Below are 57,671 nucleotides of genomic sequence, written 5' to 3'. Positions count from 1 at the left end.
GAGCACCTGCACGGTCTGATGGGACCCCACGGGGTCGCCCCGCTGGGCCGGAAGATGGGGCTGCACTTCGAGGAGATGACCCCGGAGAGGGTGGTCGCCACGCTGCCGGTGGCCGGCAACGAGCAGAACATGGGGCTCTTCCACGGTGGGGCTCACATGGTCCTCGCCGAGACGCTGGGGTCTCTGGCGGCGATCCTGCATGTGCGGCTCACCCTGGGCCTGCCGAACGCGGTGGTGGGCACCGAGCTGGGCGCCACCCACCACCGGGCGGTCACCGACGGCGTGGTGACCGGGACGTGCACTCCCATCACCCTGGGGCGCACGCTGACCTCGCATGAGATCGTCATGCGGGATGAGCAGGGTCGGCGGCTGTCCACGGCCCGGATGACGAACATCATCCTCACGCGGCGGGACTGATCGGCGCCGCGTCTCCGCCCGCGCGGCGCTGTTCGGTGAGACAGGTCACCGGGTGGGATACTCGCCCCTATGATCGAGACCGCGAACACCACAGTCCAGCTCGTGGCGGTGATCCTGTACTTCGCGTGCATGGTCGCCATCGGGTACTACGCGTACCGCCGCACCACGGACCTCACCGACTACATGCTCGCCGGGCGGAACCTCCGGCCCTCCACGGCCGCGCTGTCCGCCGGTGCCTCCGACATGTCCGGCTGGCTCATGATGGGGCTTCCCGGCGCCATCTATGCCCGCGGGCTCGTCGAGGCGTGGATCGCCATCGGGCTCACCATCGGTGCCTGGCTGAACTGGAAGTTCGTGGCACCGCGCCTGCGCGCCTACACGGAGGTCGCCAGCAACTCCATCACGATCCCCAGCTTCCTGGAGGCCCGCTTCCGCACCGGCAACCACGCGCTGCGGATCATCGCCGGGCTCATCATCCTGGCGTTCTTCATCTTCTATGTGTCCTCCGGTCTGGTCGCCGGCGGACAGTTCTTCACCGTGGCCTTCGGGCTGGACTACCTGCAGGGCATGCTCATCGTCGCCGGCGTCACGGTCGTCTACACGTTGGTGGGCGGCTTCCTCGGCGCCTCACTGACGGATGTGGTCCAGGGGACGATGATGTTCCTGGGCCTGCTGCTGGTGCCGCTGTTCGCCGTGGTGGTCCTCGGCGGCGTCGGCGATGTGGGCTCCGGCGTCTCGGCGGCGGACGCCGTGCAGGCCACCGCGGCCGGCGCCGAGGTGGACCGGATGAGCTTCCTGGCGGGCGCCTCCGCCCTGGGCATCATCTCCGCGGCCGCCTGGGGTCTGGGGTACTTCGGCCAGCCGCACATCATCGTCCGCTTCATGGCCATGCGCTCGGCCGCCGACGCTCCGGCGGCCCGCCGCATCGGCATCGGCTGGATGGCCCTGGCCGGCGCGGGGGCCATCTTCACCGGACTGGTGGGCATCGCCTACTTCCACGGTGAAGGCGTGGACCTGACCCAGGACGGCCGGGAGGAGCAGGTCTTCCTGCTGCTCTCGCAGGCGCTGTTCCATCCGTTCGTCGCCGCGCTGCTGCTCGCCGCGGTGCTGGCGGCCGTGATGTCCACGATCTCATCCCAGCTGGTGGTCTGCTCCTCCGCCCTGGTGGAGGACATCTACCTGTCGTTCGGCCGCACCACCAGCAGAGGCCAGCAACTGATGCTGGGCCGCGGCGCGGTCCTGTCGGTCGCGATCGTCGCCACGCTGCTGGCCCTGGACACCGACTCTACGATCCTGGATCTGGTCGGTTTCGCCTGGGCGGGCTTCGGCGCCGCCTTCGGGCCGGTCATCCTGCTGAGCCTGTACTGGCGCCGCCTGACCATGGCCGGTGCGCTGGCCGCGATGATCACCGGGGCGGTCACCGTGGGCATCTGGGGCAACGTCGACGCGCTGTCCGGGTTCCTCTACGAGATCGTCCCCGGCTTCGTGCTGGCCACGCTGGCCGCTTGGGTCGTCTCCCGGATCACCTGGCGTGAGGACGACGCCGCCGCTGAGGTCGCAGCCGAGTTCGACGCGATGCTGGAGGCCTCCGGGGCCCGCACGGCGGCACGCTGATCCCGCCCGCCGTGGCCGCTCAGCGGCTGCCGGCCTTCCTGGGCGCCCGGCGGGCGTCCAGGAAGGCCAGGATCGCCGCCTCCATCGCCTCCGCGTGGCGCTCCGCGGTGTACCGGTCCCGGATGATCTCGAGTCCTCGGGCACCCATGCGCCGCAGACCGGCGGGGTCATCGACGAGCTCCTGCAGGACCTGCCGCAACGACTCCGGATCTCCGCTGCGGTAGAGCCGTCCGGTCTCGCCGTCGATGACCGCTTCGATCTCCGGAGACGAGTCCGGGTTGCCGTCCTCCGCCACCACGGGCACGCCCAGGCTGAGCGCCTGGGTGACGTTGAGGCCCGCGCCGCCGATGGACACCGCGGCGTCGGCGCGTGCGTAGAGCTGACGCAGCGTGGGCAGGTCGTAGACCGCACCCAGGAACTCCGCGTCGACGCCGGCCTCGACGAATCGTCGCTCCAGGCGGGGACGCTCGACGCCGTCTCCGACCACTAAGACACGAGGACGCGCCGCGGCGGGCATGAGCTCCAAGGCCTCGGCCAGCGTGTCCAGGCGGTGCCGGGTGGTGAGTCGGGAGCTGTAGATCAGAGTGGGCCGGCGCGGCGCCTCCGGCGCGCCGGCGGCGTCCTGCGGGTCGGCGTCCTGCTGGTCGGCGGCGTGCGGGTCGGCGTCAGCAGGTGCAGCGGCGATCTGGTCCTCCGCGTAGATGCTGTTGTAGACCACGGCGATCTTCTCCGCGGGGACCCCGTAGGAGACGCCCAGCTCGCGGGCCCGGTCGCCGTAGACCAGCAGACCGTCGCACAGCGCGTAGAAGGCCAGACGCAGCCGACGTTTCAGCCCGGCTTCGGGACGCTTCCAGCCGTGCCCCCACAGCAGCACCGTCCGCCCGGTGAGCCTGCCGGCGAGCATCGCGGCCCAGGCCGAGAGCGTATAGATCCGTCCCGCCAGGACGTAGACGTCGTGCCGGCCGGAGAGCACGTCCCGCACCTGGCCGCGTTCCCACCACAGCTCGCCCCAGGAGAGGAAGCGCAGCGGGGTGACCTGAGCCAGCAGCTCCTCCGAGGCGGACTGGATACGGTCGGCCGCCGTGCCCTCGGAGTTGCGGTACCGTCCCACGAGGTCGACATCGAGGCGGGTGCTGGCGAGCAGACGGCGCAGCAGCGGTTCCCGGTAGTGCGAGACGGTCGGCTGGACGACGAGGAAGACCTTCGGCGGCGAATCCTGCTCCCGCGACGTTCGACGACCGGGGACTCGCATGCACGCTCCTCGTTGGAGACCGAGAGGGGAACTCGAGGGAACCTCAGAGCAGAGTTGGAGGGGATGACGGGAATCGAACCCGCGTCGTCGGTTTGGAAGACCGAAGCTTTACCATTAAGCTACATCCCCGTTCGCGACCGTCGTCGCAACGATCACCCAGCTTAGCAATGCGCTCCGCTGAGGCCAAAACCGACGCGCCGCCACCGATCCCGGCGCGTGTCGGGATACCCTCGACAGTGATGAGTTCAGAGCTTCCCCGCCCCGAGGAGCAGCATCCGACGGAGCAGCCTCCCGAGGATTCCACCTCGGCGAGCCTGATCACCGCCGCCTCCGCGCATGACGACGCCGCCGCCGCCTTGGCGCGCACCCGTCGCCCTGAGATCTGGGCCCCGCTGGCCCAGGCCCATGGCCGCCGGGCCTCGGCCATGCGTGCCCGTGCCGCCGAGCAGGACCCTGCCGACACGCCGATCACCGAGTCGGCCCAGTCCCGCGCCACGGCTCGCCGCGCCATCGAGGAGGCTCTCGAGGCGGCCGCCGCCCTGCCCTCGCCGGAGGAGGGCGCCACCCGGCCGCGGCTCCGACTGAGGATCGGCATCATCTGTGACCGGTTTCTGTTCGACACCTTCTCAGGGATCGCCGAGCTCATCCCGCTGACTCCCACCACGTGGCGGCGTCACCTGCATGACGTGGACGTGCTCCTGGTGGCGGCCACCTGGCGCGGCCATGACGGCAGCTCCTGGGACGTGACGGGTGCGCAGGCGCGCAGACGGCGCCGACTGCTCACCGAGACCCTCATCCCGGCCTACCGCCGAGCCGGTGTGCCCACCGTCTACTACGGCAAGGAGGATCCGCCGGACTACCGGCAGTTCCTCGACGTCGCCCGCGCCTGTGAGCACATCCTCACCACGGCCGCCGAGATGGTCGAGTCCTACCAGCACGACTGCCCCGGGGCGCGCAGCATCGAGGTGATGCCCTTCGCGGTCAACCCGCTGCTGCACTCCCCCCTCGGATCCCGGCCCGCCGCGGGGGAACCGAACTGGTCCTCGGCCCGCCGCCCGGTCCTGTTCGCCGGCTCCTGGATGGGCCGGAAGTACCCGGAGCGGGCCGCCTACGCGCGCTGGATCTTCGACGGCGTGCTCCAGGCCGGTCGTCCGCTGGCCGTGGTGGACCGCTATCACGACGTCGAGGTGCCGACCCCCAACCAGCTCCTCCCCTATGAGTACTGGCCCTACCGCGTGCCCGCGATCGACCATCGCCGACTCATGGATCTGCAGAGGGTCACCGACGTCGCGATCAATCTGAACTCCGTGCTGGCCAGCCAGACCATGTTCGCCAACCGGGCGCTCGAGCTCCAGGCGGCGAGCACCCTGGTCCTCTCGACCTACAATCAGGGTCTGAACTCCTACCATCCGCAGGTGCGCATCGCGAACTCCGCGACGGAGGTGGCGGCCTCGCTGCGGGACCTGGACCTGGAGACCCTCCGCCGGGCGCAGGGGGACGGCGTCCGCCAGGTGTTCCTCGAGAACCACGGCGCTGACCTGCTGGCGCGGCTGGCCCGCATCGTCGGCCTCACTGTGGAGCTGCCCGGTGAACGGGTGCTCGCGGTGGCCGAAGCCCCCACCGAGCAGCTGCGCACGGACTTCGCGACTCAGAGCCGCGGCGCGGTCGACGTGGTCAGCTGGGAGGAGCTCCCGCAGCGGGCCGCCGAGGCCGAGATCCTGCTGCCGGTCTCCCCCGCCCGACGCTACGACCCCGAGTACGTGGCCGACCACACCGCCGCGCTGAGATTCCAGTCTGCGGGCCTGACCGTCAAGCTCGACGGCGATGCCGCCTCCACCGATCCTCTCGCCCACCGCCACCACCGCTTCGACCTGCTGGGTGGGCAGGCCGGCGCGCTCGAACTCGCAGCCGTGCATCGCCCCGCGGACCGCATCGCGGAGGGATCGCTGTCCCGCCGAGCTCTGACCGGGCCCCAGCAGCTGGCCTCCGCCCTGCAGGACGAACGTGCCTACGCGCTCGACCACCTTCAGCATCGGGTCCATCCGCAGTCGACCGTCCAGCCCCGGACGGACAGGCGCCAGGCAGATCGACTCCACCCCCTGGAGGTCTCAGCCTCGGACGAGGAGCCGGCGCTCAAGGAGCGGACGCCCGAGGGCGACAGTCTGGCGGCGGCCCGGCGGATGTTCCGCAGCACGGCCGAGGAGCATGCCCTGCAGCTGGCGGTCATCGTGCCCATCTACAACAACGGACACCATCTGCGGCACAAGGCCTTCGCCTCGCTGCGGCGATCGGCCTCCTTCGAGCAGATGCATGTGCTGCTCATCGACGACGGGTCCACCGACGGCACCACCGCGGCGGTGGTCGACGAACTGGCCCGCACCTACCCGAACGTCTCCGCGTTCCATCACGCTCCCGGCGGATCCGGCTCCGCCTCCCGGCCCCGCAACACCGGGCTGGAGCTGACGTTCACGCCGTTCGTGACCTACCTGGATCCCGACGACGAGCAGCACGAAGACGGCTACATCCACCTCATGGAGCGCCTCCACGAGGCCGAGGAGGCCGACTTCGCCCTCGGCACCCAGATCACCTGGACCCACCGACGCACCGTGCTGGACGTGCACCGGTGGCTCAACGCCGGCATCCCCGAGGTCGACGGTCTTCGCCGCCCCGAGGCGGGGTCCCTGCGGGCGGTGAAGTTCCGGCCCGCCAGCATCGAAGGACTGGTGGCCCGGACGTACTGGCTCAAGAGTCTGGGCCTCACCCAGCCGGTGGGCGCCACCGGCCAAGACACCTTCTTCTTCCAGCAGATGCTGCACCACACCAAGGCCTACGTGGCGGTGCCGGACCCGGTCTACGTGTACTACGGCGCCGTGGACACTTCGATCGTCAATGTGGTGACTCCCAAGTATTTCCGGAAGTATCAGATCCTGGAGGCCGCGCGCGCGGCTTGGCTGCGCGAGACCGGCCTCATGCAGGACTACCTGGAGACCCGGTTCGAGCACTTCCTGGTCACCTGGTACCTGTGGAAGCTGACGCGTGTCGCCCCGGTGCATCGCCGCGAGGCCGAAGAGATCCTGCGCCAGATCATCATGGAGTACGTCCCCGATCCCTGGTCCCACCGGTGGCGCTCCCCCAAGGCGCTGCGCTTCTTCGGGCTGGCCAACCCGCAGCAGGTCCTCCGGGGGCGTCTCCCAGCCCCGGCGGCGCTGCGCCCGGCGCTCGGCGCGGCCCGGGACCGTCTGCGCGCAGAGGCCTCCGCGAAGGTCGGCTCCTTCAAAGGCTCCCCGCCCGGGCGTGCCCTCGGCGCAGTCTACCGGCGCACGATCAAGCCGGAGCCGACGGCGCAGCTCGCCATGATGGCCGACCTTCGGGAGGACCAGCGCAGGCTCGAGGCCGCCGACGGACCGTGGGAGTCGGTGATGGCCGCCGAAGATGCCGTGGACCGAGCCCTGCAGAGCCCGGCCGCGCGGAAGTCCGTGCCACAGGACCCCGCGGCCCGGAACTCCGCGACACAGGACACGGAGACACAGGACACCGCAGCGCAGGATCCGTCCCCCCAGCGCCCAGCGACACACGCCGTCGCTCCGCAGGACACGGCCGAGGAGCTCAGCGAGCGTACTCCTCGCGGGCGCGCCCGGTGACGGCCTGGACCATCCCGACTCCCTCGCGCAGCCACAGGCTGTCCTGATAGGTCACAGACTGACCCCGCAGACGCCTCAGCGCCACGCGGCCGGCGCCCAGCCCGATGCGGGCCACGGCCTCGCCGGTGATCCGGGCGGCCGACTTCCCGGCCTTGACGGCCTTCTTCGCCCGGACATGTCCGGCGCGCACTCCGCGCGCGCGCATCCACTCGCGGGTGGCGCGCTCCGCGGGAACGTCCTCCTCCACGACGGCCTCGGCGCACCACCAGCTGGTGGCGCCGGCGGCCTGAAGGCGACCGAAGAGCTCGGAGTCCTCCCCGCCGCTGAAGTTGAAGTCCTCGTCGAACCGGAACGCCGGTTCACCGGTGAACCAGTCCGCACGGACCAGCACATTGTTGGTGGCAGGTCGATACCTCCACGGTCCGGTGGGGAAATCGATGCGGCGGATGAAGCCCTCACCGGCAGCCTCTGCGGGAGCACCTGCCGGCAGCACGGAGCGCACCGGACCGGAGACCGTGTCCGCTCCTGACCGATCTGCGGTGCGCACCAGCGCCGCGAGCCAGTCCGGATGGGCCCGCTCGTCGTCGTCGAGGAACACGACGGCATCCGCATCGTCCGGCAGCGCGTCGAGAGCCGCATTGCGCGCCGCCGCGATCCCGGGACGTGGCTGGTGCACCCACCTGGCCCCGGGCCAGAGGCGCCGGACCGTCTCCTCGGAGCCGCCGTCCGGATCGTTGTCCACCACCAGCAGATGCGGCCTCTGCGGCGCCCGCTGGGCCTGCAGGGACGTCAGGAGCTCGGCCAGCAGATCGTTGCGCCGATAGGTGCACACACAGATCCACAGCCGGTCCCAGTCGATCGGGCCGCGCGCGCTGCGAGCTCGCGGGTCGACCGTCTCGGCGGTGTCTCCGACGAGGTCGGCGAGCAGTCCGGCGTAGCGGCGACCGAGGCCGGGCAGATCCGCGTGCTGGGCCACCCAGCGACGCCCGCTCCGGGAGATCGGGGTGGAGGCCGGGTCCCGGGCCAGGTCCGTGAAGGTCGCCGCCAGCCGGTCGGCGCGATCAGCGGTCCGAGGGCAGGAGCCGGCGTCGGCGTCGGCGCCGTCGAGCACCGCGTCATCGAGCACCGCGTCATCGAGCACCGTGACGTTGTCTGCCTGCCGCAGGATCTCGGCGGCCTCCCCGGTCACCGCGGCGGTGATGTGCTTGCCGAGACCGAGCAGCTCGAAGGTCTTCGAAGGCACCGTCCAGGCGAAGGAGGCCCAGTCGGTGCGCAGGCTCACCAGCAGCGTGTCCGCCCAGCGGCAGTGCTCCCACACGGCCTCGCCGTGGCAGGGATCATGGAATTCGATGGCCGGGCAGTCGCCGGCCCGCTCCTGCAGCCGCGGCTTCTGGGTCCCGGAGCCGATGAGGCGCAGCGTCACCGTGACCTCTCCAGCGGCGTGCACCGCGCGGACGGCGTCGATCACGGACTCCAGGGCCTGGCTCTCTCCATGATTGCCCAGGTAGGCGACCCGCAGGCTGCCGGGCTCCCGCTCACGGTGCTCCAGAGACGGGACGCCGTCGAGATCCACACCGTTGCTGACCGTGGCCACCCGCTCCACGCCCCGCTCTGCCAGGCGTCGGGCGAAGCCCTGCGTCACCGTGACCACCAGGTCCGCGTCGCGCTGCACCCCGGTGACCACAGCCTCCATCAGTCGTCCGGCAGGCCCGGCGCGGACACCGGCCTCGCGGGCCAGCTCCGGCCACGCATCCCGCATGTCCACCACCAGCGGCACGCCCCGCAGGCGTGCCGCCGCCCAGCCCGCACAGATCACCGGCAGGGCGGGCACCGTGGCCACGACGACGTCGGGGCGGCGCGCCATCAGCGCCCGCGGTGCCATCAGCAATGAGGCGACGGCGTCGGAGGCGAACCTCCCCATCCGCGAGTTCGGCAGCAGGACGCGTGGGAGCCGCAGGACCCGCTCCCCGGCCGGGCCCGACGCGGCCGACCGGGGCGGCTCCCCTGCCGGGCCGCGATCCGGGGTGAGCCGCGGGTCCGGAGAGGGGGTGACGACGTCGACGTCCCACCCCTCCTCCACCAAGGACGCGGTGAGCCGCTGCCAGCGTCGCTGCGGCGGCGTGGATTCGGGCCAATAGGAATGGGTGAGCAGCTGCAGGCGCCTCACGGCTGAGTGACCTCCGCCCCACCCTCGACGAGGCCCTCCGCCGACTCCTCCTCGGTGAGCTCACCCTGCCCCGGCTCCTGGTCCTCCATCGGGTCCACCGTGAGGTCCTCGGGCGCGTCCTGCTCCTCCTGGGAATCCAGGTACTCCAAGAAGCCGTCCATGTTCTCCTGGCGCAGCGAGCGGCTCAGCAGCTCGAGGGCCTCCTCATCCTTGAGCAGGACCTGCGCTCCGCCGGAGGTCACGGTCGGCTCGCCGGTGGGGATGGTGAACATGTGGATGTCCTGGGACCGCAGGTCCCGCAGCTGGATCGCGTAGTCCACCGCGGTGCCGGAGTCCAGCCCTTCGTCCATCCAGAGGTACGGGACGATGCTGTTGACGGCGTCGGAGATCCGCTGCGGGCTGGTCAGGGTGTCCGCACTCAGGAAGCGGTCGACGATCGCCTGGACCACACGCTGCTGGTTCTGCACGCGCATGAAGTCGCCCTCGAGGAACGACTTGCGCTCGCGCACATAGCGCAGCGCGTCCGACCCTTCGAGACGGATGGTGCCCTCCGGGTAGAAGGAGGGGTTGAGCTGGCCCGCGGAGAACGCGACCGGGTTGTCCACGTAGACACCCTCCAGTGCGGTGGTCAGCTCCTCGAAGCCGTCGAAGTCGATGATCCCGATGTGGTCGATATGGGTGTCGAGCAGCTCCTCGACGGTGTCGATCACCAGCTCGTACCCCCCGGCGTCGAGGGCCGAGTTGATGCGGCCCTCTCCATGCCCGGGGACGTCCACCCAGAGATCCCGAACGATCGACATGACGTAGACCCCGGAGCGGTCGGCCGGAATGTGGACGAACATCATGGTGTCCGAGCGTTCCCCGTCCTCACCCTTGACCTCCGCCAGGTCGAGGCCCTCGCCACGGCTGTCGGAACCCAGCAGCAGCATGTTGATCACGCCGTCGTTGGTGCGGTCGGCGGTCTCGTCCTCCAGGTCCATCTGCAGCACGTTGCGGTTCTCGTCGAAGTCAGTCTGCAGCTGACGCAGATAGAGCCCGGCGGCGACCACCGCCACGACGACCACTGCGGTCACAGCGACCAACGACCAGCCGGCGATCCGGCGGCGCCGGCGTCGTCGCGTCCGCTTCTCGTCCGAGGCGTCGGCCGACGGGCGGGTCGGCGCAGCCTCGGATGCGGAGGCGGCCGACGCAGCGGTCTCGCTGAGCCGCTTGGCCCGGCGGGGCCGGTGAGGCTGCCGCCCTGCGGCGGAGTCATGGTCGGCCACGGGGCCTCCCCTCGGAGCGGAACGATCGGACGATCGGCGAGCCGGTGCGCACGCCGCAGAGCCGCGGAACGACCTGCCGCCCCGCGACCATCCCAGCCATGCTAGCGGACCGCAGGAGAGTCACCAGCGTCCGCGCCGAGGTCTGGGCTGGCATGTGGGGCACCAGTAGGAGGATCGCCCCATGAAGGCTGTGCGCCGGATCACGCCCGCGCGGGGCGTTCCAGCGCATCGGGGACAGGGCCGGCCCTCCTGACCGTAGGCCGCCAGGGACCGGTCGAAGTAGCCCGAGGCACCGTTGACGTTGACGTAGAGCGCATCGAAGCTCGTCCCTCCGGCGGCCAGCGCCTCCTCCATGACCTCGCGGGCGGCGGCCAGGACACGGCCAGCCTCAGCCCGGGTGATGGTCTCGGTGCGCCGGGCGAAATGCAGCCGCGCTCTCCAGAGCGCCTCGTCCGCGTAGATGTTGCCGATCCCGGAGATCAGCGTCTGGTCCAGCAGCGAGCGCTTGAGCCCGGAACGCCGGCGTCGGAATGCCCGGAACAGCCTCTCTGCCGCGGTCCCCTCCGCCGCCGGCCCCTCCGAGGACACCAGGTCCTCGAACGGGTCCGGAGCGATGTGGACCATCGGAGCAGGGACGGCTCCGGACCAGTGGTCGGCCGGCACGAGAGGGCTGACCTGCATACCGCCGAAGATCCGCTGGTCCACGAAGCGCAGCTGCTCGGGAGCCCCGGCACGGGGGCTGAGGTCCAACGAGATCTTCAGGTGCTTCTCCACGGGAGCGTCGCGGTCCTCGACAAGGACCTGGCCGCTCATCCCCAGATGCACCAGCAGCGCGGAGGGCTGTTCCTCCGCCACAGGGACGGCAGGGCGGGCAGTGGCCGTGGAGGCGGCGTCCTGCGACGTCGAGGGACCCTCGTCGGCCGGCAACGGCCCGAGCGGGATCCACAGGTACTTGCCGCGCCGCTGCGGAGTCTCCAGCAACCGCCCCACGAGCCGGGTACGGAAATCCTCTCCGAGGGGAGGCGGTGTGCCGACTGCGGACTCCGGTCCTGCGGGGATCCGCGGCTCGTGCCGTCGGAGGCTGCGCTCGTCGTGGACGTCGACGGCGGTGATCACCCGGCCGGTCGCCCAGTCGGCGATCCCGCGTCGGACGACCTCGACCTCAGGAAGCTCCGGCATGGCGTTCGGGTCCGAAGGGTCAGCGGTCCAGGACGGCGCGCAGCACGTCGTCGCCGTCGGAGCCGGTGGACAGCGTCGAAGCGGTCAGGCGGGCGGCCTCCCGCTCGGCCTCCTTCTTGGACTTGCCGGTGCCGGAGGCATACGACTCGCCGCCGATGGTCAGCGTGGCTGTGAACGTCTTGTCATGGTCGGGGCCGGAATCCTCGATCACGTAGCGGACCTCGCCCAAGTCACGCTGCGCCGAGATCTCCTGGATGGTGGTCTTCCAGTCCTTGCCGGCGCTCATGGCCTGGGCGTCGGAGAGCAGCGGCACCACCAGTCGCAGCACGAGGCGCCGCGCGGTCTCGAAGGAGGTCGAGAGGTAGGCGGCTCCGATGAGCGCCTCCATGGTGTCCGCGAGGATGGAGTCCTTGTCCTGTCCCCCGGTCCGCAGCTCGCCGGTTCCGAGACTGATGTGCGGGCCGACGTCGTGGCCTCGGGCGATGCGCGCCAGCGCCCGGGTGCTCACCAGCGCAGAGCGCAGCTTGGCCAGGTCACCTTCGGAGAGGTCCGGATACGTCCGGAACAGATAGTCGGTGACGGCATAGCCCAGCACCGAGTCGCCCAGGAACTCGAGGCGCTCGTTCGTGGGGATCCCGTCGTTCTCGTAGGCGTAGGACCGGTGCGTCAGGGCACAGCGAAGAGTCTCGGGGGCGATGTGCACCCCGAGACTCTTCACCAGTGATTCATGGTCGTCCGCTCCGACGGGACCGTCGGAAGGAGCCGCCGAGGTCACGCGTCGGCGACCTTGCGACCCTTGTACTCGTAGAACAGCGGGGTGCCGGCCGAGTCGGTCACGAGCTTGGCCTGGTGCGGCTGGCTGTAGACGACACGACCGTTCTCGACCGTCTTGACCAGCGTCGGCGCCTGGGCCTTCCACTGCGAACGACGGTGACGGGTGTTGGCACGGGACTTCTTCCGCTTCGGAACAGCCACGGTGTCTCTCTTCTCTCTCGGTGTCGGTCAGGTCAGCAGGAGGGACGCTCGCCCCTCCCCGATGGAGTCTCGGTCAGTCTTCGGGCTCGTCCAGCCCGTTCCGCAGGTCGGCCAGGGCCGCCCAGCGGGGGTCGATCTGCTCGTGGAAATGCTCGGGGTCGTCCTCCATGCGGAAACCGCACTGGGAGCACAGCCCGGGGCATTCCTCGCGGCAGACCGGCTGGAACGGCAGCGCCGAGACCATCAGGTCCCGCAGCACCGGCTCCAGGTCGATCGTGAGGTCGTCGCCGATGAGGCGTTCGTCCTCGTCCTCAGCCTCTCCGGACGCCTGAGCGGCGCTTTCCGGAAAGGTGAACAGCTGCATGACGTCCACGGTGAGCGGGTAGCCCAGCTCATCGAGGCAGCGTCCGCATTGGCCGGCCACCTGTGCCGAGGCGGTGCCGGTCATCAGCACACCCTCGTGCACCGACTCCAGCCGCAGGTCCAGTTCGAGGTCTTCGCCCTGGCGGAATCCCACCAGCACTGTGGAGAACTCCGCGGGCACGCCGACGGTCCTGGTGAGATGCTGCTGGGTGCCGGGCCTGTCCCGGAGCTCCTTCACATCGATCACCAGGTGGCTTCCGCGCGGTGCAACCACGGTGGACACTCCCTGAGGACGACGAACACTTCGATCCTGTGGACCGACGTGCCAGTCTATCCCACACGATGCGCCGCTGACGAATCCTGGGACGGCGCCCTTCCAGGCGTGTCGCGACCCGTCAGCACCTGGGCCGCTCGGCGACCGCCCTGACGCTCACAGCTGGGTCACGAACTCCTTGAGCCAGCCCCGCAGGTCCTGGCCGAGGTCCTCCCGGTCCACGGCGAGGGTCACCACGGCCTTGATGTAGCTGAGCTTGTCCCCGGTGTCATAACGACGTCCGCGGAACACGACGGCGTGGACGCCGCCGCCCTCCTCGACGGGCCGCTGCGCCATCGCCTCCAGGGCGTCGGTCAGCTGGATCTCGTCGCCCCGCCCCGGAGGGGTCTGCTCGAGCTGGTCGAAGATCGCCGGATGAAGCACATAGCGGCCGATGATCGCCAGGTTCGACGGCGCCTCCTCGGCCGGCGGCTTCTCCACGAGCCGCGTCACCGGCACCACGGTGTCGCCGTTCTCGGCCTGCCCGGTCCCCCGCCCACCGGTGTCGACCACACCGTAGGCGCTGATGTCCTCGAGCGGGACCTCCATCACCGCGATCACGGACCCTCCCAGGTCACGCTGCGTCTGCAGCATCGTGGTCAGGAGCTCATCACGCGAGTCGATCAGGTCATCGCCCAGCAGGACGGCGAAAGGCTCCTCGCCGACGTGCTGGCGGGCACACAGGACCGCATGCCCGAGGCCCTTGGGGTCGCCCTGTCGCAGATAGTGGATGTCCCCCAGCTCGGTGGCCTCCCGGACGGCGGCGAGCTTCTCCTCGTCACCCTTGGCCTCCAATGTCGCCTCCAAAGCGGGGACCCGGTCGAAATGGTCCTCCAGCGAGCGCTTGTTCCGCCCGGTGATCATCAGGATGTCGTCCAGGCCCGCCGCAGAGGCTTCAGCCACCACGTACTGGATGGCCGGCTCATCGACCACCGGCAGCATCTCCTTGGGCATCGCCTTCGTCGCCGGAAGGAAACGGGTCCCCAGACCCGCCGCGGGGATGACGGCCTTGGTGATCGGCTTCATGGTGCTCCTCGACCTCTCTCTGGACTGGACGACACTGGTATCCGGGAATCTAACACGACGCCGACGTCGCCCCGCTCCCGGTCAGCTCTCATGACGCCGGTCGGCGAGCCGCCGCTGCACAGCGCGCGGCACATGCTCCGAGACGTCCCCTCCGAGGCGGTGCACCTCTTTGATCAGCGTCGAGGACAGATGCGTGTACCGGCCGTCCGCCGGGAGGTAGACCGTCTCCAGGCCGGACAGATGGCGATTCATCGTGGCCATGGGCGTCTCATAGGCCAGGTCCTTCGCGTCGCGGAGCCCCTTGACCACCGCATTGGCTCCATGGGCACGGCAGAACTCCGTCAGCAGCCCCTCCCCGAGCGGCTTGACCGTCACGCCGCGCACATACGAGAAGGTCTCCTGCGCCATCTCCATGCGCTCCTCCACCGAGAACATCGGGGCCTTGTGCATGTTCGGGGACACGGCGACGATGACCTCGTCGAAGAGGTTCGAGGCACGGGCGATGATCTCGACATGCCCGTTGTGCAGGGGGTCGAATGATCCGGGGCACACAGCAGACTGCATGTACAGGACCCTACTGCAGGTGATCACCGCCGAGTGGGAGCCGACGGCGATGTGTCTGCCGGATGTCGAACGGGAAGACTCGAGCAGGAAGTGTCGAGCAGGAACTGTCTACGATGGGAGGCATGCTCTCCCGCCCTGACCCCAGCTCCGCGACCGGTGGCGAGTCCGCCGCCGAGGCCGGAGGCGCGACGGCCTCCCGGGCGCCCCTGGACCACCGCCCCCTGTGGGTCAAGGCGTCCATCGGCGCGAACACCTATGACTTCGCCTCCGGGCGCGTCCTGCCCACCGTCTACGAACGCACCACTGCGGCGGCGCTGCACCACGGAGCCGTGAACCTCGGCCAGGGCTTCCCCGACCGGGACGGACCCCGGTGGCTCACCGACGCCGCGGCCGAAGCCATCACGGACCCCGACGTCGGACCGACCAACCAGTACGCCCCCGGCACGGGGCTGCCGGTGCTTCGGGCCGCCGTGGCCGATGCGCACCGGGCCCGCTACGGCGTGGAGCTGGACCCCGTCGACCAGGTCATGATCACCACGGGCGCCACGGAGGGCATCACCGCGGCGATCCTGGCGTTCGCCGAGCCCGGATCCGAAGTCCTCACGTTCGAGCCCCACTACGACTCCTACGGAGCCTGCGCGGCGCTCGCCGGGGCCGAGCTCATCGGGGTGCCGCTGCGGGGGCCGGACTTCAGGCCCGACGTCGAAGCGCTCGAAGCGGCCGTCACCGAGCGGACGTCGCTGATCCTGCTGAACACCCCGCACAATCCCACCGGCACCGTCTTCAGTGCGGAGGAACTGCGGCGCATCGTGGACATCGCGCGCAGGCACGGCCTGCGCATCATGTGCGACGAGGTCTATGAGCATCTCGTCTTCGAGGACGCCGCCCACCAGCACCAGACCATCCTGGCCGTTCCGGGCGCCGACGAGGTCGCCGTGGCGGTGGGATCGGCCGGGAAGTCCTTCTCCGTGACCGGCTGGAAGGTCGGCTGGGTCACCGGGTCCGCGCGGCTGCTGAACCAGGTGCGCGGCGTCAAGCAGTTCCTGAGCTTCTCCTCCGGTCCCGCCTACCAGTGGGCGGTCGCCCAGGGGCTGCGGGACGATCACGGATTCTTCGCCGCGAACGTCGCCGAGCTCGCCGCGGGCCGCGACCTGCTGCGCGCCGGCCTCGCCGACGTGGGACTGCGCCCGCACCGCGCTGAGGCCGGATACTTCGTGGTCGCCGACATCCGCGAGATCACCGACCTTCCCGGACCGGCGTTCTGCGATCTTCTGGTCCGCCGGGCCGGCGTCGCCGCGATCCCCGTCTCCGCGCTGACCATCCAGCATCGCGCTTCCCTCGACGACGAGCTCCAACATCTGGTCCGGTTCGCCTTCTGCAAGGACCCTGCGACCCTCGAGGAGGCGGTGCGCCGCCTGCGCACCCACCTCCCCGCGGCCCTGGAGTGATTCCTGTGGACCGCGCCCGCCTCCCCCGACGCATCCGTCTCTCCGCCTCCGGGACCGTGGCAGAGCTCCGCCAGGACGAGCTCACCGAGGCCGGGGTCATGCTCACCATCGACGGCGTGGAGCAGTCCCATGTGGAGACCGACGACCCAGGGTGGCTGCTCCACGACTACACGCTGCGCATCGCCGCCGTCCTGGACGCGCTGGCGGGGTGGTCGGCGGAGCGGCCCTGGTCCGTGCTGCATCTCGGCGCCGGCGCCCTGACCCTGCCTCGATGGGTGGAGCACCGCGCCGGGCAGCGCCGGCTGCCGCCCCCTGAGCAGACCGTGCTGGACTTCGAGCCCGAGCTGATGGACTTCGTGCTCGAGCATCTGCCCATGCGCACCCGCCCCCGCACCGTGGTCGCCGACGCCGCGGCGGCCCTGGCCGACGGCGGGGAGCTCGAGGGCGAGCGTCACGACGCCGTCGTCGTCGATCTCTTCAACGGCGCCCACGCTCCGGACCAGCTCACCTCGGCGACGTTCTGCGCCCACGTGGCTCGCACCGTGGACGATGACGGGGTGCTGGTGATGAACCTCGGCGACGACCCGGGGCTGCACTTCGCCCGGCCCCTGATCCGGCGGATCCTCCACGCAGCCGCAGGCGCGGACCCCTCCCGGCTGCTGGTCACCGCCCCGGCCGACGTGCTCGCCGGCGCGACGGCGGGGAACCTGGTGGTCGCCGCCCTCGGGGAGCCGGTGCCCACCCGGGCCGCCGAAGCCGTATGGGCGGCCGGCCCCCATCCGGGGGACGTCCTCACCGGAGACGAACTGCGGCAATGGCTCGGCCTCTGACCGACGCCGAAGCCCCTGACGGGCGAAGCCGCCGCTGAGATCATCTGGCGGAGAGGCACACGCTCAGGCCGGCTCCGCGAACCAGAGCCGCGTGGTGCCGTACGCACGATCCTGAAACCGTTCCAGTCCAGCGGGCCACTGCGGCTCCGGACTGCGGGACTCCCGCTCCACCACCACGGTGGCCGCCGGATGCAGCTGCGGCACCGCGGCGGCGAGCACCTCGGCGAGCTGCTGCTCGGTGAAGGCATAGGGCGGATCCAGGAACAGCAGCTCGATCGGTTCGCCCTCCCGGCGGCGAAGATGGCGCAGCGCCTCGGACTTCTGGACGGTGACCGCCCCGGCGTCGAACAGGGCCGCGTTGCGTCGCAGGGTCCGTAGCGCCGGCTCGGCCCGATCCACCAGCTCCGCGCGACGGGCACCACGACTCAGCGCCTCCAGTCCCAGTGCCCCGGAGCCGGCGAACAGGTCCACCACGACGGCGTCGCCGATCGCGTCATAGCCCTCCAGCCGGGAGAACAGCGATTCCTTGACCCGGTCGCTGGTGGGACGCGTCCCCTCCCCCGGAACGGCCGCCAGACGACGTCCCTTATGCGTGCCCGCGATGATCCGCGCCACGGCGGTCCTCCTTCTCGGTGGGTCTCCGGTTCCCTGTCGTCTCCGGCGTCGTCTCCGGCGCCTCAGCCGCGTTCGATATAGGCGTCGGCGCCGTCGCTGCGCGCGATCCAGGAGTCGATCGCCTCCCGCAGCTGCGGATGGCCTTCCCATCCAGGGTCGTTCGCGGTGAGCGCCTGGACATGGTCGGCGGCCGAGCTGATGATCCCCTCGTCGCGCACGATGCGCAGCAGCTTCAGCGTGGAGCTCCGTCCCGCCTGCGAGGCCCCGAGCACATCGCCCTCCCGACGGCGTTGCAGATCCAGCCGGGCCAGCTGCATGCCGTCGCTGTGCGCGGCCACCTCCTCCAGACGCTCCAGAGACGGGTGGCCGTCCGGCAGCCGGGTGACCAGCAGGCACAGCCCCTGGGCGGAGCCTCGTCCGATCCGGCCCCGCAGCTGGTGGAGGGTGGAGATGCCGAAGGCGTCGGCGTCGAGCACCGCCATCACCGTGGCGTTGGGAACGTCGACCCCGACCTCGATGACCGTGGTGGAGAGCAGCACGTCGATCTCGCCGCGTTCGAAGGCCGTCATCACCTCCTCCTTCTCGGAGGAGTCCATCCGGCCATGCAGGCTCGCCAGTCGCAGCCGGCCGATCAGCGGATGCTCCGCCAGTCGGTCCGCCAGCAGCTCGACGGAGGCGTCCTGTTCGATCTGGACACCGGTGGCCGGGTCCTCACGCTGGTCCGACTCGGAGATCTTGGGACAGACCACGTAGGCCTGATGTCCGGCGGCCACCTCCTCGGCGATCCGCTCCCAGACTCTGCCGATGATCCGGGGCCCCTGGGTCATCCGCGCCACATGGGTGCGGATCGGCTGGCGGCCGGCCGGCAGGCCGGCCAGCATCGTCAGCTCCAGATCGCCGAAGACCGTCATCGCCACCGAGCGGGGAATGGGGGTCGCCGACATCACGAGCATATGGGGGGTCACCGGGTACCGGTGCCGCAGGGCGTCCCGCTGCTCCACGCCGAACCGGTGCTGCTCGTCGACGACGACGAGGCCGAGGTCCGCGAACTGCACCTTCTCCCCCAGCAGAGCATGGGTCCCCACCACGATGCCGGCCCTGCCGGAGGCGATGTCCAACAGCGCCTGCTTCCGCTCCGCCGTGCTCATCGACCCCGTCAGCAGGGTCACGGTGACCGCCGGCGCGTCGTCAGGGGCGTCCCAGGCCGAGAGCAGATCCGTGCCCGCCAAAGCTCCGAGCATGCCCCGCAAGGACCTTTCGTGCTGGGCCGCCAGCACCTCGGTGGGCGCCACCAGTGCCGCCTGGGCGCCGGCGTCGACCACCTGCAGCATGGCTCGCAGCGCCACCAACGTCTTTCCCGAGCCGACCTCGCCCTGCAGGAGCCTGTTCATCGGCGCCGCACCGGCGAGGTCCTCGGCGATCAGCTCCCCGCAGCGGCGCTGGCCCTCGGTGAGGGTGAACGGCAGGGCGGCGTCGAACACGCCGAGCAGGCCGTCCTCCCGGCGTGGCGCGGGACGCCCGACCCCGGAGCCGGCGAGCACTCTGCGCCTGGCGAGCAGAGCCTGCAGCAGGAACGCCTCCTGGAAGCGAAGTCGCTTCAGCCCTTCGGCGGGGTCCTCCAGACGAGCGGGCCGATGGATCAGCAGATACGCCGTCGCCAGTCCGCGCAGGCCCTCACTCTCGGACACCTCCGTGGGGACCGGATCCGGCCAGGCGTCGAGATCCACCATGTCCAGGACGAGACGAACACACCGGTAGATCTCCCAACTGGAGACCTTCGCCGTGGCCGGATACAGAGGCACCGGCGTCGACTGCCCCTCGCCGGGCAGCGGAACGCCCGCCGGACCACGGGAGTCAGCTCCCGGTCCGACGTCCCCGTCCTCGGGGAGCACCGAGTAGTCGGGATTGTTCAGCGTGAGGCGCCCGCCGTAGCTGCCCACCTTCCCGTGGAACATCGCCCGGGCGCCCGAGGTCAGGTCACGGAAGGCCTGATGCCCCTGGAAGAACGCCATCTGGAGCCGGACGCCGTCGTCGTCCTCCACCACGACCTCCACGAGGAACCCGCGACGCCGCTGCATGCGACGCTTCGAGGCGCTCACCACCCGCGCGACGAACGTGACGTGTTCGTCCTCGCGGAGCTCCGCCAGAGAGGAGAGCTGCCCGTGCTCGACCCACCGACGCGGGATGTGGTTGAGCAGGTCCTCGGCTGTGTGCAGGCTCAGCTCCCGCTCCAGGGTCCGCGCCGAGGCGTCGCCCAGCAGTCGATCCAGCGGGGTCTCCGGGCCCTGGACGGATCCGTGAGCCGTCATGCGCCGAGCTCCGTGAGGGTCAGGGCCTCGACCGAGCCGGCCGATCGGATGGCCTCGGAGGTCGGTCCGCGCCGTGCGGTGTGGACGTGGATGCGCCATCGGTACGCGCCGGCGGCATCCGCTTCGACGTCCACCGGGGTGATGATCACCGAGTCCCCCAGCTCGTCCAGACGGTGGCGCAGTGAGGCCGCCCCCAGCGGGTCGAGCCGGACCGTGGCCATGATCTCCACCAGCGGAGGACCCGGTGCTTCCCTCGCCGGCGCGGCAGGGCCGACGCTCCGTCCGTGGAGGTCGCCCTCGGGAGTTCGCGCGCCGCCACCAGCGGGTGCACCGGGCAGGCCCGGAAGACCGTCGAGCAGGTCGTCGTCGAGCTCCTCGCCGCACACGGTCGCGCGCAGGGCGTCCAGGATGAGCAGCAGTCCGGTGCCTCCGGCGTCGACGACGCCCGCCCGGCGCAGCACGTCCAGTTCGTCGACGGTGGCGGCCACGGCGGTCCTGCCGGCCGCGATCGCCTCACGGAGGCTCCCCTCCAGGGCGGCGCGGCTCTCCAGCTCCGCAGCACCGGCGAGACCGGCTCGGACCCGCTCGGAGACGGCATCGATCACGGAGAGCATGGTGCCTGCCACCGGTTCGGACAGAGCGGTCCAGGCCCGCAGGCTCCCTCGTTCCAGGGCGTCGGCCAGGCCCGGCACGGTGAGCCGCTCATGCCCGTGCAGCGGCTCCGCGATGCCGGAGAGCAGGACCGCCAGCAGGGTCCCGGAATTGCCGTGGGCCTCGACCATCGCCGTCGATCCTGCCGTCGCCAGCAGCGCCCCCAGGTCATCCTCCCGGGATGCCTCCACCGCGGCGCGACACGTCCGCATGGCCGCAAGCATGTTCGCTCCGGTGTCCGAGTCCGGCACTGGGAAGACGTTGAGCCGGTCCAGCTGTCCGCGGCGGGACTCCAGGGTCTGTTCGGCGAGCTGGAACCATGCCAGCACCGCCTGCCGACCTCTGACCTTTCCTCTCATGGCCCTCCTCCGGTCCTGCCGACCCCACCACCCCGGTTGTCGGACTCCGCCTCGCGGCGGTGCCCTCAGAGGTCGTTGTCGTCCACGTACTCCTGCAGCGTGCCGTCGCTGAGCGCCTCGGAGATCTCCGAGATCGCCTGGGTGTCCTGGTTCCAGATCCACTGGCCGTCCGCCGATCGGCCCGAGTCCCCGGTGGGGAGGGTGAACAGCTGGATGTCGCTGACCGCGCCGCGCATCTGCCAGCCCAGGGAGGCCACCGTCGAGGAGTCGAGGGTCTCATCCACCACCAGGTGGGGTGCGAAAGTCTCCACCATGTCCTGCACCTGCCCCGGATTGGTGAGGTTCGACGGGGAGACCGACTCCTGGATCACGGCGCGGATGAAGGCCTGCTGGTTGCGCACGCGCTGGAGATCGCCGTCAGGGAACGTCGCGCGGTGGCGGACGAAGGACAGCGCCTGCTCAGAGTCCATGTGCTGGACCCCGGGCTCGAAGGTGTAGCCCTCACCGGTGGTGAAGGACTCCGGGTAGCTGGAGTTGACGTCGACGCCGCCGAGGGCGTCCACCAGGCCGATGAAGCCGAGCATGTCCACCGACGCGATGTGATCGATCCGCGCGTCGAAGAGGCCCTCCAGGGTCTGGACGGTCAGCGAGATCCCACCGAGCGCCAGCGGAGCGTTGACCTTGTGCCAGCCGTGGCCCGGCACCTCCACCCACAGATCACGCGGGATCGACATGACCTGCACGCTGTCCCGGTCCGCCGGGATGTGCACCAGCATCATCGTGTCCGAGCGTCCGCCCTGCGGCACACGGGGCAGGTCCTCCGACTCGCCGGAGCCTCCATGGTCGTCGGAGCCGATGAGCAGGATGTTGATGGACTCGTCATCCTCGTCCTTCTCCGGACGGTCCGCCTCATCGGGGAAGGTCTCCTCGTCCCCGAACGTCTGGACGTTCTCCTCGTAGCTGCGAGAGAGCGAGTTCAGGTACAGCAGCGAAGCGACCAGGGCACCCGCCACCAGCACCACCAGGGACCCCAGCACGATGCCGATGGTGAGCCGGCTGCGCCGCTTCCTGCGCCGGCGCGACTCTTCGACGGTCTCTTCTGCCATGTGTTCTCCTCAGCTGAGCGCGCCCATGCCCCCGGACGGCGGGCTATGCCCCCACACGGCGTCCGGCGGTCGACGTGCAACGGATGGGTCGACGTCGTTCCAGGATATGCCAGAACTGTGACAGGCCATGACAGCGGCGCTGCATCCTCAGTCCGCAGTCCTCCGCTAGCGTGTCCTCCATGAGCTCCGCCTCGTCCCCAGCAACGTTCCGCGCATCATCCCGTGCCTCACTGCGTGCTCGGCCGGGAACCGGTTCGTACACCGGACCGTCCGCCCCGGCTCGGAGCTGGATGCGTCCTTGGTCAGCGTCGCCCGCCGGGCGACGGAAGACGGCGATGCTGCTCGCCCCTGCCGCGCTGGTGCTGAGCTCGTGCGCCCCCGGAGGCGCCGCCACCGTGGAGCCCGCCCCCTACGCCTCCGACCCGGTCTGTGCGGAGGTCATGCTCGCGCTGCCGGAGACCATCGACGGGCACCACCAGCGGGAGACCAACTCCCAGGGGACCTCGGTCTGGGGCGACCCGAGCCGCGTGGTGGCGAGATGCGGCGTCGAGCCGCCCGGACCGAGTCCGGAGCACTGCGTGACCGCCGACGGCGTCGACTGGCTCGCCGTCGAGGAGGAGGGGTCGGACTGGCGACTGGTCAGCTACGGCCGGGAGCCCGCGGTGGAGGTCCTTCTCGACGTCGACGAGATCCCGTCCTCCACCGTCATGCTGGCCCTGGCCGGGGCCGTGGAGCGGGTGGAGCAGACGCGCGGGTGCACGTCCACCGAGCAGGAGATCGAGGGCACCGAGGATTCGGACGCGGTGACCGAGGACTCGGCCGACTCCGACCATGCGGAGTCCCATCACTGACCCTGACGCTCGGGCGCGGCGGCCTCTCCGCCGTCCCGGCCGGGGCAGCCCAGGCCGGATCAGCGCAGGCCGGGTCAGCGCAGGCCGACGGGCCGCTGCAGGGCCAGCGTGATGAGCTCGGCGATGAGCTCCGGGTACTGGATCCCGGTGGCGTGCCACATCTGCGGATACATGCTGATCGGCGTGAACCCCGGCATGGTGTTGATCTCGTTGATCACGACGTCGCCGTCGTCGGTGTAGAAGAAGTCCACCCGCGAAATCCCCTCAGCGTCCACCGCCTCGAAGGCGACGACCGCCTGACGCCGGATCTCCTCGGCCGCCTCGACAGGCAGGTCGGCAGGACAGCTGAGGTCGGCGGCCGCAGCATCCGTGTATTTGGCCGTGAAGTCATAGAACTGGTGGGACTCGCCGCCGTCGTGGACCACGATCTCCCCCAGCTGGGAAGCCCGGGGCGGCTGACCGTCATGGCCGTCCAGCACGCCGCATTCGATCTCGCGGCCCGAGATCCCCTGTTCCACGACGACCTTCGGGTCATGCTTCTGGGCCAGGGCGACGGCCTCCTCCAACTGCTCCCAGGCATCGACCCGGGTGATCCCCACCGAGGACCCGGCCCGAGCGGGCTTGACGAACACCGGAAGATTCAGGCCGCGCACCCTTTGGAGGGCTGCCCCCGGGTCTCGGCGCCACTGGCGGGCCGTCAGCGTCTCATAGGGCCCCACCGTCAGCCCGGCGGCCTCGAAGGCCAGCTTCATGAAGTGCTTGTCCATTCCGACGGCGGAGGCGAGCACCCCAGCTCCCACATAGGGCACGCCGACCGACTCGAGCAGCCCCTGCACCGTGCCGTCCTCGCCGAAGGGGCCGTGCAGCAGCGGCAGCACGACGTCCACCGGACCCAGGGAGGACGTCTTCCCCGCCGGACCGACCTCCAGGAGCTCGCACCGACGTTCCCCGGTGCCGTTGGAGGCGCCGTGCAGGGCCACGGTGGACTCGGTGGGCAGCACCCGGGGCAGCTCGCCGTCGGCGAAGGTGTGGGTGCGGGGGTCCACCGCCGGACGGGTCCACTGCCCGTTCGAGGTGATCCCGACCGGCACGACGTCGAACCGCTCCCCGTCGACGGCCTTCAGCACTCCGGCGGCCGTCACACAGGAGACGGCATGCTCCGAGGACTGCCCGCCGTAGAGGACCAGCACGCGCGGACGGGCGCTCGAGCCCTGGGAAGCCACCCGCAGTCCGTCATCGACGGTGGTGCGCGGCGCTGTGCTCTCGGACATGGAAGGAGTCACTTCCCTTCGGGTTTGAGGTCTCGGGCGAGCAGGAGGGTGGCGATCCGGTCCACAGCCAGGGATCCGTCCAGGACTGCTACGACGGCCTCGGAGATCGGCATCTCCACACCGTGGCGGCGGGCCAGATCGACCACCGCCGATCCGGACTTCATGCCCTCGGCGGTCTGTGTCAGCTCGGCGGTCACCTCATCCGCGGACAGGCCGTCTCCCAGCAGACGCCCCGCGGTCCGGTTCCGGGACAGCGGAGAGGCGCAGGTCGCCACCAGGTCCCCCAGCCCTGCGAGGCCGGAGAAGGTCTCCAGACGACCGCCGAGCACGGTCGCCAGACGGGTCGTCTCGGCGAGGCCGCGGGTGATCACGGATGCCTTGGAGTTGTCTCCGAGCCGTTGTCCGTCGCAGATCCCCACGGCCAGGGCGATCACGTTCTTCACGATGCCGGCGATCTCCACGCCCACGACGTCAGTGTTCGTGTAGGGCCGGAAGTAGGGATTGTTGCACAGCGCGGCGACACGTTCGGCGACGGCGGCGTCCTCACAGGCGACGACCGACGCGGTGGGCTCCTGGCGGGCGATCTCCATGGCGAGGTTCGGGCCGGAGACGACGGCGACACGATCGGCCCCGACGCCGAGTTCCTCGATGATGACCTCGGACATGCGCATGTCCGAGCCTCGCTCGAGCCCCTTGATCAGGGACACCAGCACGGCACGCTCACCCAACGCCGCACCGACGGCGGCCAGGTGCGACCGCAGCGACTGCGCCGGGACCGCCAGCACCACGACCTCGGCACCGGTGACGGCCTCGGCGACGTCGGTGGTCGCGCGGATGCCCGGAGGCAGGACGATGTCCCCCAGGTAGGTGGAGTTCGTCCGTCGCTCGGTGATCTCACGGGCGATCTCCTCGCGGCGAGCCCACAGCACGATCTCCGCAGGGGCCCCCGAGGCCACGGCGGCGTCGCCGAGGACCTTGGCGAAGGTGGTCCCCCAGCTGCCGGCGCCGAGCACGGCGATGCGTGCGGCCCCGGGCGCTCCCTCAGGAGCCCCGGTGGACGGTCTGACGCTCTGTGCGCTCATGGATCACGACTCCTCGATCTGACGGCGCGGAACACGCTGGCGCAGGGCGCGGTCCCAGATGAGCTCAGGGGGCTCCTCACCGCGCAGCTCAGCCACGCCGGCCGTGAGCGCATCTTCGATGCGCTCCGTGGCCCGGGCCAGCGCCGTGCGGGTCATGGGGCCCTCCCGGAGGTCCGAGAGGTCGACCTCGTCACCGACGAGCAGCCGATAGCGCGGACGGGGCAGCACCGTGGGCACGCGGCCGTAGGGCGCCAGGAGGTCCTGGACGCCCCAGTGGGTGATCGGCACCACCGGCGCTCCGGTGGTCAGCGCGAGACGCGCCGCCCCGGTCTTCGCACGCATGGGCCACAGCTGCGGATCCCGCGTCAGCGTGCCCTCGGGATAGATGATGATAGCCCCGCCCTGAGCGATGACCTCACCCGCCACGGTCAGCGACGACTGGGCGTCCCGCTGGTCACGGGCCACCGGGATCTGCTGGAGCCGACGCAGCAGGCTCCCCAGCGCCGGAGCCCGGAACAGGGCGTCCTTCGCCAGGAAGTGCGGCGTGCTCCCGGAGCTGTAGACCGCGTGGGCCACGGCCAGCGGGTCGATCTCGGTGACGTGGTTGGCCACCACGATGTACCCCTGCCGGGGCAGCCGGTCGAGCCCGTCCCACTGCTTGCCGATCACGAGGTTCAGGGCAGGGCGCACGACGGCGGCGGCGGTGCGGAAGCCCAGCGAGGGCGCGTCGTCTCGTCGGGAAGTCACAGACAGAAGCCTACCGAGGCTCAGCGCTCAGTCATCTCGACGTCGGCGCCGAGTCCTGCGATCTTGTCGATGAACCGCTCATAGCCGCGATTGATGATCTCGATCCCGGTGACCCGGGAGGTGCCCTGAGCCGCCAGCGCGGCGATGAGGTGGGAGAAGCCGCCGCGCAGGTCCGGCACGTCGATGTCGGTGCCCTTCAGCTCCGACGGCCCGGAGATCACAGCGGAGTGGAGGAAGTTGCGCTGGCCGAAGCGGCAGGGATTGGACCCGAGGCACTCACGGTGCAGCTGGATGGAGGCCCCCATGCGCTTGAGCGCCTCGGTGAAGCCGAAGCGGTTCTCATAGACCGTCTCATGGACGATGGACACGCCGTGGGCCTGAGTAAGGGCCACGACCATGGGCTGCTGCCAGTCGGTCATGAAGCCCGGGTGCACGTCGGTCTCCAGCACCAAGGGCTTGAGCGGCTCGCCGGCATGCCAGAACCGGATCCCGTCGTCGTCGACCTCGAACTCGCCGCCGATCTTCCGATAGGTGTTCAGGAAGGCGGTCAGGTCCCGCTGGGCCGCTCCGCGCACGTAGATGTCACCACGGGTCACCAGCGCCGCCGACGCCCAGGACGCCGACTCGTTGCGGTCCGGGATGGCCCGATGCTTGAAGCCGCTGAGTCGGTCCACACCTTCGATCCGGATGGTGCGATCGGTGTTCACGGAGATGATCGCGCCCATCTGCTGCAGGATGGCGATCAGATCGTGGATCTCCGGCTCGACCGCCGCGTTCTTCAGCTCCGTGATGCCTTCGGCCATGACGGCCGTGAGCAGCACCTGCTCCGTGGCCCCCACGGACGGGTAGGGCAGGTCGAGCTTGGCACCCTTGAGGCCCTTCGGAGCGGTGATGTGGATGCCCGTGACCTGCTTGTCCACCACGGCGCCGAAGTTGCGCAGCACCTCGAGGTGGTAGTCGATGGGACGGTCTCCGATGCGGCACCCGCCGAGATCGGGGATGAACGCCTCACCGTTCTTGTGCATCAGCGGACCGCAGAACAGGATCGGGATCCGCGAGTCTCCGGCGTGGGTGTCGATCTCCGAGTGCTCGGCGTTGCGCATCCGGCGCGGGTCCAGAGTGAGGTCCCCCGTCTCCGGGTCGACGTCGACGGTCACGCCGTGGATGGTCAGCAGATTCTTGACGATCTCGACGTCCTTGATCTCCGGGACGTTCCGGAGCTCCGAGGGTTCGCTGCCGAGCAGAGAGGCGACCATGGCCTTCGGGACGAGGTTCTTCGCGCCGCGGACGCGGACGCTGCCCTCGAGGGGCTTTCCACCCTGGATGGTGAGCAGTTTGGCCATAGTGACTCGACGGTCCCTTCGTGAAGCACAGGAGATGTAGCCATGCCACTGTATCCAACCCGGACGCCTCCCCCGGACAATTCCGCCGTGGGGGAAGGCAACGATTCCATGACGGACCGGATGTCCAGCTCGCACTCAGCAGATCCCCAGGATGACGGCGATCCGCGTCACACCCGCAGCCGTCTCAGATCCTGGCCGGCAGCGTCTTCGGCTTCCACTCGGGCCGGGTGGCCTCGAACTGCTCGATGTCCTCCGCCCGGGTGAGGGTCAGGGAGATGTCGTCAAGCCCCTCCATGAGGCGCCAGCGCGTATAGTCGTCGATCTCGAAGCTCGCCTCGACCGAGCCGCAGCGCACGGTGCGGGCCTCCAGATCGACCTGCACCTCGGCGCCGGGCTCCTTCTCGAGCTCCTTCCAGATGAGTTCGACGTCGGGCTGGGCCACCTGAGCGGTGACCAGCCCCTGCTTGCCCGAGTTGCCGCGGAAGATGTCGGCGAAGCGGGAGGCGACGACCACCCGGAAGCCGTAGTCCTTCAGCGCCCAGACGGCGTGCTCCCGGGAGGAGCCGGTGCCGAAGTCGGGTCCGGCCACCAGCACCGTGCCCTGGGCGTAGGCCGGCTGGTTCAGGACGAACTCCGGATCCTTGCGCCAGGACGAGAACAGAGCGTCCTCGAATCCGGTGCGGGTGATCCTCTTCAGGTACACCGCCGGGATGATCTGGTCGGTATCGACGTTGGAGGCGCGCAGCGGCACGCCGACGCCGGTGTGTCGAATGATGGGTTCCATAGCTATGTCAGCTCCTCGTCGGGGCATGCCGGTCAGGCCGGCTGGGGCTCGGTGGACAGGACGTCCGACGGCGCAGAGAGCGTGCCGCGGACCGCCGTGGCCGCCGCCACGACCGGAGACACCAGGTGCGTGCGACCACCTTTGCCTTGGCGCCCTTCGAAGTTGCGGTTCGACGTGGAGGCGCACCGCTCCCCCGGCTGCAGCTGGTCCGGGTTCATGCCCAGGCACATCGAGCACCCGGCGAAGCGCCACTCGGCCCCGAACTCCTTGAACACCTGGTCCAGCCCCTCGGCCTCAGCCTGCAGGCGGACCCTCTGGGAGCCGGGGACCACGATCATGCGCACCTGAGGGTCCTTCTCCCGACCGCGGATGATCCCCGCGGCCGCCCGCAGGTCCTCCATCCGCGAGTTGGTGCAGGATCCCAGGAACACGGTGTCCACCCGGATGTCCCGCATCGGCGTCCCCGGGGCGAGGTCCATGTACTTCAGGGCCCGCTCGGCGGACTCCCGGTCCACGGGGTCGTCGAAGTCCTCCGGAGCCGGCACCGTGTCGGAGAGGCTCACGCCCTGGCCCGGGTTGGTGCCCCAGGTGACGAATGGCTCGAGCGCATCGGCGTCGATCACGACCTCGGCGTCGAACTCTGCGCCGTCGTCGGTGCGCAGCGCACGCCAGTTCTCGACGGCCGCGTCCCAGTCCGCGCCCTGCGGCGCGTGGGGACGTCCCTTGATGTAGTCGAAAGTGGTCTCATCGGGGGCGATCATGCCGGCTCGGGCGCCGGCCTCGATCGACATGTTGCAGATGGTCATCCGGGCGTCCATCGAGAGCTGTTCGATCGCCGAGCCGCGGTATTCGAGCACATAGCCCTGGCCGCCTCCGGTGCCGATCTTGGCGATGACCGCCAGGATGATGTCCTTGGAGCTGACTCCCGGCTTCAGCGTGCCCTCCACTGTGATCGCCATGGTCTTGAACGGCTTGAGCGACAGCGTCTGGGTGGCCAGCACATGCTCGACCTCGGAGGTCCCGATGCCCATGGCCAGAGCTCCGAACGCTCCGTGGGTGGAGGTGTGGGAGTCTCCGCACACCACGGTCATCCCGGGCTGGGTGAGTCCGAGCTGCGGGCCCACGACGTGGACGATGCCCTGGTCGTCATCGCCGAGCGAATGCAGCCGGATGCCGAACTCCGCGGCGTTCGCACGCAGCGTGTCGACCTGCTTGCGGCTGATCGGGTCGGCGATCGGCTTGTCGATCTCCAGGGTCGGGGTGTTGTGGTCCTCGGTGGCGATCGTGAGATCAGGCCGGCGCACGGGCCGGTCGGCCAGCCGCAGTCCTGCGAAGGCCTGCGGCGACGTCACCTCGTGGACGAGGTGCAGGTCGATGTAGAGCAGGTCCGGCGTGCGCTGCCCGCCCTTCTCCTCACCGGGCACGACGACGTGCTCGCGCCACACCTTCTCCGCCATCGTCAGCGGCTTGTCCGCCATGGGGTCCTCCTGAAATCGGCCTTATACCACTACAGAAGCACCGATGCCAGATGGTATCCAGACCTGCAGGCCTGGGTCTCACTATCTGAACACGCCCGGTCGGCAGAGAGGAGTGTGCGCGTCCCGCGGCTCTCCCCGACAGCGACACGAGGTCTCACTATCTGAGATTTCCGGGCTTTTCGCAGTATGATGTCGACCATGTCCAGCCCTCGATCCGGCGCTCCCCGATCCGGCGCCTCCCGACCGACCGGCCCCGCCTCCGCCCGGGCCGGGGCTTCGCCGCGCACCTCGCCGCGCACGAGGCCCACCGAGCCTCCCCTGGATCCGCCGCGGCCGCTGCACACTCCGTCCGGGATCGGCGTCGTGGACAAGTCCGTGATGATCCTCGACGCCCTGGAGGCCGGACCGGCGTCCCTGGCGCAGCTCGTGGAGTGCACCGGGCTGGCGCGTCCCACCGTGCACCGACTCGCCTCCGCGCTGATCCACCACCGCTTCCTCAGCCGCGACGTGCGAGGACGCTATGTGATCGGATCCCGCCTGGCGGAGCTGGCCTCCGCCGCAGGAGACGACCGCCTCGTCTCGGCGGCCGGCCCCATCCTGCTCAAGCTGCGGGACGCCACCGGAGAGAGCTCGCAGCTCTATCGCCGCCAGGGCGATGCCCGCGTCTGCGTGGCCTCGGCGGAGCGGCCCATCGGCCTGCGCGACTCCATCCCCGTGGGGACCCAGCTCTCCATGAAGGCCGGCTCCGCCGCGCAGGTCCTGCTGGCCTGGGAGGACCATGAGCGCCTCGTCGAGGGGCTGCAGGGCGCCCGGTTCACCCCCACGGTGCTGGCCGGCGTCCGGCGGCGCGGCTGGGGCGAGTCCCTGGGCGAGCGGGAGCCCGGAGTGGCATCGGTCTCCGCCCCCGTCCGTGGCCCTTCCGGACGCGTGATCGCCGCAGTGTCCATCTCCGGCCCGATCGAGCGGCTGACCAGGCAGCCGGGCCGCCAGCACGCCGAGGTGGTGGTCCAGGCCGCCCACCAGCTGACCGAGCTGGTGAGGAAGAACCCGGACGCTGCCGAGCACGGGCTGGGGGAGGATCTCGGACGGCACTGACCGGGCTCCGAGCCGTCACAGACAGGCCGCAGACAGGGCCGTCCCTCACTGCCGGTCACCTCCCACCTATGATGGGTCCGTGATCAAGAACATCAGTGTCATCGGTACCGGATATCTGGGCGCCACACACGCCGCCTGCATGGCGGAGCTGGGCTTCGACGTCGTCGGCGTCGACGTCGACCCGGAGAAGATCGAACATCTCTCCCGCGGAGACCTGCCCTTCCACGAGCCCGGCCTGCCGGAGCTCATCCGCCGCCACGTCGACTCCGGCCGGCTGTGCTTCACGACTGACCTGGAGTCCGTCGGCGGATGGGCGGACGTCCATTTCATCGCCGTCGGGACGCCGCAGCAGGCCGGCGGCACCGGGGCCGACCTGACCTACGTGGACACCGCCGCGGTCTCCCTGGCTCAGGCCATCACCAAGGACTCCCTCATCGTCGGCAAGTCCACCGTGCCGGTGGGCACCGCGCGTCGGCTCAGCAGCCTCATCGCCGAGGAGTCCCGCGACGACGTCTCCGTCTCGCTGGCATGGAACCCCGAGTTCCTGCGCGAGGGCTTCGCCGTGGAGGACACCCTCCGCCCCGACCGGCTGGTGGTCGGCGTCGGTTCCGAGGCCGACGAGGCCGTGCTGCGCGAGGTCTACGCCGAGGCGCTCAGCCGTGAGACACCCTGGGTCAGCACCGACTTCGAGACCGCGGAACTGGTCAAGGTCGCCGCGAACGCGTTCCTGGCCACCAAGATCTCCTTCATCAACGCCTTCTCCGAGGTGACCGAGACCGTGGGCGGCGACATCCGCACCTTGGCGGACGCCATCGGCCATGACACCCGCATCGGCCGCAAGTTCCTCAACGCCGGCGTCGGATTCGGCGGCGGCTGCCTCCCCAAGGACATCCGAGCCCTGCAGACCCGTGTCTCCGAGCTCGGCCTGGACCACACGATGACCTTCCTCAACGAGATGGACCAGATCAACCTGCGTCGCCGCGAGCGCGTGGTCACCCTCTCCGAGCAGATCCTCGGCGACCTCGCCGGGCGGCGCATCGCCGTGCTCGGCGTGACGTTCAAGCCGCTCTCCGACGACGTGCGGGACTCCCCCGGCCTGGATGTGGCCAACCGCCTGTTCAACGCCGGCGCCGATGTGTTCGTCTACGACCCGGAGGGCAACGCGAACGCCGCGAAGCGCTTCCCCCGGCTCGGATACGTCGACTCGCTGGCCGAGGCGGCCCGGGACGCCGACCTCGTGGTGCTCACCACCGAGTGGAACGAGTTCAAGGCCCTCACGCCCGCGGATCTGGAGGACGTGGTGGCTGCCAGGAACTTCCTGGATGCGCGCCACGTGCTGGACGCGGGCCAGTGGGAGTCCGCCGGATGGACCTTCGCCCAGCTGGGCCGGATGTTCCCGCAGGGCTGAGACCCAGCCATGACTGGGTCCGGCCACGGCTGAGGGCCAGCCCGGACGGCGCAGTTCTGACCACGGGCGGTCCAGGACGCCAGCGGATCAGGACTCGCGCAGGGAGTCCCAGCCCTCGTCCACAAGACGCTCGACGGTGCCCCCGGTGATCACGCCGGGGGCACCGTCGTGTCTGCGCACCTCGCCGATGCGGCGGAACCCCGCGGGCAGCGGGGACCCACCTGGGAAGGTGGCCAGCAGCGCGTAGTCCTCGCCGCCGTGGAGCACGAGCCGCAGGGCCGTCATCGCGACCTCCGAGAGGGCCCCCGACGACGGCGCAGGGTGGGCCTCCTGCGTCTCAGGGACCTCCTGGACATCCTGACCCGTTCGGGGCCGCAGACGGTCGGCGATCCCCTCCAGAGCGGCGGCCTGCTCCCGCAGCGCGTCGGTGTCGAGCAGCAGGGCGACGTCGGAGGCCCGGGCCAGCCGGGCCGCGTCGCGCAGCAACCCGTCCGAGACGTCCATGCCGGCGGTGGCGGCGGCGGCGGTCGCCCGCGGCCCCGCGGTGAGGTCCGGGGCCGGGTAGGTCTGAGCCCTCAGGCAGGCCTCCAGCATCCCGCCGCCGAGCCCCTCCGTCGGCTCGGGAGCCTGCAGCCCGGACTCCAGCAGGCGCAGGCCGGCCGCCGCATGCCCCAGTGCTCCGCAGACGGCGAGCTGGTCTCCCGGACGGGCGCCGTCGCGCAGCAGGCTCGTGGCACCAGCAGGACGCCCCAACGCGGTGATGGTCACGGACACCGTCTCCCCCGAGCCCAGGTCCCCGCCCGCGATCAGGCATCCCGCCGCACCGGCGACCGAGGCTGCCTCAGAGATGCCCTCCATGACGCCGACCGCCCAGGACACGGCGGTGCTCGGGGGCAGCGTCAGACTGACCAGCAGAGCCGTCGGCCGCGCCCCCATGCCGCTGAGGTCCGAGAGGTTCTGGGCGGCGGCCTTGACACCGACGCTCCGCGCCGCCTGCGCAGGGTCGGGCCACCAGCGGTGCCGGAAGTCCTGGCCCTCGCTCATGGTGTCCGTAGTGGCCACCAGCCGATGGTCCGCAAGCTGCAGGACCGCGGCGTCGTCACCCGGTCCCACCGGCATCGGTCCGACGGCGGCGTCTTCGGCGGCCCGGCTCTGCGTGGCGGCCTCGGCGCGGAGGGCCTCACGGTTGTGGGCGTCGATGACCTCGCGCAGGGCGGACAGCACGCGGTCCTCACCCAGCCGCCCGACGGTGTCAGCATCAGTGTCAACATCAGTGTGAGCATCAGTGTGAGCCCCGGCGTCAGGTCTCAGCGGCACCGGGGCCGGATGGACGGAGCCGTCGGCGGAGAGGGCCGAGTCCTGTCGGCGCAGGTCAGACATGTCTCCATGATCCCATGCAGACCCCGGCACCCCTCCCCCGGTCCTTGCCGCCCGTCAGGCTCACCGATCACCCCGCACCTGGCGGGCCTGCCAGGGGCCACCCGCGGCCGGTGGCCTCCGCCGTCTGCTGGTCCTGTGCCGGCGGCTCGTCCTCCACCAGTCCCAGCTGCAGCAGCTCCAGCCGGTTCCGGCAGGAGAATCGCTGCAGCAGCCCGGAGACCACCGCCTCCACCGTCCGCGGCGAGAGGTGGAGCTCCGCGGCGGCCTCCCGCGTGCTCAACCCCTCCTGCAGGAAGGTCAGGACCCGGTGCTCCCGCAGGCTCAGGGCGAGCTCCGTGAAGGCCCCCAGCACCCAGGACGCCTCCGGGGCGGACCGCTGGGCCCGGCGCACCGCCCCGACGAGGCGAGCGCGCTGGCCGACGTCGAGCTCGGCCCGAGACTGCCAACGCACCAGCAGGATGGAGCAGCCGAAGAACTCCGCGTCGGCGTCCAGGAGCGTCTCCGCGATCTCCAACGCACGATCTCCGGAATCGGTCGTCATCGCCTCGGCGAGCAGGACGATCATCCGAGCCCTGCCGCCCGATCGGACCCAGGAGGAGCTGAGGATGGCCTGCGCGGCGGGCCGCCACCCGCTGAGCACGCTGAGCAGCAGCAGCTGCTGCTCCTGCGCCCATTCCCCTGCGGCTCGGGCCCTCGCTCCGAGGCTCGCCAGCTGGTGGGCCACCTCCTGCGCCGGCGGGCCGCCGCCGATGAGCGCCATCCCCTCGGAGACGAGGCGCAGCTCCGGCAGACCCGTCTCGCCGCACGTCACCGAGCGTCCCTCCCCCTGCGTGACCTCCTGCAGGAGCTCGCGGGCCTGCCGGTGGCGCACCGGGCCCACGTAGGAGGCGCAGGCGGCGTGGACGGCTGCGGCGAACCCCGCGAGGCCGTAGGGATCGTCCTCCCACCACGCCTCCAGCGCTGCGACGGCCAGCTGCGCGGCGGTGGCCATGCGGTCCCTCTGCATGGCCGCCACGGCGCCGATGATGTCGTCCACGGCAAGGGCCGTGCCGGCATCGCCGTCGGCGTGCCGCCAGGCCTCCAGCTCGAGGCGCAGAGTGTCCGTGCGCCAGCCGGCGATCATGGTCAGCATCTGCAGCACCGCGCGGGCGCACTCCTCCACGTCCGGGCTGCCGCCGTCGGCGGAGAGCTCGTCGACCAGCGAGGAGAGCACCAGTCTGCCGAAGTCCGGATGCCGCCGCAGCCCCAGTCGAGTGCCGATGATCAGCTGAGCCATCACGCCTTCGTCCCGCGGCGCCTCCTCGCGGACCCGACCGAGTTCGCGAAGCCACTGACGCACCTCCCCGAGCCCTTCCGGGTCTGCGGCACCGGCCGAACAGGGCTCCTCGAGCAGCACGGTGACCCGGTCGATGCTCGGAGTCGCCGAAGGGCCGAGAGCGGCTGACAGCCGACGCCGCACCGGACCGACGAGCTCGGGACGGAAGAGCTCGAGTCGATGAGCGAGCAGGAGCACCTCACGCAGCACCGCGGCGAACCCCGGCGTCAGGGGCGGCTGCGCGGCGTCGACGAGTTCCTCCATGTGCCGCACTCCCTCCCTGACGCGGCCGAGCCCCAGGAGGCTGCGGACCCGGGCAGCTGTCCGCGCACCGTCGGGATGCCCCGCGGCGGCGTCGAGGATGCTCAGCGCCGCCCGCGGCCAGGACCGCTGCAGTGCGGCTTCGGCGGCGCTGAGGGCCTCTCCGGCCGGGATCGACCGGCCCACTCGAGCGGCCCACCAGGCGAGCCCGGCCTGGGCGGCGGGACCGACCGCCTCCTGGTGGACGGCGGACCCGGCCGTGTACCAGAGCCGAGCGTCCTCTGCCGGCCGCAGCTCCGTGCTCAGCCCGAGATCCAGCATCCCCGACCTCACCGCGAGCACGGTGGGACCGTGCGGGGTGTCGTCCGTCGCGGAGATCAGGCCCTGCGCCAGGAGGCTGTCCACCACCTCGACGCCGAAACGCCCCATCGCCCAGGACTCCGGAAGCCTCCAGGCGCAGGAGATGACACGCAGCAGCTCATGTTCGGCCGCGTCGAGGCCCGCCAGCAGCTCGGGCAGCCCTTCGGCCAAGGCCCACCGGAAGGGCTGGTCCTGGGACCGCCACCGCCATGCCCCGTCGACGGCGTGGAGGACACCCGTCCGTCGAGCGCGCTCCAGCACCATCCGGACCGCCTGGGGCTGTCCGTCGCTGAGCATCACGACACGGCGCGCCGCCGAGGACGTCACCGGTCCCTCCAGGTGACGGACCATCGCCTCGACCACCTCTTCGGGACGAAGGCGGCGCACGCCCGCGAGGACGACCCTCCCCGTCCCCCCGTGGGCCCTGACGGGTGTGGGGACGTCGAGGTCGCTCCGGAGGGGGATCACCAGCCGGTGACGGGCCTGCGCGGCGGACGCGATGAGGGCCTCCAGGGCGGACGGGTCCTGGCCCGCGGGCTCGTCCAGCACGAGCAGTCCGCCTGTCGGATGCCCGGGCGGGATGCCCGCGGTCGCGTCGTGGAGTCGATACAGCGGTGCCCGCTCGCCGAGCCGCAGGACCAGCTCCTCGGCTCCCCACAGGGCAGGCATCAGCGCCAGCACCACATCACGCGGGTGCGACCCCAGCACCGCATCCGCGATCGCACGGTCTGGGCGGAGGTCTGGGGCGTCGACGAGCAGCGGAGAGGGCAGCATCATGGCGTGCTCCTGCTGATCAGCCGCGCCCGAAGCTCGGTGCGGGAGGTCACCCGCAGCTTGCGATACACATGCCGCACATGCGTCTGCACCGTCCTGACGCTGATCCCGGCCCGATCGGCGACATCGGCCGTAGAGAGCCCCCGGAGCAGCAGCTCGACGATCTCCTGCTCCCTGGGCGAGAGCAGCATGCGCGCCTGGGTCCACACGGGACCGCCCGGGCCGGGGCCGGAGCCCTCCAGCCTCGGCCGCAGGTGCGGACGTCGGCGTCGCAGGCGTTCCTCGGCCTCGTCCTTCGCCGCATCATCATCCGCCAGATGCGCGGTCAGCAGATCGACGAGCTCGGTCTCGACGTCCAGGCGTCGGCACGCTCGCCTCAGTTCCATCAGCGCGGTCATCGGCAGGTCATGGCCTCGGCGCAGCGCCACACAGCGAACCATGAGCCTGCGCACCCCGGGCAGCGCCTCGGTCCGGCTTCCGCGAGCGCGAAGCGTCGCCGTCAGCTCCTCGACCGGGGCATGCAGGAGTCGGGCGAGTTCGACGATCACCGTCACCCACGGATCCGCGAGACTCTCTCCGACGAGCGCCACCGACGCTCCGGGCGGGCCCTGGAGCTGACGGGACCTGTCGCCGTCGACGAGGAAGTCCAGGGCCTCCAGATGCTTACGCGTCACATGCCCGATCGGTCCCTCGGCCTCGAACTGGCTCCACAGGTCGTCCAGGCGCTCCCGCAGCTCCTCAGGAGGGGTGCCGCGGGCGACCTCCGCGAAGAGCTCCACCGCACCGGCGGCCTGGGCTGTGAGGAGCATCCGCTCAGGAGGCTGCCGGTCCCGGAAGGCCCCGGGGACCGTCGGCAGGCTGAGGTCCAGCAGAGTGCGGGCGACGCCCATCCGGTCTGTCACCCAGGACAGACACACCACCGGGACGCCCGGCTCGCCGATCGCCTCCAGTTCCGCCAGCGACTCCCGGGCCCGCGCGCATTCATCCAGCTGGGCCGCCGCGTAGGCCTCCAAGGCCAGGGCGACACAGCGTTCGAGACGGCGGGCGTCCAGATCGGGGAGGATCTGCTCTCCTCCGCGGGACGAGCCCTCCGCGGGGCGCCGTGCCGGTGGCGAGAATCGGCGCAGGGACTCCCGCGGACCCCCCGCGTGGAAGGACCGCAGTCGTCCGGCGAGTCCGGTCTCAGAACCCGTCCCGAGGTGATGGGGGCGTCCCATCCTGTCCTGGAGCAGGCCCCATCGGATGAAGGCATGCAGGGTCCCGGGCAGGCTCGCGGACCGCACGTCGGCGTGCGGCGGGCCCAGCAGCGCCAACGCGGCGTGCATCTCTCCGGTGGCCGCCAGCGCGGCAGCGGAGAGACAGCGCACTCGGGGGTCCGGCGCCTCGGCCAACATGCCCGGGGGACGCCCCGCACCGGGCTCTGGCGGGCAGGACTCGCCGGTCCCCGTTCCGTCGGCACTGAGCAGCGCGACATGCATCGCGGTGATCTCTCCGGCGCCCAGCAGAGCCGCGGCCGCGACGAGGGCGTCGTGGCCCTCGCCCTGTGCGGTGCTGCCGGGTCCAGCGACGTCCCGTCCAGTGGGGTTCCCCGCGGACGCCCCCGGCTCCCGCAGGGCGTGCCGATGCAGAGCGTGCGTCAGCGACGCGGTGCGTCCCGTCAGGCGGACCAGACCCTCGGCCTCCAGGGCGAAGACCGCCTCAGGGGGCTGGTCGCCGTGCAGAAGCTCCTCCAGCTCATGGGGGCCTCGGCCGGCGAGCCGCCGCATCACCTCCAGACCGTCACTTCCGACAGCCGCGGCGAGCCGGTCGACCACGAGCGACCTGGTGCGTCGATCCGTCCAGGCAGGCAGCCGCGCGACCGCCGCTCGTCCGGCTGAGTCGACGATCCAGCCCTCGGCTGTCCCGATCGCCACGAGGTTCTCCAGCTCGAGGATCCGTCCCTGGGAATGCTGGTGCATCAGGCGGGCCAGCGCGGCGGTGGGAGGGGCCCCGAGCATCTCCGCCAGCGTCTTCGCCGTGTCGTGGAAGGTCTGCGGACGTATCCTCAGGCGCAGCCCTCTGCCCTGACCGGCTGCGCGGACGAACCGGTGCCCGTACTCAGGCCCTGGGCGGGCGGTGACCGCCACCGGGACGGCGCCGGCTCTGAGCACGGCGTCGACGGCCTCGAGGTGGGCAGGAGGTTGACGAGTGATGTCACGAAGCAGCAGCGCCGTCGTCGGGGCCTGTGCGCGGGCCGCCTCGGCGTCGGCCAGGTCGCCCAGGTCACCCAGGTCACCCAGGTCGCTCAGGTCACCGAGCCGTGGCAGGCGGTGGAGGTCGTCGATCTCCACCAGGTGCGTCTCGGTGCGTCGGGCGATCTGGTGGACCATCCGTTCCGGGGCCAGCCCATGCTCTCCCTCGACCAGAAGTGCGGGTGCCGGGCATGACTGCCAGTGCTCCTGTGCCTGCCGGCGCTGGGCCTCCCAGGAGCTGAGTGAGGCGCCGCCTGGCACAATGGCCGAGCCTGCGCGGGACATGGACCACCTTTCAGCGATACATCATGCATCCTAGGGAAGTCCTCGGCTGTCGGGAAGAGGTCGCCGCCTTCTGCCATGTCCACCGACGAGAAATGCCCCGGATCCGAAGATCCGAGGCATTTCCGAATATGGTGACCCCAGCGGGATTCGAACCCGCGTTACCGCCGTGAGAGGGCGGCGTACTAGGCCGCTATACGATGGGGCCATATTCACTTTTCCAGCAGCCTGCGCAGACAGCTGACGGAGAGATGGTCTCCGACCCCCGCAGGGATGAGAGACCACCAACCGTGACCCCAGCGGGATTCGAACCCGCGTTACCGCCGTGAGAGGGCGGCGTACTAGGCCGCTATACGATGGGGCCCTATATCATTGTTCGGCCCTCGTCTCCGAGGGCCGCACCAGTGTCTCCACTGGATTTTCGATCCGCAGAACGGATCGAGCTGGGCTACTAGGACTCGAACCTAGAACGACGGTACCAGAAACCGCTGTGTTGCCGATTACACCATAGCCCATCGGTGTCTGCCGGACATTCGGCCCTTGAGGATCGCTCCTTCGAGGTTTCCGTGCGCCCCGCAACGGGAAACTACTCTACACGAGCAGGTGCCCCGAGCACAAAATCGACGGCGGCCTCGAGCGTGGAGACCTTCGTCACACCGGCAGGAGCGTCGACGAGGTCCCGCCGATCCACCAGGACGGAGACCAGTCCGGCTTCCCGCGCGCCCGCGCCGTCGACGACGGGGTTGTCCCCCACATAGGCACACTGCTCAGGAGCCAGCCCGAGCTGTCGCGCCCCCTCATGGAAGATCGCCGCATCGGGCTTGACCGCGCCGACAGTGTCGGTGCCCACGACGACCTCGATGCTCTCCAGACCGGCGATGCGCAGCTTCTCCCGCTGATAGTCCGCCACGTTGTTCGTCACCGCACCGACCGCCACACCCGCGTGCCGCAGGCGGTCCAGCGCATGCGGCACGTCGTCGAACGGACGCCACCGGCGACGGACCACCTGCTCGTACTCGTCCTCCCACCGCAGCAGGCTCTGCGGGTCCGGCACGGGCGCTCCCGCCGCCCGGTAGGCGTCCCGGACGCGGGCGATCCGCTGCTCCAGGAAGCTCAGGTCACCCGCCAGATAGCGCGCGTACTGGCCCCCGGCGTCCTCGCAGAAGGTGCCCAGCGCAGCCTCCCAGGCCGCGTCCTCCCACACCGTCCCCTCCTGGAGACAATGCACCGAGGCCAAGTCGCGGAACGCCGCGCGCATCGCGCTCTCGAGGTCCACAAGCGTGTCGTCGACGTCGAAGAGCACCCCGCAGGCGTTCATCGGGCGGCGACCTCGGCGCGGAAGCGGGCCAGACGCGCCAGCGAGGACTCCCGACCCAGCAGCTCCATCGACTCGAACAGCGGCGGGGAGACCTTCCGACCGGACACCGCCGAGCGCACGGCGCCGAACGCCTTGCGCGGCTTCAGCCCGAGGCCGTCCACCAGTGCGGTGCGCAGCGCCTCCTCGATGGCCTCCGTCGTCCAGTCGTCGTCGTTCAGTGCGTCGAGAGCGGCGACGGCGGCGTCGACGGTGCCGAGCACGTCCTCCCCCAAACCGCTGAAGGCCTTCGGCTCGATGACGAGCTCTGCGTCCGCCACGAAGAGGAAGGCCATCATGTCCGCCCCCTCGCCCAGCAGCGCGATCCGTTCCTGGACCAGCGGGGCCGCGCCGTCGAGGATCCGTGCCTCCCGGGCCGTCAGCTCGTCACCGACCAGACCGAGCGCCTGCAGGTACGGCACCAGGCGGTCCCGGAAGTCGCCGGGCTCGAGGCGGCGGATGTGGGTGCCGTTGATCGCCTCGGCCTTCTTCGTGTCGAAGCGCGCCGGGTTGGCCAGCACATCGGCGACGTCGAAGTGCTCGACCAGCTCCTCGACGGTGAAGATGTCCTCATCCGCCGACAGCGACCAGCCCAGCAGCGCCAGGTAGTTCAGGAGCCCCTCACGGATGAAGCCACGGTCCCGGTGGTGGAACAGGTTCGACTCCGGGTCCCGCTTGGAGAGCTTCTTGTTCCCCTCCCCCATCACATAGGGCAGGTGCCCGAACAGCGGCATGTGCCGGGCCACCCCGACGTCGTGGAGTGCGCGGTACAGCGCGATCTGACGCGGCGTGGAGGACAGCAGGTCCTCGCCCCGGAGGACATGGGTGATCTCCATCAGCGCGTCGTCCACGGGATTCACCAGGGTGTAGAGCGGCTTGCCGTTGGCCCGAGCCACCACGAAGTCCGGCGTGGAGCCGGCGGAGAACGTGATCTCCCCGCGCACCAGGTCGGTGAAGGTGAGGTCATCGTCCGGCATCCGCAGTCGCAGCACCGGCTCACGTCCCTCGGCGCGGTAGGCGGCGATCTGCTCATCGGTCAGGTCGCGGTCGGCGTTGTCATAGCCCAGCTTCGGGTCACGTCCGGCCGCCCGGTGCCGAGCCTCGACCTCCTCCGGAGTGGAGAAGGACTCGTAGACATGCCCGGCGTCCTGGAGCCGCTTCAGGACGTCCGCGTAGATCTCGCCCCGCTGGGACTGTCGGTAGGGGCCATGGTCTCCCCCGGCCTCGACGCCTTCGTCCCAGTCCAGGCCCAGCCAGCGCAGCGCCTCCAGAAGCTGCTGGTAGGACTCCTCCGAGTCCCGGGCGGCGTCGGTGTCCTCGATGCGGAAGATCAGCTTGCCGCCGGTGTGCCGGGCATAGGCCCAGTTGAACAGCGCGGTGCGGATGAGGCCCACATGGGGCGTGCCGGTCGGCGAGGGGCAGAACCTCACGCGGACCGGGGTGGAGGCGTCGACGACGGGGATGCTCATAACGGTGTGGTGGCTCCTGTGGATGATCTAACGACGGAAATGGGTGACGAGGGTGCCGATCCCCTCGATCTCGGCTTCGAAGCGGTCCCCGGAGGAGACCAGCCCGACGCCGGCGGGGGTGCCGGTGAGGATCACATCACCGGGCAGCAGGGTGAAGGCCTGCGAGATGTGGGAGACGAGCTCGGGGACGCCGAAGACCATGTCCGAGGTCGTGCCGTCCTGGACCGTCTCCCCGTTGAGGCGACCGGTGATGCGCAGGCCCTCGGGATCCAGTTCGGTCTCGATCCAGGGCCCCAGCGGCATCGAGCCGTCGAATCCCTTGGCCCGGGCCCACTGGCCGTCGCTGCGCTGGGCGTCGCGCGCGGTGACGTCGTTGCCGACGGTGTAGCCGAAGATCACGTCGTCGACGCGTTCGACGGGCACGTCCTTGCAGATCCGGCCGATCACCACGGCCAGCTCGACCTCGTAGCTGACCTCCTCGGAGAAGGAGGGCAGCGTCACGGGCTCGTTCGGCCCGGACACCGCGGTGTTGGGGATCAGGAACAGCAGCGGAGAGACCGGCAGCTCATTGCCCATCTCCTTGGCGTGGTCCGCGTAGTTGCGGCCCACCCCGATGGCCTTGCTGCGAGGGATGATCGGCGCGACCAGCCGCACATCCTGCAGGTCTTGGGTGTTCTGGGTCTGCTGGATGCCCTGGTAGAAAGGGTCCCCGATGAGTTCGGTGATGGTCTCCTGCCCGGGCTCTCCGGCGACGACTCCGAAGGCGGGCTCAGCGTCGGTGACGAAACGTGCGATGCGCATGCATCCCACCCTATCGCCCCGGCGCCCGTCCTCGCGGAGGCCCCGGGCAGGATCCTATGTGGCAGGGCTCTCAGGCGAGCCGGTGCATCCAGCCGTGGCGATCCTCCACAACGCCGGTCTGGATGCCCAGCAGCTCGTCTCTGATGGCCTGGGTGACGTCTCCGGTGCCGGTGGACGCGATGGTGCGGTCACCGTCGCGCAGCTCCCCGATCGGGGTGATGACCGCGGCGGTCCCGCAGGCGAAGACCTCCGTGATGGTGCCGTCCTGGACCCCTCGGTCCCACTCGTCCAGGGTCACACGCCGCTCCTCGACCGTCATGCCGCGATCCTTGGCGAGCTGGATGACGGAGTCTCGCGTGATGCCTTCGAGGATGGTGCCGGTGAGTTCGGGAGTGATCAGGCGTCCATCGGAGGTGACGAGGAAGACGTTCATGCCGCCCAGCTCCTCGATGGCGTTGTCATGCAGCGGGTCCAGGAACAGCACCTGGTCGCAGCCCTGCTCCGAAGCCTGCGCCTGGGCGGCCAGAGAGGCGGCGTAGTTGCCGCCGGTCTTGGCGTCGCCGGTGCCGCCGGGAGCCGCCCGGGCGAAGTCGCGGGAGACCCAGATGCGCACGGGCTTGAGCTCGCCGCCGAAGTAGTTTCCCGCCGGGGAGGCGATCACCCGGTAGGTGAACTCCCGGGCGGGCCGCACGCCGAGGAAAGCCTCCGTGGCGAACATGAACGGACGCAGGTACAGGGCCTCGCCCTCGCCGGAGGGAACCCAACCGGCGTCCAGGGCCAGCAGCTCCTCCAGGGACTGGACGAACAGCTCCTCGTCGAGCTGCGGCATCGCCATCCGACGGGCCGAGCGGTTCATGCGCCGGGCGTTGGCATAGGGGCGGAAGGTGTAGATGCCGCCGTCTGCGTGCCGGTAGGCCTTCATCCCCTCGAAGATCTCCTCCGCGTAGTGCAGCACGGCGGCGGCGGGATCTAGGGTGATGGGGCCGTAGGCCTCGATACGGGCAGAGTGCCAGCCGGCGTCCTGGGTCCAGTCGATCACCGCGGTGTGGTCGGTGAAGTTCGTGCCGAAGCCCGGGTCGGCCAGGATCTGCTGGCGACGGGCCTCCGGCGTCGGCTCGGGGTGTGACGTGACGTCGAACTTCATGGGAGCAGCCTTTCGCTCGTTCTGTGAATGCGGTCCACTCTACCGCCGACCGAGCCGCTGAGAAGCGCCTCAACCGAGGCGGCTGAGGATGGCCTCTCCGCGCTGGGCGGTGCTCAGCCCTCGGGAGCCCTCCGGCTCCTCCGCCCAGGCGGCCAGCTGGGCGTGGACGGCCTGCTCCAGACGGCTCGCAGCTTCGGTCAGACCGAGGTGCTGCAGCATCAGCGCCCCGGAGAGCACAGCGGCCGTGGGATCGGCGATCTGCTGCCCCGCGATGTCGGGTGCAGATCCGTGGACGGGCTCGAACATCGACGGAGCGGTCCCCTCGGCGTTGATGGACCCTGATGCTGCCAGGCCGATCCCTCCGGTCACAGCGGCGGCCAGGTCGGTGAGGATGTCTCCGAAGAGGTTGTCCGTGACGATCACGTCGAAGCGGCCCGGATCCTGCACCATGTGGATCGTCGCGGCGTCGACATGCATGTAGTCCCAGCTGACGGCCGGGTGCTCGGCGGCCGCCGCCTCGACGGTGCGGCGCCACAGGTCCCCGGCATGGGTGAGCACGTTGTGCTTGTGCACCAGGGTGAGTCGGCCGCGGCGCCGCTCGGCCCGGGCGAAGGCGTCCGCGACGACACGGCGCACCCCGTGTGCGGTGTTCAGCGAAACTTCGGTGGCCAGCTCATGGGCGGTGCCCCGACGGATGGTGCCCCCGTTGCCCACATAGGGCCCCTCGGTGCCCTCCCGGACCACGACGAAGTCGATCTCGGGGTCCCCGGCCAGCGGCGTCGCGGTGCCCGGATAGGTGCGGGCGGGACGCAGGTTGATGCTGTGGTCCAGGCTGAACCGGAGCTTCAGCAGGAGCTCACGCTCGATGAGTCCCGAGGGGACGCGGGTGTCCTGCGGGTCGGCCCCCACGGCCCCGAAGAGGATCGCGTCGTGACCGCGCAGCCGCTCGAGGGTCTCCTCCGAGAGGGTCTCCCCGGTGTCTTTCCAGTGGGACGCGCCCAACGAGTACTCGGTCCAGGTGGCCTCGACGGAGGCGGAGTCCAGCACGGCCTGGAGGATCCGGCGTGCCTCGGCGATCACCTCAGGGCCGATCCCGTCGCCGGGGATGACGGCGAAGTCGAACGTGGTGCCGGACGGGTCCACGGACGCGCCGGCGGCAGTCTCTGCAACGATGTCAGCCATGCCACTCAGGCTAGGTGCTCGCCGCGGGCCTCGGCGAGAGCGGAGGTCGGGACTCTCAGCATCTGAGACCGCGGCCCGGGCGAGCCGCTCCCGGACCGCGGGGACGGGTCAGACGGCGGCGGGCTCCTCGTGGCGGGGGAAGATCGGCTGGGGCCTGTCGATCGGTGATCCGCCGATCAGCTCCTCGCCGAAGGCCGAGAAGCTGCGGGGGCCGGTGTTGGAGGCGTTGGTGGCCCCGGCGTCCCCTCCGGCGTCCACGCCCAGAGCGTCGAGGAGTCGGGTGGCGGATTCCGGCATGACGGGCTGGATCAGCAGGGCCACTCGGCGGAGGACCTCCGCTGTCACCCACAGGACGGTGCCCATGCGCGCCACATCGGTCTTCTTCAGCTGCCACGGCGCCTGCTCGGCGAAGTAGGCGTTGGCCTCCCCCAGCACGTACCAGGTCCGCTCCAACGCCCTGTGGAAGTCCTGCTTCTCATAAGCGGTCCGGCTGATCTCCAGCAGGCTCGCGGCCTGGTCGAGGATCGCCTGGTCCTCGGCGGTCAGCTCTCCCGGGCTCGGCAGTGCGCCGTCGCAGTTCTTGACGATCATCGACAGGGAGCGCTGCGCCAGGTTGCCCAGGTTGTTCGCCAGGTCGGAGTTCTTGCGCCCGACGACGGCCTCATGCGTGTAGGAGCCGTCCTGCCCGTACGGGAACTCGCGCAGCAGGAAGAAGCGCACCGCGTCGAGCCCATAGGTCTCCGTCCAGGCGGCGGGCGCGACCACGTTGCCCACCGACTTGGACATCTTCTCGCCCGCGTTGTGCAGGAATCCGTGGATCATCACCCGACGTGGCAGCTCCAGCCCCGCACTCATCAGGAACGCCGGCCAGAAGATGCAGTGGAACCGGGAGATGTCCTTGCCGATGATGTGCAGGTCGGCGGGCCAGCGACGACGGAACTGCTCGGAGTCGGTGTCCGGGAAGCCCGCACCGGTCAGGTAGTTGGTCAGCGCGTCCACCCACACGTACATCACGTGGTCCAGCTCCGTGTCCCCCGCGGTGAGGTCCTTCGGCACCGGCACGCCCCAATCGAAGGTGGTCCGTGAGATCGACAGGTCCTCCAGACCGCCCTCCACGAACCGGATGACCTCGTTGAAGCGGCTCGCCGGAGCGGCGAACTCGGGGTGGGAGCGATAGAGCTCCAGCAGCCTCTCCTGGTACGCGGAGAGCCGGAAGAAGTAGCTCTCCTCCTCCGTCCAGGTCACCGGAGTGCCGGTCTCGACGGCGTAGCGTCCACCGTCCTCCCGGACCTCGGTCTCGTCCTCGGCGAAGAACCGCTCGTCCCGCACCGAGTACCAGCCGGCGTACCGGTCCAGGTAGATGTCTCCGGCGTCGACCATGCGGCGCCAGATGGCCTGCGAGGCGGCGTAGTGGTCCTCGTCGGTCGTCCTGATGAACCGGTCATAGGAGATGCCGAGGACCTCGTCGTCGACCTTCTTGATGGCCTGAGCGTTGCGCGTGGCGAGCTCGTACGGGGTGATCCCTTCACGGTCCGCGGTCTGCTGGACCTTCTGGCCGTGCTCGTCGGTCCCTGTCAGGAAGCGGACGTCGTAGCCGTCGAGCCGTTTGAATCGGGCCATCACGTCCGCCGAGATGTACTCGTAGGCATGGCCGATGTGCGGCTCACCGTTGGGGTAGGTGATCGCCGTGGTCAGGTAGTAGGCAGGCTGAGACATCTCAGGTGGTCCCTCAGTTCCTCTCCGGTCAGACGCGGTCCAGGCTCAGGTGCGGTCCTCGAGGTCGACCTCGGCGGCCAGGGCCGCCCCGACCTCTTGGGCGATGGTGTCCAGGACTCCGGCGGGCAGGGCCGCGTCGACGGCCAGCACGGCCAGGGCCCGCTCCTCCCGGGTGTCCTGCGAGACCTGCATTCCGGCGATGTTGACCTCCGCCTCGCCGAGGATGCGGCCGAGTGCTCCGACCACTCCGGGGCGGTCCGCGTACTCGAAGATCACCAGGTGGTCGGTCAACGGGATCTCAAGGTCGTAGCCGTTGACGCCGACGATCTTCTCGATCTGCTTGGGACCCGTCAGCGTGCCGCGGACCTCCAGGTTGACCCCGGAGGCAGTGGCCCCGCGCACGGTGAGGGCGTTGCGGTAGTCCTCGACGTCGGGCGTGGTCGTCAGCCGGGTGGCGATGCCGCGCTGCTCGGCGAGAACGGGCGCGTTGACGTAGGAGACCTGCTCGGAGACGACGTCAGTGAACAGCCCCTTCAGCGCGGCCAGCTGCAGGGCGTCGACGTTGTGCTCCGCCAGCTCCCCGGCGGCCTCCGTCTCGATGTCGGTGAAGGCGTCGGAGGCGAGCGCGTTGAGGACCCGGCCGAGCTTCTCGACCAGCGGGATGCCCGGGCGGACCAGCTCGTCGATCGCGCCGCCGGCCACGTTCACGGCGTCGGGCACCAGTTCGCCCGCCAGGGCCAGACGCACCGAACGCGCCACGGAGACCCCGGCCTTCTCCTGGGCCTCCGACGTCGAGGCTCCCAGGTGAGGCGTGACGACGACGTTCTCCCGACCGAAGAACGGCAGGTCCGTGGACGGCTCGGAGGAGAAGACGTCGATGGCCGCGCCGCCGATGAGGCCTTCCGCCAGAGCGGCATCCAGGTCCGCCTCGTCGACGAGACCGCCGCGGGCCACGTTGACGACGAAGGCGGTGTCCTTCATCTTCTCGAAGGCCTCGCGGTTGAGCATGCCCAGAGTCTCAGGGGTCTTGGGCATGTGGATGGTGATGACGTCCGCCTTGGCGAACAGGTCGTCGAGGCTCACCAGCTGGGCCCCGATCTGGTGGGCCCGGGCCGAGGTGACGTAGGGGTCGTAGGCGATGAGCTCCATGCCGAAGGCCTTCATCCGCTCGGCCACCAGCCCGCCGATGCGGCCGAGCCCGATGACGCCGAGGACCTTGTCCTGCAACTCCACGCCGGAGTACTTCGAACGCTTCCACTCCCCGCCCTTCAGCGCCTGGGTGGCGGGGGCGATGTGCCGGGCCAGCCCCAGGATGTGGGCACAGGTCAGCTCCGCGGCGGAGACGATGTTCGACGTCGGGGCGTTGACCACCATGACGCCGGCGGCCGTGGCGGCCTTGATGTCCACGTTGTCCAGACCGACGCCCGCGCGGGCGACGACCTTGAGCCGAGGGGCGTGGCTGAACACCTCGGCATCCACCGTGGTGGCGGAGCGCACCATGATCGCCTCAGCGTCGGCGACGTCGGCGAAGAGCCGCTGACGATCGGTGCCGTCGGACTGGCGGATCTCGAAGTCGGGCCCGAGGGCCTCGACGGTGGCAGGAGAGAGTTCCTCGGCAAGTACGACGACGGGGCGGTTGCTGCTCACAGTGTCCTTCTTCTCGGTGCTGATGGTCGGGGGTTCTGCGGTCAGACATGTGGGGCCGGGTCGCACGGCGACCCGACCCCACACACTCTAGCCGCTCAGCGGGCCGCGGTGCCCTCGGTGTAGTCGTCCTCCTGGGTGATCCAGGAGAACAGCTTGCGCAGCTCGCGCCCGGTGGACTCGATCGGGTGCGACTCGTTCTTCCTACGCAGCTCCGCGAACTCGGAGGCGCCGTTGCGCTGGTCGTCCATGAAGCGCTTCGCGAAGGTCCCGTCCTGGATGTCGGCCAGCACGGCCTTCATGTTCTCCTTGACCTCCGGGGAGATGACCCGGGGGCCGGAGACGTAGTCACCGAACTCGGCAGTGTCGGAGATGGACCAGCGCTGCTTGGTCAGGCCGCCCTCGACCATGAGGTCCACGATCAGCTTGAGCTCGTGGAGCACCTCGAAGTAGGCGATCTCAGGCTTGTAGCCGGCCTCGGTGAGGGTCTCGAAGCCGTACTGCACCAGCTGCGAGGCGCCGCCGCAGAGCACTGCCTGCTCGCCGAAGAGGTCGGTCTCGGTCTCCTCGGTGAAGGTGGTCTCGATGACGCCGGCACGCGTGCCGCCGATGCCCTTCGCGTAGGCCAGCGCGATGTCCTTGGCCCGACCCGAGGGGTTCTGCTCCACGGCGATCAGCGCCGGCACTCCGCGGCCGGCCTCGTACTCGCGGCGCACCACGTGGCCCGGGCCCTTGGGGGCGACCATCGCGACGTCGACGTCCTCCGGCGGCGTAATGAAGCCATAGCGGATGTTGAAACCGTGCGAGAACAGCAGCACGTTGCCCGCGGACAGATGCGGAGCGATCTCTGAGGCGTACACGTCGGCCTGGTGCTGGTCCGGGACCAGGATCATGATGATGTCAGCCTCGGCGGCGGCCTCGGCCACCGGCTTGACGGTCAGCCCCTGCTCCTCGGCCTTGGCCTTGGACTTCGAGCCGTCCTTCAGACCGACCCGCACGTCCACGCCGGAGTCCCGCAGGGAGAGCGAGTGGGCGTGCCCCTGGGATCCGTAGCCGATCACGGCCACCTTCTTGTCGCTGAGGACCGCCAGGTCTGCGTCGTCGTCGTAGTAGAGGTCAGTCACGTCGAGATCTCCTTGGATGATGGGTGAGTTGTTCGGATGTCGTATGGGAGCCGGTCGCTCAGCGGAGCGCCCGGTCGGTCATGGACTTCGACCCGCGGCTGATGGCCAGGGTGCCGGAGCGCACGATCTCGCGCACCCCGTAGGGCTCGAGCACCTCCAGGAGGGCGTTGAGCTTGTCAGGGGCGCCGGTGGCCTCGATGGTGAGCGAGTCCACGGAGACGTCCACGATCTTGGCGCGGAAGAGGTCCACCGCCTGGGTCACCTGGAGTCGGGTCGGCGAGTCGGCCTTGACCTTGATCAGCAGGTGGTCGCGCTGCACCGAGTTCTCCGGCGCCAGCTCGATGATCTTGATGACGTTGATGAGCTTGTTGAGCTGCTTGGTGATCTGCTCGAGAAGCTCCGCATCGGCGTCGACGACGACCGTGATCCGGGAGAGCCCGGCGATCTCGGAAGGGCCGACGGCCAGGGAGTCGATGTTGAACGCGCGACGAGCGAAGAGGCCCGAGACGCGGGTCAGAACACCGGGCACGTCCTCGACGAGCACGGACAGGGTGCGGCGCTGCGTGCCGGGGTTCGGCTGAGGGCTGGTCATGGTCACTCCTCCTCGTCCCAGTCCGGCGTCATGTTGCGCGCGACCTGGATGTCGCTGTTCGAGACTCCGGCAGGCACCATGGGCCACACCATCGAGTCACGGCTCACCACGAAGTCGACGACCACCGGACGGTCGGTGACCTCCATGGCCTGCGCGATGACGTCGTCGATGTCCTCCTCGCGCTCACAGCGCAGACCCACACAGCCGTAGGCCTCGGCCAGCTTCAGGAAGTCCGGGATCCGGACGACCTCCTCGCCAGAGGGGTTCAAGGCGGTGTTCAGGTCGGTGTTCGAGTAGCGGGACTCATAGAACAGCGTCTGCCACTGGCGCACCATGCCGAGCGAGGAGTTGTTGATCACGGCCACCTTGATGGGGATGTTGTTGATCGCGCAGGTGGCCAGCTCCTGGTTGGTCATCTGGAAGCAGCCGTCGCCGTCGATGGCCCAGACGACTCGGTCCGGGTTGCCGACCTGGGCACCCATGGCTGCCGGCACCGAGTAGCCCATGGTGCCCAGCCCTCCGGAGTTCAGCCACTGCCGGGGACGCTCGTAGTCGATGAACTGGGAGGCCCACATCTGGTGCTGCCCGACGCCGGCCACATAGACGGCTTCGGAACCGGCGGCCTTGCCGATGCGTTCGATGACATTCTGCGGTGCGATCGCGCCGTCCTCCGGCTCGGTCCAGCCCAGCGGGTAGGTCTCCTGGAAACGCCGCAGCTGGCGCCACCAGCCGTCCAGGTCCGGGGCCCCTTCCTTCTCGAAGAGGTCAGCGACGGCGGCGTCGAGCTCGGGGATGATCTCCTTCAGCGAGCCGACGATCGGCACGTCCGCCAGGCGGTTCTTGGAGATCTCCGCGGGGTCGACGTCCGCGTGAATGACCTTCGCGTCGGGGGCGAAGGTGGCCAGCTGACCGGTGACGCGGTCGTCGAAGCGGGCACCGAGGGTGATGAGCAGGTCCGAGCGCTGCAGGGCCGCGACGGCGGCCACGGTGCCGTGCATCCCGGGCATTCCGACATTGAGCTCGTGGGAGTCAGGGAACGCCCCGCGGGCCATGAGGGTGTTGACCACCGGGGCGCCGACGGATTCCGCGAGCGCCCGGAACTCCTCGGAGGCATCGGCCTTGATGACGCCGCCACCCAGGTAGAACACCGGTCGGCGGGCCTCGCGGATGAGCTTGGCGGCCTCACGGACCTGCTTGGCATGGCCACGGGTCACCGGGCGGTAGCCGTTGAGCTCGATGGTCGGCGGCCAGGAGAAGGTCGTCTTCGCAGTCTGCGCAGATTTGGTGATGTCCACCAGGACGGGCCCGGGTCGGCCCGAGGAGGCCAGGTGGAAGGCCTCCGCCATGACCTGCGGGATCGTGTCCGCATCGGTGACGAGGAACGAGTGCTTGGTGATCGGAGTGGAGATCCCGACGATGTCGGCCTCCTGGAAGGCGTCGGTGCCGATCACCTGGGCATTGACCTGACCGGTGATGGCCACCATCGGGACCGAATCCATGTGGGCGTCCGCCAGCGGTGTGACCAGATTGGTGGCACCGGGTCCGGAGGTCGCGAAGCAGACTCCGACCTCCCCGGTGACCATGGCGTACCCCTGGGCCGCATGGCCGGCTCCCTGCTCGTGGCGGACCAGGATGTGGTTCACCGTGGAGGAGTCCATGAGCGGGTCATAGGTCGGCAGGATCGCGCCGCCCGGGATGCCGAACACATCGGTCACGCCGAGCGCCTCGAGGCTGCGGATGATCGACTCGGAGCCGGTGACCTCCACCGGCTCCACCGGACGGCCGGGACCGTAGAGACGGCGGTCGGCCGAGGTCGTATGACTCGGGCGAGGCTTCTTCGCGGCCAATGCCGCGGGGCTCGTCGCAGGTGTTCTGCTCATCGTTGACTTCCTGTTGTCCTGTCCCATGGGCGGGTGATGCGGGAACCCGGAAAGAAGGAACCCCGACAGAGAAGCGACCCTGCTGGGGCTCTCTACCGGGGTGAGCGTGCGCGTCATCTCAGGATGCGGCCGTCGACCTGCCCGCTGTGAGCAGAGCTCGGGCCGCCCTGAGGAGGATGAATCACTCCACCTCTCCCCCGGCGGCGAGTACGGCTACTCGTAGCAGGTGACGCATGGCCCCCATGCTTCCCCGGCGTGTGGCGGGTGTCAACAGACCGTGACCCCGTCTCACTGTGTGGACCGTCAGCCGCAGAAGGCTCCTTCGGCGGCCGAGCGGACCAGCTTGGCGTACTTGCCGAGCACTCCGGTGGTCACGTACGGCTCCAACGGAGTCCAGTCCTGCCGACGACGCTCGAGCTCCTCCTCCTCGACCACGAGGTCGATGGAGCGACCGGCGATGTCCACCCGGATGGTGTCGCCGTCGGCGATGTAGGCGATGGGGCCGCCGTCGACGGCCTCCGGGGCGATGTGCCCGATGCACAGTCCCGTGGTGCCGCCGGAGAAGCGCCCGTCGGTGATCAGCAGGACATCCTTGCCGAGTCCTGCGCCCTTGATGGCTCCGGTGATCGCCAGCATCTCTCGCATACCGGGCCCGCCCTTGGGGCCCTCGTAGCGGATGACGACGACATCGCCGGACTGGATGTGCCCCTCCTCCAACGCCTGCAGGGCGGCCTGCTCGCGTTCGAACACGCGGGCGGTCCCTTCGAAGACCTCGGCGTCGAATCCGGCCGACTTCACCACCGCCCCCTCCGGAGCCAACGAGCCGTGCAGCACGGCGATGCCGCCGTTGTGGTGCATCGGGTTGTCCAGCGAGCGGATGATCTTGCCGTCGATGTCCGGCGGATTGATGGCCTCCAGGTTCTCCGCCACAGTTCTGCCGGTGACCGTCAGGCAGTCACCGTTGAGCAGTCCGGCGTCCAACAGCGCCCGCATGACGACCGGCACTCCCCCGACCCGGTCCACATCCGCCATCACATACTGGCCGAACGGCTTGAGGTCGCCGAGATGCGGCACCTTGTCCCCGATGCGGTTGAAGTCCTCCAGGGTCAGGTCCACCCCGGCTTCGCGGGCGATGGCCAACAGATGCAGCACCGCATTGGTGGACCCGCCGAAGGCCATGGTCACGGCGATCGCGTTCTCGAAGGCCGGCTTGGTGAGGATGTCTCGAGTGGTGATGCCCTGCCGAAGCAGGTTCACCACGGCCTCGCCCGAGCGGTGGGCGTAGCTGTCCCGGCGCCGGTCCGCCGACGGCGGCGCGGCCGAACCCGGCAGGGACATGCCCAGGGCTTCGCCGATGGCGGCCATCGTGTTGGCGGTGTACATGCCGCCGCAGGCGCCCTCGCCCGGACAGATGGCCCGCTCGATGACGTCCAGATCCTCCTCGCTGATGGTGCCGCGGGCGCAGGCTCCCACGCCCTCGAAGGCGTCGATGAGGGTGACCTCCTTCTCCGTGCCGTCGGAGAAGCGCGCCACGCCGGGCATGATCGAGCCGGCGTAGAGGAAGACGGAGGACAGGTCGAGGCGGGCGGCGGCCATCAGCATGCCCGGCAGCGACTTGTCACAGCCGGCCAGCAGGATGGATCCGTCGAGGCGCTCGGCCTGCATGACGGTCTCTACGGAGTCCGCGATGACCTCGCGGGAGACCAGTGAGTAGTGCATCCCCTCGTGGCCCATCGAGATCCCGTCCGAGACGGAGATGGTCCCGAACTCCAGTGGGTAGCCGCCCCCGGAGTGCACGCCCTCCTTGGATGCGCGGGCCAGGCGGTCCAGCGACAGGTTGCAGGGCGTGATCTCGTTCCAGGAGCTGGCGATGCCGATCTGGGCCTTGGAGAAGTCCTCGTCGCCCATGCCGACGGCGCGGAGCATGCCGCGAGCGGGAGCGCGGGTGTAGCCGTCGGTGACCTGCCAGCTGCGGGGCTTCTCCGCGCTGGAGGGCCCGGTGACCGGCTGCGGCGGGGTGAACGGAGTGTCCTCACTGGTGCTCTGTGCCATAGCCAGATCGTATACCCGCCAGGGGACGCACCGGGATGAGCCTCGCCGTCGTTCTGGTATGTGAGACAGGTGCTGTGGCGTGGCCCGGCGCCGATGGGGACGGCTCACCCCGCTGCCGGGGAGGCGCCGGGACAGGCGCCGTCCCGGCAGACGCCCCGTCGCGCCGAGGCCGCGACCGCCCGTTGGCCCACAGCACCCCGCCGACCACCAGGACGCCTCCGAGGATCTCACCGTGCAGCGGCACCTCTCCGAGCCAGGCCCAGGCGGCGAGGATTCCCACCACCGGCACGAGCATCGAGAAGGGCGCCACTGTGCTGGCGGGGTGCCGGGCCATCAGCCATACCCAGACGGCGGAGCCGATGACCGTGCCCGCGATGACCGTGTAGAGCAGTCCCAGCCATGCCGGCAGCGCCTCTGCCGTGAACGCGCCGACCAGCGCGTCGCCGATCTGGACGGGCCCTTCGACGGCGACGGAGAGCGCCAGCATGGGCAGCGGGGGGACCACTGTCATCCAGAGCACCAGGTGCATGGGCTGCGGGGCCCTGGCCTGCCGTGAGGCGAGATTCCCCAGCGCCCAGCCGAACCCGCCCAGGACGACGAGCAGGAAGGGAATCCAGCCGTCCAGCCCACCTCGAGTCAGCCCTACGACGCCGAGACCGACCACGGCCACGGCCACTCCCGCCATGCGCCGGCCGCTGAGCCTCTCACGCAGGAGCAGGGCGCCCAGCAGGACCGTGAACGGAGCTGAGGACTGCAGCACCAGGGACGCCAGCCCGGCCGGGAACCCCGCGGCCATGCCCAGATACAGACCGAAGAACTGCAGGGTCCCGAACCCCAGGCCATAGCCGAGCAGCCAGCGCAGCGGCACGTCCGGGCGCGGCACCAGCAGCAGAGTAGGGATCGCCAGGAGGGCGAAACGCAGCGCGACGAGGAACAGCGGCGGGAACTGCTCCAGGCTGAGATGGATCGCCAAGAAGTTCAGCCCCCACAGGACGGCGACGGCGAGAGCGAGGACCACGTGACGGATCGGCATGGCCACAGTCTTCCGGCACGGACACATCAGCACCAGCGCAGAGATCTTCATGTCATGTGAAGCAGAACTGAAGGATCAGTGCGATCATGACGCCATGGAGCACCGACATCTGGAGCTGCTGCGCGAGATCGCGGCCCGCGGAACGCTGGCGGCCGTCGCCGAAGCCACCCATCGCTCACCGTCGGCCGTGTCCCAGCAGCTGCGCGCGGCCGAACGGGACCTCGGCGTGCCGCTGGTGGAACCCAGCTCCCGCACGGTGAGACTCACCCCGGAGGGCGAGCTGCTCGCCGCCGGCGCGGAGGAGATCGCCGAGCGCATGGCACTGCTGCAGGCCAGGCTCGATGCGCGCCGTGGTCGACCGTCCGGCGTCGTGTCCGTGGGGACCCTGCCCAGTGCGGGCGAGGCGCTGATGCCCGGCCTGCTGAGCCGTCTCGACCAGACCCGCATCACGCTGGACCTGGATGACTTCGACCTTGCCGAAGGGGACTATGCGGCGCGGGCCCACGATGCCGACGTCGTCATCGCCCACAGCCTCAGCGGTGACGTGCCGGTCGGGGCGGAGGGGCTCACCTGCACGGTGCTGGCGCGTGAACCCCTCAGGGTCGCCCTGCCGGCTGACCATCCGGCCGCAGCCGCCGAGGTCATCGGCCCGCAGGAGGCCGCCGGGTTGGACTGGATCGGCGTACCCCAGGGGTATCCGTTCGACACAGTGCTCGTGGCGATGGAGGACAGGCTCGGCACCGCCCTCCCCCGCCGGCTACGGCTGCGGGACAACCGACTGGTGGAGTCTCTGGTGGTCTCCGGGATGGGTGCCGCCGTCCTTCCTGGATTCACCACCAGGCCCCGGAGCGGACTGGTGCTGCGTCCACTGGCCGGAGTGCGGGCCGTGCGGACCATCGTCGCGCTGAGCCGACCCGATCGCCACGCCCGCCTGGCGGTCCGCACGGTGACGACCACGCTCCAGGAGGCCGGGGCCGCCCTGGAGGAGACCCACCGAGAGCTCCAGCAGGGAGAGGTCGGCGGCTCTCTGGTGGACGCTGAGACACGCTGCGCACACTACGCCTCTGCCCTCGACGTCGTCGCGATCCGCTTCCACTGCTGCGGACGCTGGTACCCCTGCCTGCACTGTCACGCCGAGGCGGAGGACCACCCGGTGCTCCCCTGGCCGGCGGCGCGGCGGGAGGCCGAGGCTCTGCTGTGCGGAGTGTGCCGGCACCGGTTCAGCATCGCCGAATATCTGGACACCGACCGGTGCACCGCCTGCGCCGCGCGATTCAACCCGGGCTGCCGTCGCCACCATCCGGTGTACTTCGACGTGGACGGCACCGGCGAGGCGTGAGGCGACGCTCCAGGGATCGGGCGAGACGCGCCGGCTGGGGGTCCAGACTCAGCCCAGCTGGGCACGCAGGCGGGCGACCGTCTCCTCGTCCGGGCGGGCGGAGGCGTCGATCGGACGTCCGGCCAGCAGATCCTCGAGCGCGTGCAGGCAGAGGTCCCATCCTGCGGCGATGTGCCCGACCCACTGCTCATCGACGATCGAGTTGCTCAGTCGGAGCAGGCTGGCTGCCGGCCGCTCGGCGCCGCCGTGGCCACCGCTGAGGTCCTCCGCGACACCCCACTCCAGATGTTCTCCGGACCAGTCGTAGGCCATCCGATGGGGAGGCTCCCATCGGCTCAGGCGTGACTCCTCGGCAGGTTCCCCCTCGAAGAGGAATCGAATGGTCCCGCCCGGACGTGGTTCCAGCTCGATGCGGCAGGGCTGCCACAGACTCATCTGTTCCGGATCGGAGAGCGCGGCCCAGACGACGTCGGGCCGGTGCGGGAGCCGCCGTCGCAGGTGGAGCACCGGGTCGCCGATTTCCGGGCGCACCAGGTGCATCTCCGTCGAGATCCTGTCTGTCATCCTCAGCCCCCTGCGGCACGCACCGTCGGTGCGAAGGCTCCTGCGCGCCTCGTCCCCGGCGGAATCAGCCCATCTGGTCGACCACGGTCTCCGCAACCTCCCGCATGGAGAGGCGGCGGTCCATCGAGGTCTTCTGGATCCAGCGGAAGGCCTCAGGCTCGCTCAGCCCCATCTTGGTGGTCAGCAGGGACTTGGCCCGGTCCACCAGCTTACGAGTCTCAAACTTGTCGGCGAGATCGGTGACCTCCTCCTCCAGCGCCCGGATCTCGTCGAATCGAGCCGCCGCGACCTCGATCGCGGGGATGAGGTCGTTCTCCGTGAACGGCTTCACCACGTACGCCATGGCGCCGGCCTCACGCGCCGACTCCACGAGGTCCCGCTGGGAGAAGGCCGTCAGCATGACGACCGGGGCGAGTCCCTCCTCCGCGATGGTCTTGGCCGCGGTGATGCCGTCCATCTTCGGCATCTTGACGTCCATGACGACCAGGTCGGGCACATGCTCGCGTGCCAGCTCCACCGCCTGTTCGCCATTGTCCGCCTCCCCGACCACCTGATACCCGGCGCCGGTGAGGATCTCCACGATGTCAAGGCGGATGAGGGTCTCGTCCTCGGCCACGAGGACCCGACGGCCCTCGTTCTCTGCCGGGGCGTCCGCGCCCTGGGCGGACTGCTGCTCTTCAGTCACCGTTCTCCTTGGATGAGGTCGTCGCCGTCGGCTCGGCGCCGGACGGCAGGTGGGCGAGCCAGTTGTCCCCCTCAGGGTATCGCCCGGTATGCTGTGGGGGCACCTCGGAGACCGTTGCGACGCCGCAGCCGAGCCTCGGGAGGTGCAGGTACCAGCCCGAATGGCGGAATTGGTAGACGCGCCGCACTCAAAATGCGGTACCCCTGGTGTGCGGGTTCGAGTCCCGCTTCGGGCACCGGTGTGATGTATCGGGACATCGTTGACAGATGTCTCAGATCATCGTTGACAGAAGGGCCTCCGAACCCCCGGGTTCGGAGGCCCTTCGTCGTCGGTGCC

45 protein-coding genes and 5 tRNA genes (1 of these 50 running past the window's edge) are annotated in these 57,671 nt (G+C 70.1%); 10 read left to right on the top strand and 40 right to left on the bottom strand.

The annotated features are described in order from the left end of the window. Positions 1–417, top strand: partial view of a hotdog fold thioesterase gene (locus tag ABD658_RS03700; protein WP_344685430.1) — the 3' portion only. 126 nt of this gene lie to the left of the window's left edge; the window shows 417 of its 543 coding nt (coding positions 127–543); its start codon lies off the left edge, out of view; it ends in the stop codon at positions 415–417. Positions 418–486: 69 nt separating this feature from the next. Further along, on the top strand, positions 487–2,031 hold the full coding sequence (gene putP / locus ABD658_RS03695; RefSeq protein ID WP_344685428.1) for a sodium/proline symporter PutP: 1,545 nt from the start codon (positions 487–489) through the stop codon (positions 2,029–2,031). Between the two features lie 19 nt (positions 2,032–2,050). Here putP and ABD658_RS03690 read toward each other — a convergent pair whose 3' ends face one another. Together ABD658_RS03690 and ABD658_RS03685 are read right to left on the bottom strand one after the other, a co-directional pair. Further along, positions 2,051–3,283 carry a glycosyltransferase family 4 protein gene (locus tag ABD658_RS03690; protein WP_344685426.1) on the bottom strand — a complete coding sequence of 411 codons (1,233 nt, stop codon included), beginning with the start codon at positions 3,281–3,283 and terminating at the stop codon, positions 2,051–2,053. A gap of 55 nt (positions 3,284–3,338) precedes the next feature. Further along, positions 3,339–3,412, bottom strand: a tRNA-Gly gene (locus tag ABD658_RS03685). Positions 3,413–3,522: 110 nt separating this feature from the next. Between ABD658_RS03685 and ABD658_RS03680 the strand changes: the two genes are divergently transcribed. Further along, entirely contained in the window at positions 3,523–6,924 is a 3,402-nt protein-coding gene (locus tag ABD658_RS03680; RefSeq protein WP_344685423.1) for a glycosyltransferase, read from the top strand. On the opposite strand, the gene ABD658_RS03675 is transcribed toward ABD658_RS03680, so the two are convergent. The 8 genes from ABD658_RS03675 to coaD form a co-directional block, all read right to left on the bottom strand. Next, the gene (locus ABD658_RS03675; RefSeq protein ID WP_344685421.1) at positions 6,890–9,091 is read right to left on the bottom strand and encodes a glycosyltransferase; all 2,202 of its coding nucleotides are present in this window, start codon (positions 9,089–9,091) and stop codon (positions 6,890–6,892) included. The genes ABD658_RS03680 and ABD658_RS03675 overlap by 35 nt on opposite strands. Next, positions 9,088–10,356 (bottom strand): LCP family protein, encoded by a 1,269-nt coding sequence (locus ABD658_RS03670; protein WP_344685419.1) that lies wholly within the window; start codon positions 10,354–10,356, stop codon positions 9,088–9,090. The genes ABD658_RS03675 and ABD658_RS03670 overlap by 4 nt, the downstream gene beginning before the upstream one ends. Before the next feature lie 120 nt (positions 10,357–10,476). Beyond that, positions 10,477–11,535, bottom strand: a complete 1,059-nt coding sequence (gene mutM / locus ABD658_RS03665; protein ID WP_344685417.1) for a bifunctional DNA-formamidopyrimidine glycosylase/DNA-(apurinic or apyrimidinic site) lyase — start codon at positions 11,533–11,535, stop codon at positions 10,477–10,479. A 19-nt stretch (positions 11,536–11,554) separates the two neighbouring features. Continuing rightward, complete coding sequence (rnc, locus tag ABD658_RS03660; RefSeq protein WP_070161054.1) at positions 11,555–12,238, bottom strand: ribonuclease III; 684 nt, start codon at positions 12,236–12,238, stop codon at positions 11,555–11,557. Between the two features lie 68 nt (positions 12,239–12,306). Next, positions 12,307–12,510 carry a 50S ribosomal protein L32 gene (gene rpmF, locus ABD658_RS03655; protein WP_070161041.1) on the bottom strand — a complete coding sequence of 68 codons (204 nt, stop codon included), beginning with the start codon at positions 12,508–12,510 and terminating at the stop codon, positions 12,307–12,309. A gap of 73 nt (positions 12,511–12,583) precedes the next feature. After that, a complete protein-coding gene (locus ABD658_RS03650) occupies positions 12,584–13,147 on the bottom strand; it encodes a YceD family protein (RefSeq protein WP_344685413.1) in 564 nt (187 codons plus the stop codon). A 156-nt stretch (positions 13,148–13,303) separates the two neighbouring features. Then, complete coding sequence (galU, locus tag ABD658_RS03645) at positions 13,304–14,212, bottom strand: UTP--glucose-1-phosphate uridylyltransferase GalU (RefSeq protein ID WP_085437403.1); 909 nt, start codon at positions 14,210–14,212, stop codon at positions 13,304–13,306. 81 nt (positions 14,213–14,293) lie between these two features. Then, a complete protein-coding gene (gene coaD / locus ABD658_RS03640; protein ID WP_070161039.1) occupies positions 14,294–14,776 on the bottom strand; it encodes a pantetheine-phosphate adenylyltransferase in 483 nt (160 codons plus the stop codon). 122 nt (positions 14,777–14,898) lie between these two features. Between coaD and ABD658_RS03635 the strand changes: the two genes are divergently transcribed. Then, on the top strand, positions 14,899–16,224 hold the full coding sequence (locus ABD658_RS03635) for an aminotransferase class I/II-fold pyridoxal phosphate-dependent enzyme (RefSeq protein WP_344685410.1): 1,326 nt from the start codon (positions 14,899–14,901) through the stop codon (positions 16,222–16,224). Between the two features lie 5 nt (positions 16,225–16,229). Then, a complete protein-coding gene (locus ABD658_RS03630; RefSeq protein WP_311023996.1) occupies positions 16,230–17,054 on the top strand; it encodes a spermidine synthase in 825 nt (274 codons plus the stop codon). Between the two features lie 63 nt (positions 17,055–17,117). On the opposite strand, the gene rsmD is transcribed toward ABD658_RS03630, so the two are convergent. From rsmD to ABD658_RS03610, 4 genes are all read right to left on the bottom strand, one after another. Beyond that, on the bottom strand, positions 17,118–17,669 hold the full coding sequence (gene rsmD / locus ABD658_RS03625) for a 16S rRNA (guanine(966)-N(2))-methyltransferase RsmD (RefSeq protein ID WP_311023995.1): 552 nt from the start codon (positions 17,667–17,669) through the stop codon (positions 17,118–17,120). Positions 17,670–17,731: 62 nt separating this feature from the next. After that, positions 17,732–19,978 (bottom strand): ATP-dependent DNA helicase RecG, encoded by a 2,247-nt coding sequence (locus ABD658_RS03620; RefSeq protein WP_344685407.1) that lies wholly within the window; start codon positions 19,976–19,978, stop codon positions 17,732–17,734. Next, complete coding sequence (locus ABD658_RS03615) at positions 19,975–20,988, bottom strand: DAK2 domain-containing protein (protein ID WP_344685405.1); 1,014 nt, start codon at positions 20,986–20,988, stop codon at positions 19,975–19,977. Before ABD658_RS03615 ends, ABD658_RS03620 begins: the two co-directional genes overlap by 4 nt. A gap of 65 nt (positions 20,989–21,053) precedes the next feature. Beyond that, on the bottom strand, positions 21,054–22,094 hold the full coding sequence (locus ABD658_RS03610; RefSeq protein ID WP_070161030.1) for an LCP family protein: 1,041 nt from the start codon (positions 22,092–22,094) through the stop codon (positions 21,054–21,056). Between the two features lie 335 nt (positions 22,095–22,429). Here ABD658_RS03610 and ABD658_RS03605 point away from each other — a divergent pair, with 335 nt between their 5' ends. Beyond that, the gene (locus ABD658_RS03605; RefSeq protein WP_344685402.1) at positions 22,430–22,945 is read left to right on the top strand and encodes a DUF3515 domain-containing protein; all 516 of its coding nucleotides are present in this window, start codon (positions 22,430–22,432) and stop codon (positions 22,943–22,945) included. A 74-nt stretch (positions 22,946–23,019) separates the two neighbouring features. On the opposite strand, the gene ABD658_RS03600 is transcribed toward ABD658_RS03605, so the two are convergent. The 6 genes from ABD658_RS03600 to leuC all read right to left on the bottom strand — a co-directional run bounded on the left by ABD658_RS03600 (position 23,020) and on the right by leuC (position 29,650). Beyond that, positions 23,020–24,216 carry a D-alanine--D-alanine ligase family protein gene (locus ABD658_RS03600; RefSeq protein WP_344685400.1) on the bottom strand — a complete coding sequence of 399 codons (1,197 nt, stop codon included), beginning with the start codon at positions 24,214–24,216 and terminating at the stop codon, positions 23,020–23,022. 8 nt (positions 24,217–24,224) lie between these two features. Next, positions 24,225–25,298 (bottom strand): NAD(P)H-dependent glycerol-3-phosphate dehydrogenase, encoded by a 1,074-nt coding sequence (locus ABD658_RS03595; RefSeq protein ID WP_311023991.1) that lies wholly within the window; start codon positions 25,296–25,298, stop codon positions 24,225–24,227. 3 nt (positions 25,299–25,301) lie between these two features. Further along, a complete protein-coding gene (locus tag ABD658_RS03590) occupies positions 25,302–26,045 on the bottom strand; it encodes a lysophospholipid acyltransferase family protein (RefSeq protein ID WP_344685398.1) in 744 nt (247 codons plus the stop codon). A 20-nt stretch (positions 26,046–26,065) separates the two neighbouring features. Continuing rightward, complete coding sequence (gene murA, locus ABD658_RS03585) at positions 26,066–27,388, bottom strand: UDP-N-acetylglucosamine 1-carboxyvinyltransferase (protein WP_070161024.1); 1,323 nt, start codon at positions 27,386–27,388, stop codon at positions 26,066–26,068. A gap of 184 nt (positions 27,389–27,572) precedes the next feature. Beyond that, positions 27,573–28,172 (bottom strand): 3-isopropylmalate dehydratase small subunit, encoded by a 600-nt coding sequence (leuD, locus tag ABD658_RS03580; RefSeq protein ID WP_070161023.1) that lies wholly within the window; start codon positions 28,170–28,172, stop codon positions 27,573–27,575. A 32-nt stretch (positions 28,173–28,204) separates the two neighbouring features. After that, positions 28,205–29,650, bottom strand: coding sequence for a 3-isopropylmalate dehydratase large subunit (gene leuC / locus ABD658_RS03575; protein ID WP_344685394.1), 1,446 nt, complete (start codon positions 29,648–29,650; stop codon positions 28,205–28,207). Positions 29,651–29,848: 198 nt separating this feature from the next. On the opposite strand from leuC, the gene ABD658_RS03570 reads away from it, so the two are divergent. Together ABD658_RS03570 and ABD658_RS03565 are read left to right on the top strand one after the other, a co-directional pair. Then, a complete protein-coding gene (locus ABD658_RS03570) occupies positions 29,849–30,745 on the top strand; it encodes an IclR family transcriptional regulator (protein ID WP_425574462.1) in 897 nt (298 codons plus the stop codon). Positions 30,746–30,824: 79 nt separating this feature from the next. Beyond that, positions 30,825–32,153, top strand: coding sequence for a UDP-glucose dehydrogenase family protein (locus tag ABD658_RS03565; RefSeq protein ID WP_344685392.1), 1,329 nt, complete (start codon positions 30,825–30,827; stop codon positions 32,151–32,153). A gap of 87 nt (positions 32,154–32,240) precedes the next feature. On the opposite strand, the gene ABD658_RS03560 is transcribed toward ABD658_RS03565, so the two are convergent. The 18 genes from ABD658_RS03560 to ABD658_RS03475 all read right to left on the bottom strand — a co-directional run bounded on the left by ABD658_RS03560 (position 32,241) and on the right by ABD658_RS03475 (position 54,747). Beyond that, positions 32,241–33,533: a thiamine-phosphate kinase gene (locus ABD658_RS03560; protein WP_344685391.1), complete on the bottom strand. Its 1,293-nt coding sequence runs from the start codon at positions 33,531–33,533 to the stop codon at positions 32,241–32,243. 67 nt (positions 33,534–33,600) lie between these two features. After that, entirely contained in the window at positions 33,601–36,246 is a 2,646-nt protein-coding gene (locus ABD658_RS03555; protein WP_344685390.1) for a LuxR C-terminal-related transcriptional regulator, read from the bottom strand. Then, a complete protein-coding gene (locus tag ABD658_RS03550) occupies positions 36,243–38,759 on the bottom strand; it encodes a helix-turn-helix transcriptional regulator (RefSeq protein ID WP_344685388.1) in 2,517 nt (838 codons plus the stop codon). Before ABD658_RS03550 ends, ABD658_RS03555 begins: the two co-directional genes overlap by 4 nt. Positions 38,760–38,888: 129 nt before the next feature. Next, a tRNA-Glu gene (locus ABD658_RS03545) sits at positions 38,889–38,964 on the bottom strand. An 83-nt stretch (positions 38,965–39,047) separates the two neighbouring features. Beyond that, positions 39,048–39,120, bottom strand: a tRNA-Glu gene (locus tag ABD658_RS03540). A gap of 79 nt (positions 39,121–39,199) precedes the next feature. Further along, positions 39,200–39,271: transfer RNA gene (locus tag ABD658_RS03535), tRNA-Gln, on the bottom strand. Positions 39,272–39,342: 71 nt separating this feature from the next. Then, the gene (locus ABD658_RS03530; RefSeq protein WP_344685386.1) at positions 39,343–40,074 is read right to left on the bottom strand and encodes an HAD family hydrolase; all 732 of its coding nucleotides are present in this window, start codon (positions 40,072–40,074) and stop codon (positions 39,343–39,345) included. After that, positions 40,071–41,579, bottom strand: coding sequence for a glutamate--tRNA ligase (gltX, locus tag ABD658_RS03525; RefSeq protein WP_344685383.1), 1,509 nt, complete (start codon positions 41,577–41,579; stop codon positions 40,071–40,073). The genes ABD658_RS03530 and gltX overlap by 4 nt, the downstream gene beginning before the upstream one ends. Before the next feature lie 27 nt (positions 41,580–41,606). Further along, entirely contained in the window at positions 41,607–42,380 is a 774-nt protein-coding gene (locus ABD658_RS03520) for a fumarylacetoacetate hydrolase family protein (protein WP_344685381.1), read from the bottom strand. A gap of 70 nt (positions 42,381–42,450) precedes the next feature. Then, positions 42,451–43,524, bottom strand: coding sequence for a branched-chain amino acid aminotransferase (locus ABD658_RS03515; RefSeq protein WP_311023983.1), 1,074 nt, complete (start codon positions 43,522–43,524; stop codon positions 42,451–42,453). 69 nt (positions 43,525–43,593) lie between these two features. Next, positions 43,594–44,706, bottom strand: coding sequence for a 3-isopropylmalate dehydrogenase (locus tag ABD658_RS03510; protein ID WP_070159523.1), 1,113 nt, complete (start codon positions 44,704–44,706; stop codon positions 43,594–43,596). A gap of 108 nt (positions 44,707–44,814) precedes the next feature. Next, complete coding sequence (gene metG / locus ABD658_RS03505) at positions 44,815–46,422, bottom strand: methionine--tRNA ligase (protein WP_344685377.1); 1,608 nt, start codon at positions 46,420–46,422, stop codon at positions 44,815–44,817. A 45-nt stretch (positions 46,423–46,467) separates the two neighbouring features. Further along, positions 46,468–48,069 (bottom strand): phosphoglycerate dehydrogenase, encoded by a 1,602-nt coding sequence (gene serA / locus ABD658_RS03500; protein ID WP_344685375.1) that lies wholly within the window; start codon positions 48,067–48,069, stop codon positions 46,468–46,470. A 95-nt stretch (positions 48,070–48,164) separates the two neighbouring features. Beyond that, positions 48,165–49,190 (bottom strand): ketol-acid reductoisomerase, encoded by a 1,026-nt coding sequence (ilvC, locus tag ABD658_RS03495; RefSeq protein WP_070159520.1) that lies wholly within the window; start codon positions 49,188–49,190, stop codon positions 48,165–48,167. Positions 49,191–49,248: 58 nt separating this feature from the next. Continuing rightward, positions 49,249–49,782, bottom strand: coding sequence for an acetolactate synthase small subunit (gene ilvN, locus ABD658_RS03490; protein WP_085437541.1), 534 nt, complete (start codon positions 49,780–49,782; stop codon positions 49,249–49,251). Positions 49,783–49,784: 2 nt separating this feature from the next. Further along, the gene (locus tag ABD658_RS03485) at positions 49,785–51,662 is read right to left on the bottom strand and encodes an acetolactate synthase large subunit (RefSeq protein WP_344685371.1); all 1,878 of its coding nucleotides are present in this window, start codon (positions 51,660–51,662) and stop codon (positions 49,785–49,787) included. Between the two features lie 303 nt (positions 51,663–51,965). Further along, positions 51,966–53,714: a dihydroxy-acid dehydratase gene (gene ilvD / locus ABD658_RS03480; RefSeq protein WP_344685369.1), complete on the bottom strand. Its 1,749-nt coding sequence runs from the start codon at positions 53,712–53,714 to the stop codon at positions 51,966–51,968. Beyond that, positions 53,695–54,747: an EamA family transporter gene (locus tag ABD658_RS03475; RefSeq protein WP_344685367.1), complete on the bottom strand. Its 1,053-nt coding sequence runs from the start codon at positions 54,745–54,747 to the stop codon at positions 53,695–53,697. The genes ilvD and ABD658_RS03475 overlap by 20 nt, the downstream gene beginning before the upstream one ends. 94 nt (positions 54,748–54,841) lie before the next feature. On the opposite strand from ABD658_RS03475, the gene ABD658_RS03470 reads away from it, so the two are divergent. Next, complete coding sequence (locus ABD658_RS03470; protein WP_344685365.1) at positions 54,842–56,086, top strand: LysR substrate-binding domain-containing protein; 1,245 nt, start codon at positions 54,842–54,844, stop codon at positions 56,084–56,086. Positions 56,087–56,134: 48 nt separating this feature from the next. On the opposite strand, the gene ABD658_RS03465 is transcribed toward ABD658_RS03470, so the two are convergent. Beyond that, complete coding sequence (locus ABD658_RS03465; protein ID WP_344685363.1) at positions 56,135–56,650, bottom strand: SRPBCC domain-containing protein; 516 nt, start codon at positions 56,648–56,650, stop codon at positions 56,135–56,137. Between the two features lie 64 nt (positions 56,651–56,714). Beyond that, positions 56,715–57,335, bottom strand: a complete 621-nt coding sequence (locus ABD658_RS03460) for an ANTAR domain-containing response regulator (protein ID WP_344743862.1) — start codon at positions 57,333–57,335, stop codon at positions 56,715–56,717. Between the two features lie 154 nt (positions 57,336–57,489). On the opposite strand from ABD658_RS03460, the gene ABD658_RS03455 reads away from it, so the two are divergent. Beyond that, a tRNA-Leu gene (locus ABD658_RS03455) sits at positions 57,490–57,570 on the top strand. Positions 57,571–57,671 lie beyond the last annotated feature (101 nt).

The organism is Nesterenkonia aethiopica (assembly GCF_039534665.1).
Lineage (GTDB): Bacteria > Actinomycetota > Actinomycetes > Actinomycetales > Micrococcaceae > Nesterenkonia > Nesterenkonia aethiopica.
This window is presented reverse-complemented; position numbering and strand designations above follow the sequence as displayed.

Bases quoted from the DNA above. Each gene is read 5' to 3' on its own strand.
- ABD658_RS03550 (WP_344685388.1), bottom strand. From the start codon at position 38,759: ATGTCCCGCGCAGGCTCGGCCATTGTGCCAGGCGGCGCCTCACTCAGC.
- ABD658_RS03485 (WP_344685371.1), bottom strand. From the start codon at position 51,662: ATGAGCAGAACACCTGCGACGAGCCCCGCGGCATTGGCCGCGAAGAAG.
- ABD658_RS03520 (WP_344685381.1), bottom strand. From the start codon at position 42,380: ATGCGCATCGCACGTTTCGTCACCGACGCTGAGCCCGCCTTCGGAGTC.
- metG (WP_344685377.1), bottom strand. From the start codon at position 46,422: ATGTCTCAGCCTGCCTACTACCTGACCACGGCGATCACCTACCCCAAC.
- ABD658_RS03465 (WP_344685363.1), bottom strand. From the start codon at position 56,650: ATGACAGACAGGATCTCGACGGAGATGCACCTGGTGCGCCCGGAAATC.
- ABD658_RS03475 (WP_344685367.1), bottom strand. From the start codon at position 54,747: ATGCCGATCCGTCACGTGGTCCTCGCTCTCGCCGTCGCCGTCCTGTGG.
- ABD658_RS03555 (WP_344685390.1), bottom strand. From the start codon at position 36,246: ATGATGCTGCCCTCTCCGCTGCTCGTCGACGCCCCAGACCTCCGCCCA.
- ABD658_RS03690 (WP_344685426.1), bottom strand. From the start codon at position 3,283: ATGCGAGTCCCCGGTCGTCGAACGTCGCGGGAGCAGGATTCGCCGCCG.
- ABD658_RS03605 (WP_344685402.1), top strand. From the start codon at position 22,430: ATGCTGCTCGCCCCTGCCGCGCTGGTGCTGAGCTCGTGCGCCCCCGGA.
- leuC (WP_344685394.1), bottom strand. From the start codon at position 29,650: ATGGCGGACAAGCCGCTGACGATGGCGGAGAAGGTGTGGCGCGAGCAC.
- ABD658_RS03680 (WP_344685423.1), top strand. From the start codon at position 3,523: ATGAGTTCAGAGCTTCCCCGCCCCGAGGAGCAGCATCCGACGGAGCAG.
- ABD658_RS03610 (WP_070161030.1), bottom strand. From the start codon at position 22,094: ATGGCAGAAGAGACCGTCGAAGAGTCGCGCCGGCGCAGGAAGCGGCGC.
- ilvD (WP_344685369.1), bottom strand. From the start codon at position 53,714: ATGGCACAGAGCACCAGTGAGGACACTCCGTTCACCCCGCCGCAGCCG.
- mutM (WP_344685417.1), bottom strand. From the start codon at position 11,535: ATGCCGGAGCTTCCTGAGGTCGAGGTCGTCCGACGCGGGATCGCCGAC.
- putP (WP_344685428.1), top strand. From the start codon at position 487: ATGATCGAGACCGCGAACACCACAGTCCAGCTCGTGGCGGTGATCCTG.
- ABD658_RS03635 (WP_344685410.1), top strand. From the start codon at position 14,899: ATGCTCTCCCGCCCTGACCCCAGCTCCGCGACCGGTGGCGAGTCCGCC.
- ABD658_RS03530 (WP_344685386.1), bottom strand. From the start codon at position 40,074: ATGAACGCCTGCGGGGTGCTCTTCGACGTCGACGACACGCTTGTGGAC.
- ABD658_RS03515 (WP_311023983.1), bottom strand. From the start codon at position 43,524: ATGAAGTTCGACGTCACGTCACACCCCGAGCCGACGCCGGAGGCCCGT.
- ABD658_RS03615 (WP_344685405.1), bottom strand. From the start codon at position 20,988: ATGAGAGGAAAGGTCAGAGGTCGGCAGGCGGTGCTGGCATGGTTCCAG.
- coaD (WP_070161039.1), bottom strand. From the start codon at position 14,776: ATGCAGTCTGCTGTGTGCCCCGGATCATTCGACCCCCTGCACAACGGG.
- ABD658_RS03470 (WP_344685365.1), top strand. From the start codon at position 54,842: ATGGAGCACCGACATCTGGAGCTGCTGCGCGAGATCGCGGCCCGCGGA.
- ilvN (WP_085437541.1), bottom strand. From the start codon at position 49,782: ATGACCAGCCCTCAGCCGAACCCCGGCACGCAGCGCCGCACCCTGTCC.
- leuD (WP_070161023.1), bottom strand. From the start codon at position 28,172: ATGGAACCCATCATTCGACACACCGGCGTCGGCGTGCCGCTGCGCGCC.
- murA (WP_070161024.1), bottom strand. From the start codon at position 27,388: ATGGCCAAACTGCTCACCATCCAGGGTGGAAAGCCCCTCGAGGGCAGC.
- ABD658_RS03600 (WP_344685400.1), bottom strand. From the start codon at position 24,216: ATGTCCGAGAGCACAGCGCCGCGCACCACCGTCGATGACGGACTGCGG.
- ABD658_RS03620 (WP_344685407.1), bottom strand. From the start codon at position 19,978: ATGACGGCTCACGGATCCGTCCAGGGCCCGGAGACCCCGCTGGATCGA.
- gltX (WP_344685383.1), bottom strand. From the start codon at position 41,579: ATGAGCATCCCCGTCGTCGACGCCTCCACCCCGGTCCGCGTGAGGTTC.
- ABD658_RS03510 (WP_070159523.1), bottom strand. From the start codon at position 44,706: ATGGCTGACATCGTTGCAGAGACTGCCGCCGGCGCGTCCGTGGACCCG.
- galU (WP_085437403.1), bottom strand. From the start codon at position 14,212: ATGAAGCCGATCACCAAGGCCGTCATCCCCGCGGCGGGTCTGGGGACC.
- ABD658_RS03595 (WP_311023991.1), bottom strand. From the start codon at position 25,298: ATGAGCGCACAGAGCGTCAGACCGTCCACCGGGGCTCCTGAGGGAGCG.
- ABD658_RS03570 (WP_425574462.1), top strand. From the start codon at position 29,849: ATGTCCAGCCCTCGATCCGGCGCTCCCCGATCCGGCGCCTCCCGACCG.
- ABD658_RS03560 (WP_344685391.1), bottom strand. From the start codon at position 33,533: ATGTCTGACCTGCGCCGACAGGACTCGGCCCTCTCCGCCGACGGCTCC.